48 protein-coding genes and 4 tRNA genes (2 of these 52 cut by a window edge) are annotated in these 57218 nt (G+C 64.3%); 27 read left to right on the top strand and 25 right to left on the bottom strand.

What is annotated here, in order from left to right; translation table 11 throughout:
- Positions 1-248 carry the 3' end of a lipid-binding SYLF domain-containing protein gene (locus GHK24_RS01820; RefSeq protein ID WP_153468049.1) on the top strand. 316 nt of this gene lie to the left of the window's left edge, so 248 of the gene's 564 nt are visible here — the last part of the coding sequence; its start codon lies beyond the left edge, outside the window; it ends in the stop codon at positions 246-248.
- A gap of 23 nt (positions 249-271) precedes the next feature.
- Here the strand turns inward: GHK24_RS01820 and GHK24_RS01825 are convergent, their stop codons facing one another.
- Positions 272-3157, bottom strand: a complete 2886-nt coding sequence (locus tag GHK24_RS01825; RefSeq protein ID WP_228384476.1) for an EAL domain-containing protein — start codon at positions 3155-3157, stop codon at positions 272-274.
- Positions 3158-3314: 157 nt separating this feature from the next.
- Between GHK24_RS01825 and GHK24_RS01830 the strand changes: the two genes are divergently transcribed.
- From GHK24_RS01830 to GHK24_RS01840, 3 genes are read left to right on the top strand one after another with little or no spacing between them, the layout of a single operon-like run.
- Entirely contained in the window at positions 3315-3764 is a 450-nt protein-coding gene (locus GHK24_RS01830; RefSeq protein ID WP_167680516.1) for a hypothetical protein, read from the top strand.
- A complete protein-coding gene (locus GHK24_RS01835; RefSeq protein WP_153468058.1) occupies positions 3761-5263 on the top strand; it encodes an ATPase domain-containing protein in 1503 nt (500 codons plus the stop codon). Before GHK24_RS01830 ends, GHK24_RS01835 begins: the two co-directional genes overlap by 4 nt.
- Positions 5260-6150, top strand: a complete 891-nt coding sequence (locus tag GHK24_RS01840; RefSeq protein ID WP_153468061.1) for a GGDEF domain-containing protein — start codon at positions 5260-5262, stop codon at positions 6148-6150. Before GHK24_RS01835 ends, GHK24_RS01840 begins: the two co-directional genes overlap by 4 nt.
- Before the next feature lie 37 nt (positions 6151-6187).
- Here GHK24_RS01840 and arfB read toward each other — a convergent pair whose 3' ends face one another.
- The 4 genes from arfB to GHK24_RS01860 form a co-directional block, all read right to left on the bottom strand.
- A complete protein-coding gene (gene arfB, locus GHK24_RS01845) occupies positions 6188-6592 on the bottom strand; it encodes an alternative ribosome rescue aminoacyl-tRNA hydrolase ArfB (RefSeq protein WP_153468064.1) in 405 nt (134 codons plus the stop codon).
- 90 nt (positions 6593-6682) lie between these two features.
- Entirely contained in the window at positions 6683-7774 is a 1092-nt protein-coding gene (locus GHK24_RS01850) for a DUF2914 domain-containing protein (RefSeq protein WP_153468067.1), read from the bottom strand.
- 74 nt (positions 7775-7848) lie between these two features.
- Positions 7849-7942 (bottom strand) — tRNA-Ser (locus tag GHK24_RS01855).
- 72 nt (positions 7943-8014) lie between these two features.
- The gene (locus tag GHK24_RS01860; RefSeq protein WP_153468070.1) at positions 8015-9241 is read right to left on the bottom strand and encodes an aspartate kinase; all 1227 of its coding nucleotides are present in this window, start codon (positions 9239-9241) and stop codon (positions 8015-8017) included.
- A gap of 306 nt (positions 9242-9547) precedes the next feature.
- Between GHK24_RS01860 and GHK24_RS01865 the strand changes: the two genes are divergently transcribed.
- Positions 9548-9853: a helix-turn-helix domain-containing protein gene (locus GHK24_RS01865; RefSeq protein ID WP_153468073.1), complete on the top strand. Its 306-nt coding sequence runs from the start codon at positions 9548-9550 to the stop codon at positions 9851-9853.
- A gap of 16 nt (positions 9854-9869) precedes the next feature.
- Here the strand turns inward: GHK24_RS01865 and GHK24_RS01870 are convergent, their stop codons facing one another.
- A complete protein-coding gene (locus tag GHK24_RS01870) occupies positions 9870-10703 on the bottom strand; it encodes a radical SAM protein (protein WP_153468076.1) in 834 nt (277 codons plus the stop codon).
- Positions 10704-10814: 111 nt separating this feature from the next.
- Here GHK24_RS01870 and queD point away from each other — a divergent pair, with 111 nt between their 5' ends.
- Positions 10815-11258 carry a 6-carboxytetrahydropterin synthase QueD gene (queD, locus tag GHK24_RS01875; protein ID WP_153468079.1) on the top strand — a complete coding sequence of 148 codons (444 nt, stop codon included), beginning with the start codon at positions 10815-10817 and terminating at the stop codon, positions 11256-11258.
- Between the two features lie 138 nt (positions 11259-11396).
- On the opposite strand, the gene GHK24_RS01880 is transcribed toward queD, so the two are convergent.
- From GHK24_RS01880 to GHK24_RS01890, 3 genes are all read right to left on the bottom strand, one after another.
- Positions 11397-12635 carry an MFS transporter gene (locus tag GHK24_RS01880; RefSeq protein WP_153468081.1) on the bottom strand — a complete coding sequence of 413 codons (1239 nt, stop codon included), beginning with the start codon at positions 12633-12635 and terminating at the stop codon, positions 11397-11399.
- A gap of 88 nt (positions 12636-12723) precedes the next feature.
- Positions 12724-12811: transfer RNA gene (locus tag GHK24_RS01885), tRNA-Ser, on the bottom strand.
- Positions 12812-12940: 129 nt separating this feature from the next.
- A complete protein-coding gene (locus GHK24_RS01890; RefSeq protein ID WP_153468084.1) occupies positions 12941-13849 on the bottom strand; it encodes a polysaccharide deacetylase family protein in 909 nt (302 codons plus the stop codon).
- A gap of 430 nt (positions 13850-14279) precedes the next feature.
- Between GHK24_RS01890 and exaC the strand changes: the two genes are divergently transcribed.
- Together exaC and yiaY are read left to right on the top strand one after the other, a co-directional pair.
- Complete coding sequence (gene exaC, locus GHK24_RS01895; protein ID WP_153468087.1) at positions 14280-15800, top strand: acetaldehyde dehydrogenase ExaC; 1521 nt, start codon at positions 14280-14282, stop codon at positions 15798-15800.
- A 70-nt stretch (positions 15801-15870) separates the two neighbouring features.
- Positions 15871-17022, top strand: coding sequence for an L-threonine dehydrogenase (gene yiaY, locus GHK24_RS01900; protein ID WP_153468090.1), 1152 nt, complete (start codon positions 15871-15873; stop codon positions 17020-17022).
- A gap of 184 nt (positions 17023-17206) precedes the next feature.
- Here the strand turns inward: yiaY and GHK24_RS01905 are convergent, their stop codons facing one another.
- From GHK24_RS01905 to GHK24_RS01935, 7 genes are all read right to left on the bottom strand, one after another.
- The gene (locus GHK24_RS01905; protein ID WP_153468093.1) at positions 17207-18250 is read right to left on the bottom strand and encodes a bifunctional UDP-4-keto-pentose/UDP-xylose synthase; all 1044 of its coding nucleotides are present in this window, start codon (positions 18248-18250) and stop codon (positions 17207-17209) included.
- 15 nt (positions 18251-18265) lie between these two features.
- The gene (locus tag GHK24_RS01910) at positions 18266-19198 is read right to left on the bottom strand and encodes a formyltransferase (RefSeq protein WP_153468096.1); all 933 of its coding nucleotides are present in this window, start codon (positions 19196-19198) and stop codon (positions 18266-18268) included.
- On the bottom strand, positions 19195-20217 hold the full coding sequence (locus GHK24_RS01915) for a glycosyltransferase (protein WP_153468099.1): 1023 nt from the start codon (positions 20215-20217) through the stop codon (positions 19195-19197). Before GHK24_RS01915 ends, GHK24_RS01910 begins: the two co-directional genes overlap by 4 nt.
- Positions 20214-21368, bottom strand: a complete 1155-nt coding sequence (locus GHK24_RS01920) for a DegT/DnrJ/EryC1/StrS family aminotransferase (protein WP_153468102.1) — start codon at positions 21366-21368, stop codon at positions 20214-20216. Before GHK24_RS01920 ends, GHK24_RS01915 begins: the two co-directional genes overlap by 4 nt.
- A complete protein-coding gene (locus tag GHK24_RS01925) occupies positions 21365-21736 on the bottom strand; it encodes an SMR family transporter (RefSeq protein WP_153468105.1) in 372 nt (123 codons plus the stop codon). Before GHK24_RS01925 ends, GHK24_RS01920 begins: the two co-directional genes overlap by 4 nt.
- An 8-nt stretch (positions 21737-21744) precedes the next feature.
- Positions 21745-23376: a glycosyltransferase family 39 protein gene (locus GHK24_RS01930; protein ID WP_194286350.1), complete on the bottom strand. Its 1632-nt coding sequence runs from the start codon at positions 23374-23376 to the stop codon at positions 21745-21747.
- A 112-nt stretch (positions 23377-23488) separates the two neighbouring features.
- Positions 23489-23860 carry an Mth938-like domain-containing protein gene (locus tag GHK24_RS01935; RefSeq protein WP_153468111.1) on the bottom strand — a complete coding sequence of 124 codons (372 nt, stop codon included), beginning with the start codon at positions 23858-23860 and terminating at the stop codon, positions 23489-23491.
- Between the two features lie 291 nt (positions 23861-24151).
- Here GHK24_RS01935 and GHK24_RS01940 point away from each other — a divergent pair, with 291 nt between their 5' ends.
- Entirely contained in the window at positions 24152-25477 is a 1326-nt protein-coding gene (locus tag GHK24_RS01940) for a pyridoxal phosphate-dependent aminotransferase (protein WP_153468114.1), read from the top strand.
- 48 nt (positions 25478-25525) lie between these two features.
- Positions 25526-26836: a homoserine dehydrogenase gene (locus tag GHK24_RS01945; protein WP_153468117.1), complete on the top strand. Its 1311-nt coding sequence runs from the start codon at positions 25526-25528 to the stop codon at positions 26834-26836.
- Positions 26837-26911: 75 nt separating this feature from the next.
- Here the strand turns inward: GHK24_RS01945 and zapE are convergent, their stop codons facing one another.
- Positions 26912-28024 (bottom strand): cell division protein ZapE, encoded by a 1113-nt coding sequence (gene zapE, locus GHK24_RS01950; RefSeq protein ID WP_153468120.1) that lies wholly within the window; start codon positions 28022-28024, stop codon positions 26912-26914.
- Between the two features lie 269 nt (positions 28025-28293).
- Here zapE and GHK24_RS01955 point away from each other — a divergent pair.
- Both GHK24_RS01955 and GHK24_RS01960 read left to right on the top strand, forming a co-directional pair.
- Positions 28294-28370: transfer RNA gene (locus tag GHK24_RS01955), tRNA-Val, on the top strand.
- A 250-nt stretch (positions 28371-28620) separates the two neighbouring features.
- Positions 28621-29667 carry a glucokinase gene (locus tag GHK24_RS01960; protein ID WP_153468123.1) on the top strand — a complete coding sequence of 349 codons (1047 nt, stop codon included), beginning with the start codon at positions 28621-28623 and terminating at the stop codon, positions 29665-29667.
- Here the strand turns inward: GHK24_RS01960 and glgB are convergent.
- Positions 29664-31565, bottom strand: coding sequence for a 1,4-alpha-glucan branching protein GlgB (gene glgB, locus GHK24_RS01965; RefSeq protein ID WP_153468127.1), 1902 nt, complete (start codon positions 31563-31565; stop codon positions 29664-29666). The two genes, GHK24_RS01960 and glgB, sit on opposite strands and share 4 nt — an antisense overlap.
- Before the next feature lie 61 nt (positions 31566-31626).
- Here glgB and glgC point away from each other — a divergent pair, with 61 nt between their 5' ends.
- The 15 genes from glgC (at position 31627) to GHK24_RS02040 (ending at position 50774) form a co-directional block, all read left to right on the top strand.
- Entirely contained in the window at positions 31627-32934 is a 1308-nt protein-coding gene (gene glgC, locus GHK24_RS01970) for a glucose-1-phosphate adenylyltransferase (RefSeq protein WP_153468130.1), read from the top strand.
- Positions 32931-34577, top strand: coding sequence for a glycoside hydrolase family 57 protein (locus tag GHK24_RS01975; protein WP_153468133.1), 1647 nt, complete (start codon positions 32931-32933; stop codon positions 34575-34577). Before glgC ends, GHK24_RS01975 begins: the two co-directional genes overlap by 4 nt.
- 12 nt (positions 34578-34589) lie before the next feature.
- On the top strand, positions 34590-36725 hold the full coding sequence (locus GHK24_RS01980; RefSeq protein WP_153468136.1) for an alpha-amylase/4-alpha-glucanotransferase domain-containing protein: 2136 nt from the start codon (positions 34590-34592) through the stop codon (positions 36723-36725).
- A gap of 8 nt (positions 36726-36733) precedes the next feature.
- The gene (glgP, locus tag GHK24_RS01985; RefSeq protein WP_153468831.1) at positions 36734-39298 is read left to right on the top strand and encodes an alpha-glucan family phosphorylase; all 2565 of its coding nucleotides are present in this window, start codon (positions 36734-36736) and stop codon (positions 39296-39298) included.
- A 64-nt stretch (positions 39299-39362) separates the two neighbouring features.
- Complete coding sequence (glgA, locus tag GHK24_RS01990; protein WP_153468139.1) at positions 39363-40952, top strand: glycogen synthase GlgA; 1590 nt, start codon at positions 39363-39365, stop codon at positions 40950-40952.
- A 160-nt stretch (positions 40953-41112) separates the two neighbouring features.
- Complete coding sequence (thrS, locus tag GHK24_RS01995) at positions 41113-43029, top strand: threonine--tRNA ligase (RefSeq protein WP_153468142.1); 1917 nt, start codon at positions 41113-41115, stop codon at positions 43027-43029.
- Between the two features lie 32 nt (positions 43030-43061).
- Positions 43062-43577, top strand: coding sequence for a translation initiation factor IF-3 (infC, locus tag GHK24_RS02000; protein WP_153468145.1), 516 nt, complete (start codon positions 43062-43064; stop codon positions 43575-43577).
- A 121-nt stretch (positions 43578-43698) separates the two neighbouring features.
- A complete protein-coding gene (rpmI, locus tag GHK24_RS02005; RefSeq protein WP_153468148.1) occupies positions 43699-43896 on the top strand; it encodes a 50S ribosomal protein L35 in 198 nt (65 codons plus the stop codon).
- 11 nt (positions 43897-43907) lie between these two features.
- The gene (gene rplT, locus GHK24_RS02010) at positions 43908-44267 is read left to right on the top strand and encodes a 50S ribosomal protein L20 (protein ID WP_153468151.1); all 360 of its coding nucleotides are present in this window, start codon (positions 43908-43910) and stop codon (positions 44265-44267) included.
- Positions 44268-44334: 67 nt separating this feature from the next.
- The gene (gene pheS / locus GHK24_RS02015; RefSeq protein ID WP_153468154.1) at positions 44335-45381 is read left to right on the top strand and encodes a phenylalanine--tRNA ligase subunit alpha; all 1047 of its coding nucleotides are present in this window, start codon (positions 44335-44337) and stop codon (positions 45379-45381) included.
- Positions 45382-45450: 69 nt separating this feature from the next.
- Positions 45451-47826 carry a phenylalanine--tRNA ligase subunit beta gene (pheT, locus tag GHK24_RS02020; protein WP_153468157.1) on the top strand — a complete coding sequence of 792 codons (2376 nt, stop codon included), beginning with the start codon at positions 45451-45453 and terminating at the stop codon, positions 47824-47826.
- A 14-nt stretch (positions 47827-47840) separates the two neighbouring features.
- Positions 47841-48143, top strand: a complete 303-nt coding sequence (locus GHK24_RS02025) for an integration host factor subunit alpha (protein WP_153468160.1) — start codon at positions 47841-47843, stop codon at positions 48141-48143.
- Positions 48127-48504, top strand: a complete 378-nt coding sequence (locus GHK24_RS02030; protein ID WP_153468163.1) for a MerR family transcriptional regulator — start codon at positions 48127-48129, stop codon at positions 48502-48504. Before GHK24_RS02025 ends, GHK24_RS02030 begins: the two co-directional genes overlap by 17 nt.
- A gap of 55 nt (positions 48505-48559) precedes the next feature.
- Positions 48560-48636: transfer RNA gene (locus GHK24_RS02035), tRNA-Pro, on the top strand.
- Positions 48637-48803: 167 nt separating this feature from the next.
- Positions 48804-50774, top strand: coding sequence for an ABC transporter transmembrane domain-containing protein (locus GHK24_RS02040; RefSeq protein WP_228384477.1), 1971 nt, complete (start codon positions 48804-48806; stop codon positions 50772-50774).
- Between the two features lie 47 nt (positions 50775-50821).
- Here the strand turns inward: GHK24_RS02040 and GHK24_RS02045 are convergent, their stop codons facing one another.
- The 7 genes from GHK24_RS02045 to GHK24_RS02075 all read right to left on the bottom strand — a co-directional run.
- Complete coding sequence (locus tag GHK24_RS02045) at positions 50822-52078, bottom strand: EAL and HDOD domain-containing protein (protein ID WP_153468166.1); 1257 nt, start codon at positions 52076-52078, stop codon at positions 50822-50824.
- A 69-nt stretch (positions 52079-52147) separates the two neighbouring features.
- Entirely contained in the window at positions 52148-53557 is a 1410-nt protein-coding gene (locus GHK24_RS02050; protein WP_153468169.1) for a phosphomannomutase/phosphoglucomutase, read from the bottom strand.
- Position 53558: 1 nt separating this feature from the next.
- Positions 53559-54665, bottom strand: a complete 1107-nt coding sequence (locus tag GHK24_RS02055) for a hydrolase (protein ID WP_153468172.1) — start codon at positions 54663-54665, stop codon at positions 53559-53561.
- Entirely contained in the window at positions 54665-55108 is a 444-nt protein-coding gene (locus tag GHK24_RS02060; protein ID WP_153468175.1) for a YybH family protein, read from the bottom strand. Before GHK24_RS02060 ends, GHK24_RS02055 begins: the two co-directional genes overlap by 1 nt.
- On the bottom strand, positions 55105-56286 hold the full coding sequence (gene waaF, locus GHK24_RS02065; RefSeq protein WP_340666073.1) for a lipopolysaccharide heptosyltransferase II: 1182 nt from the start codon (positions 56284-56286) through the stop codon (positions 55105-55107). Before waaF ends, GHK24_RS02060 begins: the two co-directional genes overlap by 4 nt.
- Positions 56287-56316: 30 nt before the next feature.
- A complete protein-coding gene (locus GHK24_RS02070; RefSeq protein ID WP_153468178.1) occupies positions 56317-56550 on the bottom strand; it encodes a zinc-finger domain-containing protein in 234 nt (77 codons plus the stop codon).
- Between the two features lie 20 nt (positions 56551-56570).
- A protein-coding gene (locus GHK24_RS02075; protein WP_153468180.1) for a branched-chain amino acid transaminase crosses the window boundary here: on the bottom strand, positions 56571-57218 show its 3' portion. Its footprint extends 273 nt past the window's final position; the window shows 648 of its 921 coding nt (coding positions 274-921); the start codon falls outside the window, past its right edge; its stop codon occupies positions 56571-56573.

Consider the following 57218-nt stretch of genomic DNA (forward strand, 5'->3'; position numbering starts at 1 on the left):
AGGCGGGTGCCGAGTCATATAGCTACGTGGTGTTTCTGATGAGCGAAAAAGCGGTGAAGTACCTCGACCGCTCGAACGGATGGGAAATCGGCGTCGGCCCGACCGTCGTCGTCGTCAATGAGGGCGCGGCCAAAAACCTTTCTTCATCGACGCTGAAGGACGATGCTTATGCCTTCATCTACGACCAGCAAGGTCTGATGGCGAGCCTGAGCATCGAGGGCACCAAGATCTCGCGCATCAAGCGTTAAGCGCCCGGCACGGCTGCTGCCATCTAACGGCAGCAGCCGCTCTCCAGCGAACATCCGTGGCTTTCGCCCAAGGCCCGCTGTTGGCATTGCAGGCGCCACTGCAAGGTCTTGAGGCGCAGAAAGCCCCGCTGCACCGCGTCTTCGTCGCCGGCGGCCTTGCTCTGACACAATCGCTCGGCAAGCATGTGCACCTGCTCATGCAGATGGACGACGGCAGCGAGTGCCGGACGGTCGCCATAGCGATCAGGCGCCTCGTTCTCCAGCCAATCGGCGAAGTGGCAATGCCGCCCCTCGGGCTGTGACACGGGTCCGACGGCGAGCAGGTAGTTTTCGACCGACCGCTCCCATGCGCGATGCTCGCTGCTGGCAAAGAGCAGCGGTCGCTCCGCGCGCTCCACCAGCGGCAGGTCGCTCCACGCCGGATCAGGCCGCCAGGCCGCCATCCAGGCGGCGAAGTCACCCGCCGGCATCGGCCGCGCGATACCGTAGCCCTGCGCCAGATCGCAGCCCAACTGCAACAGAATCGCCCCATGCTCGACCGTCTCGACCCCTTCGGCGACGACCTGCCGGCCAAAGGCGTTCGCCAGCCCCAGCACGCCGTCGAGGATGGAGAGATAGTCCGGATCGTCGAGCATGTCGCAGACGAAGCTCTGATCGATCTTCAGATGCGTCACCGGCAAGCGTTTGAGGTAGGTCAGTGACGAGTAGCCAGTGCCAAAGTCGTCGAGCGAAAACATCACGCCGATCTTGCGACAGGCGTCGATGACCTGCGAGGCTTGCGCCATATCTTCAAGGGCGCTGGTTTCGAGCACCTCCATTTCGAGATCACCGGCCTTGACCTGCGGATGGGCGGCCAGCACGCCGCGTAAATGATCGACAAAATCGGCCTGCTGCAACTGACGGGCGCCGATGTTGACGCTCACCGGCATGTGCAGGCCAGTATCGTGCCAGCGCTCGATCTGGCCGAGCGCATGCTCGATCACCCACTTGCCGAGATCAACCGCCAGCGGATGATCCTCGATCAGCGGCAGGAAGGCCGCCGGTGGCAACAGCCCGCGTTCCGGGTGCTGCCAGCGGATCAAGGCCTCGACGCCGATGACGGTGCCATTGCGCATGTTCACCTTCGGCTGAAAGTACAGCGTGAACTCGTTGTGCTTGAGCGCGCGACGAATGCGTTCGAGGCTTTCGTGCTGCCCGCGCATATGCCGATCCTGCTCGGCGTCGAACACATGGTAGCGATTCCGGCCGGCCAGCTTGGCCTGATACATGGCCTGATCGGCCTGCCGCAACAACTGATCCGCGTCGACCTCGGCGCCCTGCGGATAAAAGCTCACGCCAAGGCTCGCCGACACCTGGAGATTGAGCTGACCGAACTGCATCGGCTGCGCCGCCGCCGTGAGCAGACGATTGAGCATGTGTACACTGGCCGGCACATCGGCGAGATCGAGCAGCACGGCGACGAACTCGTCGCCGCCGAGCCGCGCCAGCGTGTCGCCCTCGCGTAGCGCCTGCTTCATGCGTGAGGCGACCGTCACCAGCACGCGGTCGCCGGCCTGATGGCCGTGACGGTCGTTGATTTCCTTGAAGCCATCGAGATCGAGATACACCAGCGCGATCGACTGCCCGCGCCGCTGCGATTGCGCCATCGCCTGTTGCAGACGATCAGCGAGCAGCATGCGGTTGGGCAGGCGTGTCAGCGCGTCGTAGTGGGCGATGTACTCCAACTGCCGCTCATGCTCCTTGATCGGCGTGATGTCGGAAAAAAGCGCGACATGCTGGCGAATCGTCCCGTGCGCATCGCGTACGGCGCTGACCGTCAACATCAGCGCATACGCCCCGCCATCGCGGCGGCGGCTCCAGAATTCGCCGTACCAGTAGCCGTCGGTCTGCAAGCCTTGCCAGATCGTCGTCGAAAAGAGATCGGCGTCGCCCCCCAGGCCCAGCGCACGCGGAGAACGTCCGAGTACCTCATCGCGCCGATGGCCGGTAATGTTCTCGAAGGCATCGTTGACGGCGACGATGTTGCCCTCGGCGTCGGTGATCATGATGCCCTCGCGGGCGTGTGTGAAGACATTGGCCGCCAGATGCAACTGCTCCTCCGCCCGCCGCCGCTCGGTGATGTCTTCAAAGACGGTGACAAAGCGCGACGGAGCGGGCGAAAACACCTTGACGCGAAAAAGCCGCCCCAGCGGCACGAACATTTCCTCGAACTCGGTCGGCTGCCGCGTGGCGACGACCTTGACGTAGGTTTCGAGAAAAGGCGCCACCGCCGTGCCGAAGGCCTGCGTCGCCGGTCGCCCGATCACCGCCTCGCGACGCATGCCGGTCTGCTGCTCGAAGGCCGGATTGGTATCGATGATGCAGTAGTCGACGACGTTTCCGCCATCGTCATAGAGCAACTCGTGCAGAGCGATACCCTCGGACATCGCCGAAAACAGCGAGGCAAAGCGCGCCTCGCTTTCGCGCATTTTCTGCTGCGCACGCTTGCGCTCGGTAACGTCCTCGAACATCACGTACACGCCGAGCAAGGCCTCGCTCTCGTCGCGCAGCGGAAAAGCGCCGACGTTCAGCCAGGTGTAGGCCTCCTGCTCGGGGTTGAAGACCCCCATGCCGACATCAAGCACCGCCTCGCCGGTACGTAGCGCCTCCATCGCCGGGTGCTCCTCGCCCGGAAAAGGCGAGCCGTCGTCGCGAACGGCGCGCCAGCGCGGATCGACCGACTTCAGCCCGCGCATCTGGGCAAAGGAGAGGCCAAGGATGCGTTCGGCCGCCGGATTGGCGGTCTTGATACGGGCAAACGCGTCCTGAAAGATGATTCCCAGCGGTAAGGAATCGAACAACAGGCCGCTGAACGGGTAACGGGAAAAGCCCGGTTTGCGGGTATTGCCGGAAGCACTGTCGACCGCCATATTCGATCCCCGGTGCAAAGTAAAAAAACCGACGAAAATCGCGCCTGTCATTGCCTCGCGCGGGCTGCTGTTGAATCGGAAGTGGTTGGTTGACAAAAAAAATCTACGTTCGTGCGATAGCGTACGGATAGTCGGCGCCATTCCCGCAAAAATGCCGATGGCACACAGGCAGAAGAACGAGGACGCCAGGGTGATTGAGGACGACGACGCCATAGGTGCCACCCTTGCCCACTACGCCGGCCCGACGCCAGACGCGCAAGCCATGGCGAATGCCACCCTCGTCGTATGGCAGCTCATCCGCACTCACCTCACCCCCATGATCGGCGAGCGCGGCGTCGATGTACTGCTCAGCCGCGCCCTGCATCTCGCGAGCACGACCTATGCGGGCCTGGGGATCGACGGCATCCACGACAGCATCGAACTGCAACGCCATGTGCAGGCGGCCCTCGCCGGCCAGACGGCGGATCGCGCCGGGCAAGCCAGCCATTGCCTGCTGACGATATTCACCGAGTTGCTGGCGGACTTGATCGGCGACTCGCTGACCGCTCGCCTGCTCGCGCCGGTCTGGGCGACGCCGCCCGATCGCACAGAGGAGTCCGCCCCATGAATTCGCACGTTCCGATCCGCCGTCTCGCCACCGGCGTTGCCGGACTCGACGCCATTCTTGGCGGTGGCCTGCCCGAGTTCTCGTTCAACGTGATCGTTGGCGCGCCCGGTTCGGGCAAGACCACCCTCGCCCACCAGATCATGTTCGCGCTCGCCGAGCGCGGCCGCACCGCGCTCTATTTCACTGTCCTCGGCGAAGCGCCGCTGAAGATGCTGCGCTACCAGCAGCAGTTTTCGTTCTTCAACGCCGACAAAATCAACGACAGCATCCACTTCATCAACCTCAGCGAAGAAATCGTCAACGGCGATCTTGGCCGGGTGCTGACGCGCATCGCGCGCGAAGTCGAAGCGCTCTCACCGGCGCTGGTATTTGTTGATTCGTTCCGCTCGCTGATCAGCGAGTCGCAGACGGCGGCAAACGGCGTGATCGGCCAGCAGCAATTTCTGCAACATCTGGGCAACCAGTTGTCCGGCTGGCAGGCGACGACGTTTCTCGTCGGTGAGGCGTGCGTCGAGGAGAATCCGCCGCCGATCTTTACCGTCGCCGACGGGCTGATCGCCCTCTTCCAGAGCGTCCATCGCAACTCGATGGTGCGTAAGATGCAGGTGCTCAAAATGCGCGGACAGGCAACGCGGCCGGGCATGCACACCTTCCGCATCAGCGGCGACGGCGTCGAGGTCTATCCGGCTGCCATCATCCACGACGACAGCGGCGCCCGCGCCGCACCGCGCGATCCCGGTGAGGGCGGCACGCGTATCGCCATCGGCGTGCCGCGTCTCGACGACATGCTGGGCGGCGGCTTGCCGGCCGGTTATTCGATGCTCGTCGCCGGGCCGTCGGGATCGGGCAAGACCATTCTGGGAACGGCCTTTCTCGTCGAGGGCGTCCGCCGCGGCGAGCCGGGCATCATTGTCGCCTTCGAACAGACACCGAGCCAGTCGCGCACACGCACCCTCGACGACCTCATCCGCGCCGGCAAGATCGGCCTGATCAATACGCGCTCGCTGGATCTGTCGATCGACGAGATCGTCCAGCACCTGATCGAACTCATCCAGAGCATGCACGCGACGCGCGTCGTCATCGACTCCCTCTCCGGATTCGAGCTGGCGGTCGCCCCGACCTTCCGCGAGGACTTCCGCGAATCGCTGTTCCGGATGATCGCTGCGCTCTCCGGCATGGGCGTCAGCGTGCTGATGACCTCCGAACTCGAAGACCGCTACACCGACCTGCGCTTTAGCCCCTACGGCTCGGCCTTCCTCACCGACGCCATCATCGTCCAGCGCTACATCGAGATCGACAGCCGCCTGCAGCGCGTCATGGCCGTCGTCAAAGTACGCGGCAGCGCGCACAGCGACGAACTGCGGCGCTTCGAGATCACCGACGATGGCATCTGCATCGGCGACACCGTGCTCGACTACGAGGGTCTGCTCGGCGGCCGCCCGACCCTCCGGCACTCATCAACGCCCGCCACGCCAGACAAATCGGGCAAATCGCCATGAACGCCGTGCGTAGCCGCCGCCCGCCCACGGGCCGCATCGCGCCAGCGCCCGAACAGGCCACTCCGCCCACTCCCGGCGCAGGCGCGCTAAGCGAACGCGAAGCCCTCGTCACGGCAGCCGAAGCGGCACTCCAGCAGCGCGAACGTGCGCTCGAACAACGCGAGCTCGCCGTACAAACTCGAGAAGAACTCGCCAACGAGCAGGCCCTGCGACGGATACACACTGAAACGCAACTGCGCGAAGCCAACGAACATCTGGTACTCGCCTCACTGCGCGCGCAGACGAAGACCGAAGCCGCCGAAACGGCGACAGCGCAAATGTCCTTCCTCGCCGAACACGATTTTCTGACCGGGCTGCCCAACCGCTCGCTGCTGCTCGACCGACTAGCGCAATCGATCACGCTGGCGCGCCGGCATGGCACCAAGATCGCGTTGATGTATCTCGATCTCGACCACTTCAAGGAAATCAACGATTCCCTCGGGCACCCGGCCGGCGACCAGCTGCTGCAATCGACGGCGCAGCGCCTGCAAACCTGCGTGCGCAACTCCGACACGGTGAGCCGCCTGGGGGGCGACGAATTCGTGCTGCTGCTCAGCGACATCGACACCGCGCAAGACACCATCCTCACTGCCGAAAAACTCATCGCCAGCATGGCCGCGCCACATGCCATCGCCGGGCATCAGCTGCACGTCACCCTGAGCATCGGCATCAGCCTCTTCCCCGACGACGGGCAAGACGTCGACAGCATGCTCAAGAATGCCGACACGGCGATGTACCACGCCAAACGCAGCGGTCGAAACCGCTATCAGCTTTTCGCGCCCACCATGAATTTCCGCCAGGCCGAACGTCGCTCCGGCACGCCTTCCGAGCACGCGCCGCCGCTTTGAAGAACGCGCACCGCGCCGCCCTGACGCCGGGCGCAGCTCAGTCGCCGAGCGAACGCCTTCCGGCCTTCACCGCGCCACGCCGTGCCTTGCTCTGCAAACGCCGCTCGATGGCCCCGCGACCAGGCTGCGTGGCCCGTCGTTTTTTCGGCACATGAGCAACACGGTCGATCAGTTCCTGCAAGCGCGCCAGCGCCTCCGCCCGATTCTTCTCCTGCTGACGGAACGCCTGCGCCTTGATGACGATAACGCCATCCTTGCTGATGCGCTGATCGCCGAGGCGCAGCAAACGCTCGCGAATCGCCTCCGGCAGCGCGGACGCGGCGATGTCGAAGCGCAAATGGACAGCGGTCGACACCTTATTGACGTTCTGCCCGCCCGCCCCCTGCGCGCGGATGGCCGTCATCTCGACATCGTCAAGGCTGATTTGCAGCGAGGGTTTCATCCGCACATACTAGCGCAGAGCACGCCGCATCGCTCAGGACAGGCAGCGCGCCGGAAAGAACGCCCAGAGCGCTCGCAGAGCCCTGAGCGTTCAGAATTCGCGGACGACGGTGCTATCGGCCGGTGGTGCGTCGTGCACCACCGTCAGCGACAGCGTGCCGATGGTTCGCCCATCCTGCGTTCCCACGGTGAAGCGCCAGTCACCATCCGCCGGATCGGCGACCCACGAGTAGCCGCGGTAGCCACGCTCGCGGCCACCCGCCGTCTGGAACTGGCTGCGCGCCACCTCATGCCAGCCGGCCTCGTCGCGCATCTCCCAGCGGTGCTCCAGCGCGGCGGTGACGCCCTTCGGCGCGAAGACCGCCGACACCCCGTACAGGCGTTCGCCCTCGCGCAGATGCAGCGTCGTCGCCTGCTCACGCCAGAACTGCCAGGCGGGAGCTTTTTCCAGCGTCAGCGCATAATGGCCGCCGTGTTGCACAAATTCGTGTCCGACCGCCATGTCGCGCTTGACCAGCGGCACCGGCGCGATCATGCCGTAGTTCCACGCCAGCAGGAGCACAGCCGCCAAGCCCCACGCCGGCAAGACGCTTCCCGGCCGACCGGGCGAAAGCCGCTGCAAGACGTGCGCCAGCACCACGCCAACGCCAGTCGAGATGTAAAACCAGCGCGCATCCAGACTGCCAACGAGCTGAGGCAAGGCGAAGTTGAACAGCAGGATGGCGCTCAAGGCAAACAGCGCCCAGGTGAGCGTGAAGCGCTTGCCGTAGCGTTTGCCGGCAAACTCGTTGCCGACGAGCAAGGCGCCGAGAAAAGCGGTCATCAGCCAGGTGCCGAGATGGCCCGAGCTTTTGAAGTAGAGAATGAACAGCGCCGAGAAGATGCCGCCGTAAAAGAAGTTGAGCAGCAGGTACGGCGCCTGCCAGAGCAACGCCGGCATGCGCCCGCGCAGACCCTCGCCCGGCTCGGGCGCCACCGCCTGCAAGGCCTCGCGCCGGGCCATCCAGAGCGCCAACACGGCGGCGCCGACGAGAAAGGCGCCCAGACGCCAGAAGTCGAGCGTCTTGACGCGCTGACCAATGGTCAGCGCATCCCAGATAAAGCCGCCAAGAAATGCAGCCAGCGGATAAAAGCGCCGCAAGGGGATCACAGCAGTCGTCTCGTCAAAAGCAGCAACGCCCAAACGAAAAACCCCGCAGGGCTTGGCGCTCGGCGGGGTATTCGTAACGGTAAGAGACCGTTTTTTGCCATGTCACTTGGCGGAGACGGAGGGATTCGAACCCTCGATACGAGTTTTAGCCCGTATGCTCCCTTAGCAGGGGAGTGCCTTCGACCTCTCGGCCACGTCTCCGAGGCGGGCGGATAATAACGGGTTCGCCGCCCGGGGTCAAACCGCCTGTGACAATACAGACAAACCGGTCAGTCACTCCGCCTTATCGAGGTCAAAGGTCTTGTGCAGGGTACGCACGGCGAGTTCGAGGTACTTTTCGTCGATGACGACCGAAATCTTGATTTCCGAGGTCGAAATCATCTTCAGATTGATGCCCTCTTCGGCCAGCGCGCGGAACATGCTGGAAGCGACGCCTGGATGCGAGCGCATGCCGACGCCAACCGCCGACACCTTACAGATGTGCTTGTCGCCAACGATCTCGCGTGCCCCGATGTGGCCCTTGACGGTTTCGAGCACGCCCAGCGTCTTGTTGTAATCGGCCCGATTGACGGTAAACGAGAAATCCGTCGTGCCGTCGCGACCGACGTTCTGGATGATCATGTCGATGTCGATATTGGCATCGGCCACGGGCCCGAGAATCTGGTAGGCGATACCCGGACGGTCGGGAACGCCAAGAACGGTCAGCTTGGCCTCGTCGCGGCTGAAGGCGATCCCGGAGATGATCGGTTGTTCCATGCGCTTGTCTTCCTCAACAGTAATCAGCGTGCCTTCGCCTTCGTCCTCGAAGCTCGACAGCACGCGCAGTTTGACCTTGTACTTACCGGCGAACTCGACCGAACGGATCTGCAGCACCTTCGAACCCAAGCTGGCCATTTCCAGCATTTCCTCGAAGGTGATGGTGTCGAGCTTGCGTGCCTCGGGAACGACGCGCGGGTCGGTCGTGTAGACGCCATCGACGTCGGTGTAGATCTGGCATTCGTCAGCACCAAGCGCTGCCGCCAGGGCGACGGCCGAAGTATCGGAGCCGCCACGCCCAAGCGTCGTGATGTTGCCGTCGGCGTCTGCGCCCTGAAAACCGGCAACGACCACGACGAAGCCCTGCTCCAGATCGGCGCGGATACGCGCATCGTCGATCTGCAGGATGCGCGCCTTGGAGAAGGTGCTGTCGGTAAGGACGCGCACCTGCGCACCGGTGTAACTTTTCGCCTTGAGGCCCTCGGCATGCATCGCCAGGGCCAGAAGGCCGATCGTTACCTGTTCGCCCGTCGAGGCAATGACGTCGAGCTCGCGCAGGTCTGGCTCGGCGGCAATCTCGCGCGCCAGACCGATCAAGCGGTTGGTTTCCCCGGACATCGCCGAAGGGACAACGATGATGTCGTGACCTTGTGCCCTCCAGCGCGCGACGCGCTTGGCGACATTTTTGATCCGCTCCGTCGACCCCACCGACGTGCCACCAAACTTCTGCACTATCAGCGCCATTCCAGCCCTACTCCCGTCACGCACTAGGCGAATTAAAGGGCCGGAGTTTATCGCATCAGGGGCACAAATAACAGGCAACTCCGGTCAAACCCAGTGACGCAAAAAGTGCGTCAACGCGTTGCCGAAAATGCTCTTGGGGTGCATCGAAAAATCGTCGCCGTCATGCTCACAATGCCACTTGCAATTCATTCGAATTGGATTATACTGCCGCACCTATGACTAAGGTCATATACCGATCACCTCCGGCAGATCAACGGAACACCCTCCGCCCAAGCGCCGGAAAGTCAACCGTTAGAAAGGAAAACTATGAGCAACGTCAAGGCGTTGGAAAAGATCGAACCGCGTGAAATCCGGCGCAAGCTGGGTTTGAACCAACAGCAGTTCTGGTCGAAGATCGGCGTAACGCAAAGCGGTGGTTCGCGTTATGAAAGCGGCCGCAACATGCCCAAGCCTGTGCGCGAACTGTTGCGCCTAGTGCATGTTGAGCAAATCGACATCAACCGCGTCAAGCGCGAAGATCTCGATGTGGTCGAGTACCTGAAGGTAGAAGATCCGACGCTGCTGAAGACCCTCAAGAAGTCTGCCAAGGCCAAGTTCAAGAAGGCGGCCTAAGCCTTGCCACCGGGCATCAGGGGTTGGCGACAACCTCGATGCCCAGGGCTGCAATCTTCTGCGCAAAGGCGCTGAAAGACGCAGCCGACAGCGGCGAAAGCCGCGCTGCATCAGGCTGTTGCGAAGGGCGTGCCAGACCGTAGAGGTGCACGCCCTTTATTTTTGCCACTGCCTGCTGCACCCAAGCCAGATACGCTGCCTCCTCGTCGGCATCGGGCGCCTCGCCATCCATCGCAAACCAGCAAGTCTGCAGCCAGGTAGGTGCGAGTTCGGCGCAGTCGAGCAAGGCCGCATGCATCTGCGCCGGCGTCCGCCGCACGCGATTGACCTGCAAAACTCCCTGCGTTGTCGCCCGGTCAATCTTGAACCAGACCTCGCCCTCTAGCTCACCAATTCGGGCAATTCCAGCCCGCACCGCCGGCCGATGCACCTGGCTGCCGTTCGTTATAAGCCTTAACCTCAAGGAATCGACCAGCCCCAGGTCGCCAAGAACGCTCGCCACGCCGACGACGGCGTCGGCAAACTCCGGCGCCGTCGTCGGCTCACCATCTCCCGAGAACGCCACGTCGACGAGGCGACGCGATTCCGCAGGAACGCAGCGCGCCATGAAATCGCCGTGCACGACATCGTGCAAGAACCCGCGTAACTCGCTCTCCAGACGCGGCAGATCGAGCGCGGGAGGCCCGCCACGCTGCAGGTTGGGTACTTGGCAATAGCGGCACGCCCAATTGCAGGCGGCGTTCGGATTCAGGTTGATGCCGACAGACACGCCGCCGGCGCGGCGCGACACGACAGGATAAACGTAGCGCAAACCGGCGCTGTCGCGGCGGTGATCAACGATGGTGAGCATGCAGACAGCCTCGTCAAAAGCCGGCATCCCACCACGCCGGCGGGGTGCCAAAGTGGCGATGATATAATCAGCCCCCGCTTAATGCCGTCCGTCCACGACCAAAATCACGAAATGCTCATCACCCGCCGCCTCGAATTTGACGCTGGACACCGAATTCCCGACCACAAAAGCCAGTGCCGCAATCTGCACGGACACCGTTACGCCATCGAAATCACGCTTTCCGGCGAGGTCATCCAGCGCGATGGCGACGCCGCCAACGGCATGGTGATGGACTTTTCCGACGTCAAGGCGCTGGCAAAAGAACATCTGGTCGACGTGTGGGACCACGCTTTTCTGGTCTATGCCGGCGACACGGTCGTGCGTCAGTTCCTCGAATCACTGCCCGCGCACAAAACCGTCATTCTCGACCGGCCACCAACCGCTGAAAACCTGGCGCAGGAAGCATTCCGCATCCTCGACCAGCGCTACCGCGACGTCTACGGCAACCACCTGTGCCTTGAACGCGTGCGCCTCTTCGAGACGCCGAACTGCTGGGCTGACGCGTTGCGCGCCTAAGCGCCTAGCTGCAACGCCCGCGCCAAGGCGACGCGGCACCGCCTGACGCTTCGGGCGGACATAAGCGAGCCCCTCTGCCACCAACCGCGCCGTGCGCCGTCGATCGTCGCGCAGGCGCGGGCAACGGCCCCGCCCGCATCAGACCGCCGCCGGTTTTTCCCTATACATACGATCGCGTTTCGCCAGCGTCGGGAAAAGGCGTAACCACGCCACGGCGATAATGACAGTGCCGACGCCGCCGCTGACGACCGAGCCGACCGGCCCCAACAGCGCCGCTGTCGCGCCCGACTCGAATTCACCGAGCTGATTCGAAGCACCGATGAATATCGAATTGACGGCCGAAACGCGCCCGCGAATGGCGTCGGGCGTCTCCAGCTGCATCAAGGTCTGCCGCATGACGACGCTGATGTTGTCCGCGGCTCCGGTCACGACCAGCGCCAGCAAGGAGAGCACAAAATGCTCCGACAAACCAAAGACCACCGTCGCGACGCCAAATAGCGCCACCGCCGCCAGCAAACGCGGCCCGACACGCCGCTCCATCGGCCAGCGCAATAGCACCAGCGAAATCGCTAACGCCCCCACCGCCGGCGCCGCACGCAGCAAGCCCAGCCCCTCTGGGCCGACGTGCAGAATGTCGCGCGCGTAAATCGGCAGCAGGGCCGTGGCGCCGCCGAGCAGCACGGCAAAGAGATCGAGCGAGGTGGCGCCGAGCAGCAACTTGTTTTGCCAGACGAAAACGACGCCGGCAAACAGATTCGTGAGGTCGATTTGCTCGGTCGACGCCACATGTCGATGTCGCACCAGCAGCATCAGCACAAAGGCCAGCAGCAGTAGCACGGCGCAGGCCACGTAGACCCGGTCCGCGCCCAGCGCATACAGCACGCCCCCCAGCGCCGGCCCGCCAATGATCGCCGCCTGCATGCCGCTGGAACTGAGCGTCACGGCCCGCTCGATCAGCGTCGCGGGCACCAGCAAAGGAATCAACGCCTGTTGCGCCGGCATCTGGAAGGCACGTGCCATACCCAGCACGACGGACAAACCCAGAATCAACCCACGCGTCAGGAAACCCACTTCCGTCGCCGCCAGGAGCAGCCCGGATACCAGCGCTTGCGCCAGCAGGCAGGCAGCAAAAATGCGGTTGCGCCGCAAACGGTCGGCGACAAAGCCGGCCGGCAGAGTCAGCAGCAGGGCGGGAACGAACTGAAAGAGTCCCACCAGTCCAAGATCCCACGCACTGCCGGTGAGGTCGTACATCTGCCAGGCAACCGCCACCATCAGCATCTGGTTCGCGGTCGTACCCGCCAGCCGGGCCAGCCAGAAACGAATGAACTGAGGATGCGCGAGGAGATCGGCGAGGCGCGTGGTCGGTGTCGGCATTGAGCAGCTTGGAGTGATGACTCCGCCTGCGGTTCAAACCGACGGCGGAATCACATGCGCCAGACAGCGCGCAGCGGCGCGAAATATCTGGCGGAAGCGGTGAGATTCGAACTCACGAACGGTTGCCCGTTGCCGGTTTTCAAGACCGGTGCAATCGACCACTCTGCCACGCTTCCGGATGTTGCCTGCGCCGCGACGGCGCGAATGATAGCACGCGATTCTGGCGACTCCGCCTGTGCCCGCTGCGTTCGGGGCGCCCCGGTTAACTGACGACCGCCACAGGCCAAGAGCACACCCCGGAAGGCTCAACCGGGGAATTCAGGCCCTTGCACCAGCAGCTTGCCAGAACGCCCCGGCACCTCGTCGAAACACACGGCGTGGCGCGGCAGGCGTTTCAGGTCGAGGCTCGCCGCCATGTCAGCCATCGATACCAGAGAGAAACCTTGCTCCTTCCAGCCTTCGAGCAAGCGCTCGAACTGTGGCAGCAAACGCATTCCTTCCAGTTCTGCATGCAGGGTGAACACCTGATCGCCCGACTGTCCATCAGTCAGCGCCAGCAGATGATCGGCGACGGAATCCGCCGTGATGTCGTCGACACCGATCAACTCATCGAGCGTCGGCAGCGTCGTCGGCAACTGCGGACAGGCGACGATCTCGCCATCGATAACCGGGATGAACGGGTGCGTGCCCCGGCAATCCGAACTGATGGCAAAGCCCAGACGCTGCGTCAGGCGCAACGCATGGCGGTTCATTTGCCAGCCGGCCGCGCCGTGCACGCGCGGCGCTTCGCCAAAAATCTCGGTGAAGCGCGCCACCGCCCGCGTCATCTCCGTTTCCACCCACGCATTGTCGGCACCGACCACGCCATCCTGCCAGCGCACGTGGTCCCAACAATGCACGCCCACCTCGAAACCGGCATCGCGCACGACGCGCAGCGTGCTGCCGCAACGGCGTCCGATATTCGGCCCCGGCAGAACAACGCCGTACATCAGGGTAAGCAGTCCGTAGTGCTCCAACACCGAAGTGCGCTTCACCTTCTTCATGAAGCCCGGCCGGAAGGCGCGGCGGATGGCGCGACCGGTGTGATCCGGCCCCAGCGAAAAGAGGAAGGTGGCGCCGGCTTGCTGGCGAGTCAGCAGATCAACCAGCGCAGGAACGCCGCGCAGGGTGCCGCGATAAGTGTCGACGTCAATCTTGAGGGCAAGGCGTTTCATGGGCGGAACGTAGCAAAGGGCAAGGACGCAACGAGGTCGATCACCGGGATTAACGCGCCCCGGCAAGAGCGACACAGCGGACGGGCGCCAGACTCGCCCCCCGGGAACGGGGCGGCGACAGGAAGGCGCGCATTATAGCGCGGCGATTCACCAAGCTCGGTGCGCTGCGCGTCGACCACCGCATCACCCGCCGTACCCAACGGCACGCCATGCACGCTGTCGCATTACGCGACAGCCGTCACAGAACGAGACAGCGGCGGACGCCTCCACGCCCACCGCCAGCGCCATGGAACGCCGCAACAACAGTGACTTAACGCTCCCTTCAGGTGTGGCACAGATATTGATATGAGCAACAGGCGACGCTGGCTGAGCGCCATTTGCAACCCTCGTCGCGAGCAATCCCCACATCACAATAATGAAGGAGACAGAAATGCTTTACGCCCCTCCCGGCAGCAACGGTGCCAAGCACACGTTCAAGACGCGCTACGACAACTTCATCGGCGGCGCCTGGGTGCCACCGACGCGCGGCGAGTACTTTGACGTCCTCACGCCGATAACCGGCAAGCCCTACACCCAGGCAGCCCGCTCCGGCGCCGAGGATATCGAACTCGCGCTTGATGCCGCCCATGCCGCCGCCGAACGCTGGGGCCGCACCTCAGCCGGCGAACGCGCCAACGTGCTCCTGAAGATCGCTGACCGCATCGAAGCCAATCTCGAACGGCTGGCCTACGTCGAGACCATCGACAACGGCAAAGCCATCCGCGAGACGCTCAATGCCGACATCCCGCTCGCCGCCGACCATTTCCGCTACTTCGCCGGCTGCCTGCGCGCGCAGGAAGGCGGTCTTTCCGAGATTGACGAAAACACCGTCGCTTACCACTTCCACGAACCGCTCGGCGTCGTCGGCCAGATCATCCCGTGGAATTTTCCGATCCTCATGGCCGCCTGGAAGCTCGCACCAGCGCTCGGCGCAGGCAACTGCGTCGTGCTCAAACCGGCGGAATCGACGCCGATCAGCATCCTCGTGCTCGCCGAACTGATCGCCGACCTGCTGCCGCCGGGCGTCCTCAACATCGTCAATGGCTATGGCCGCGAAGCCGGCATGCCACTCGCCACCAGCCGGCGAATCGCCAAGATCGCGTTCACCGGCTCCACCGCCACTGGCCGGCTGATTGCCCAGGCCGCCGCGCAGAGCCTGATTCCGGCGACGCTCGAACTCGGGGGCAAATCGCCGAACATCTTCTTCCCGGATATCGCCGCCAGCGACGATGACTTCCTCGACAAGGCCATCGAAGGACTCGTCCTCTTCGCCTTCAACCAGGGTGAGGTCTGCACCTGCCCTTCACGCGCGCTGATCCACGAGTCGATCTACGAGTCGTTCATGGAACGCGTGCTGGCGCGCATTCGCAACATCAAGCAGGGTTCCCCGCTCGACACCGAGACCATGATGGGAGCGCAAGCCTCGCAGGAGCAGATGAACAAGATCATGTCCTACCTTGAGCTGGGACGTCAGGAAGGCGCCGATTGCCTGATCGGTGGCGACCGGGCGCACCGCGAAGGCGATCTCGCTGGCGGCTATTACATCCAGCCGACCGTCTTCAAGGGCCACAACAAAATGCGCATCTTCCAGGAAGAGATCTTCGGCCCGGTGCTGGCGGTCACCACCTTCCGTAGCGAGGCCGAGGCGCTCGAAATCGCCAACGACACGCCCTACGGCCTCGGCGCCGGCGTCTGGAGCCGTGACGGCAACACCGCGTACCGCATGGGCCGCGCGATCAAGGCCGGACGCGTGTGGACCAACTGCTACCACGCCTACCCGGCGCACGCCACCTTCGGCGGCTACAAGGAGTCGGGCATTGGCCGTGAAACGCACAAGGTCATGCTCGACAGCTACCAGCAAACCAAGAACCTGCTGGTGAGCTACAGCCCGAAGGCCCTCGGCTTCTTCTGATCCGTCCGCACGAACCGGGCGACGGGGGGGCGTCTGACCGTCCGTCGCCACACTTTCTGGAGCACAGATCATGAGCAAGAGCACGTTTTTCATGCCCGGCGAAAACCTGATGGGCGCGGGCTGCCTCGCCGACGCTGTCGCCATCGTCCAGCGCAAGGGTTTCCGGCGCGCGCTGATCGTCACCGACGCGCCACTGGTGCGTCTCGGTATCGTCGCCCGCGTCGTCAGCCTGCTCGACGCCGCGGGTATCGCCTCCTGCGTTTTTGACGGCACGCACCCCAACCCGACCACGGCCAACGTTCGCGACGGGCTGGCGCTACTACGCGCGCAAGACTCCGACGTCGTCATCTCGCTCGGCGGCGGCTCGCCGCACGATTGCGCGAAGGGCATCGCCCTCTGCGCGACCAATGGCGGTGACATTGCCGACTACGAGGGCGTCGACCGTTCGGCCAAGCCACAACTGCCGCTGGTGGCAATCAACACGACCGCCGGCACCGCCAGCGAGATGACGCGCTTTTGCATCATCACCGACGAGGTGCGGCACATCAAAATGGCAATCGTCGACCGCCACACGACCTCGATCCTGTCGGTGAACGATCCCGAGCTGATGGCTGGCATGCCGAAAGGTCTGACGGCGGCCACCGGCATCGACGCGCTCACGCACGCCGTCGAGGCCTACGTGTCGACCGCCGCGACGCCGATCACCGACGCCTGTGCGTTGAAGGCCATCGAGCTGATCGCCAGCCATCTGCGCCGCGCCGTCGCCGACGGCGACGACATGCACGCACGCGGGCAAATGGCGTACGCGCAGTTTCTCGCCGGTATGGCCTTCAACAACGCCTCACTCGGCTACGTGCACGCCATGGCGCACCAGTTGGGCGGCTACTACGACCTGCCGCACGGCGTCTGCAATGCTGTCCTGCTGCCGCACGTGCAGGCGTTCAATGCGCCGTCGGTCGCGCCGCGTCTGGCCGAGGTCGCCCGCGCGCTCGGCGTCGACACCGCCGAAATGGATGTGCATGCGGCAGCGCAAGCTGCCATCGCAGCGATCCGGCAACTCAGCGCCGACGTCGATATTCCGCCGACGCTCAGCGCGCTGGGCGCCCGCCACGAAGACATCCCGACGCTCGCCGCCAATGCCCTGAAAGACGCCTGCGGTCTGACCAACCCGCGACGCGCCGAGCAGAGCGAACTGGAGGAGATCTTCGCCGCCGCCATGTAAGCCCCACACGGCCTCGCCCGCCGACGCCGCGGGTGAAGCCGCGTGTCGGCACTACGCGCAATAAAAACGGGCGGCACGCCAAACGCGTGTCGCCCGTTTCTGTTTTGCCCGGCTAGCGTCGGCCCCGCCACGCAACGGGCCAACCCGCCAGCGCAGCGCGGCTAGTGGGCGAGTCTTATCACCCTCAGTCGACCAGCCGACGCGCCTCGGCAACATCGCCGCGATAGGCTTCGAAGATGTGCTTGAGCGCCGTCTTCATATCCACCTGCGGCGCCCAGTCCAGATCGCTCATCGTATTGGCGATCTTCGGCACGCGGTGCTGGGTGTCCTGATAGCCCTTGCCGTAGTACTCACCGGAGGTCGTTTCGACCGTTTTCACCTGCGCCGCCGTCTCGGCGTATTCCGGATACTGCGCGGCGAGTTCGAGCATCATCGTCGCCAGATCGCGCACCGAGAAGTTGTTCTTCGGGTTGCCGATGTTGTAGATCTTGCCGCTGGCGACGCCGTCCTTGTTGTCGATGATCTTCATCAGCGCGTCGATGCCGTCCGACACGTAGGTGAAGGCGCGCTTCTGGCTGCCACCATCGACCAGCTTGATCGGTTCGCCACGCACGATGTGGCCGAGGAACTGCGTGATCACGCGCGACGAACCTTCCTTCGGCGTGTAGATCGAGTCGAGGCCCGGGCCGATCCAGTTGAACGGACGGAACAGCGTGTATTCGAGCCCTTCCTGCTGGCCGTAGGCGTGGATCACGCGGTCCATCATCTGCTTGGCACAGCTGTAGATCCAGCGCGGCTTGTTGATCGGGCCGAGGATCAGCTCGGAGTTTTCCGGATCGAATTCGGCGTCGCGGCACATGCCGTACACCTCGGAGGTGGACGGGAAGATCACGCGCTTCTTGTACTTCACCGCCTGGCGGATGATCGGCAGGTTGGCCTCGAAGTCGAGTTCGAAGACGCGCAGCGGCTCCTTGACGTAGGTTGCCGGCGTCGCGATCGCCACCAGCGGCAGGATCACGTCACATTTGCGCACGTGATACTCGATCCACTCCTTGTTGATGGTGATGTCGCCTTCGAAGAAGTTGAAGCGCGGATGCTCGAGCAGGTCGGCGACGCGCTCGCGGTTCATGTCCATGCCATAGACTTCCCAATCGGTCGTCTCGATGATGCGCTTGGAAAGGTGGTGGCCGATAAAACCGTTAACACCGAGAATCAGGACTTTTTTCATGGTCGTTCCAGAAGGTCAGAAAAAGTATTTGCCATCGCCGAGAACCCCGGCAAAGCGTGCAACGAAAGCGTCAGGCGACAAAGAATCGCCATCGAGAAAAAGGGAAAGCAGGCGCAGCACCTGGCCGTCCGCGGCGTCGGCATAAAAAGCGCCGTCCGCCACATACAGCCCGGCGCCCGCCGAACGCGGTGCGCGCTGCGGCGCCAACTGGCTGCGTCCGACGATCAGCCGGCTGCCGCCGAGATCGAAGAACGCCCCCGGATACGGCGGCGCCACGGCGCGGATGAGGTTATGCACGACGACCGCCGGCTGTGTCCAGTCGATGCGACCATCTTCCGGGCGGCGTCCGCCGAAATAGTTGCCCTGCGCAAGATTCTGCTCGTGATGCGGCGCGGTGCCCGCCAGCAACGCCGGCAGCACATCGTCGAGCGCCAGTTCGGCGGCGACGATCACCTTGTTGAACACCTCAAAGGCCGTATCGTCCGGCAGGATGGGCACCCGTTGCTGCGCAACGATTCGCCCGGCATCCGGCTTGGCGAGCATTTCGTGCAGCGTTGCGCCCGTCTCGCGTTCGCCGTGCAAAACCGCCCAGTTGACCGGCGCGCGGCCTCGATACTTCGGCAGCAGCGAACCGTGCATGTTGTACGCACCGCGTCGGGCCAGCGCCAGAAGCGGCGTGCCGAGCATCTTGCGGTAGTAGAACGAGAAGATGAAATCCGGCGCAATGGCAGCGATACGCGCGAGCACGTCGGGCGCGTTGGCGTCCTCCGGCGTGATCGTCGCAATGCCGTGGCGGGCGGCAATCACGGCGGCGCTTTCAAACCAGATGTTCTCGTCAGCGCTGTCTTCGTGCGTAACGAGCAGCGACACATCGACGCCATGGGCGAGCAGCGTCGACAGACAGCGTGCGCCGACCGAGTGGTAGGCAAAAACGACCGCGCGCGTCATTCCCGCGTCTCCGGAGCGGCGGCCGTCAATTCTGTCGCCGGCACCGGCACCGGAACTGGCCCGCTATCGCGTGCCGCAGCGGCCGCAGCGTCTTCCAGCACGGCATCGATGAGATAGCGCGGACGATGGCGCACCTGCAGATAGATCCGGCCAACGTACTCGCCAATCAGGCCGACGCCGAAGAGCACCAGCCCGAGCAGGAAAAAGACGATCCCGAAGAGCGTAAACATCCCCTCGGCCTCGGGCCCGACGAGCACGCGGCGTGCCGCGAGGAAGATAACAAACAGCGCTGACAGAAACGACACCGAAATGCCCACCATCGAGAACCACTGCAAGGGCACCAGCGAGAAGCCGGTCATCAGGTCGAAGTTCAGACGGATCAGGCTGTACAGCGAGTACTTCGATTCGCCGGCAAAACGCTCCTCGTGCGCCACCTCGATCTCGGTCGGGCGCAGAGCGAAGGTATAAGCCAGCGCCGGAATGAAGGTACTCACTTCGTGGCAACTGTTGATGGCATTGATGATGCTGCGCCGGTAGGCGCGCAGCATGCAGCCCTGGTCGGTCATGTGGATACGCGTGATGCGCTCGCGCAGGCGGTTCATCGCGCGCGAGGCGTAGCGGCGGAAAGCGGAATCCTGACGGTTGCGGCGGATGCTGCCGACCAGATCGTAGCCCTCGCGCATTTTTTCGACGAGGCGGCCGATTTCTTCCGGCGGGTTCTGCAAGTCGGCGTCGATGGTGACGACGATCTCGCCGCGAGAGTGCTCGAAGCCCGCCATGATCGCCATATGCTGACCGGCATTGGCGGCGAGCAGGATGACGCGGGTGACGTCGGGACGACGCGCGAACTGCTCGCGCAGCATGGCCGCCGAACGATCGCGGCTGCCGTCGTTGACGAAGAGAATCTCGTAACTGGCACCAAATGCATCGAGCGCCGAGTAGAGACGCTCAAACAAGGTCGGCAGGCCGGCCTCCTCGTTATAGACCGGAACGATGACCGAGACTTCAGGAGCGTTCATGCGCGAGCGTTTTCTACGATATCAGAGAGGTGAGCACAGACGAGATCGACATCGCTGTCGGCCATCGCCGGGAATAGTGGCAGGGTGAGCGTGCTCGCCCCGACGCGCTCGGCGTGCGGAAAATCCCCCGGCCCGTAGCCCTGCGCGCGGTACAACGCGAACAGGTGCATCGCCGGGTAGTGCACGCCGGCGCCGATGTTGCGCTCACGCAGCGCGGCGATCAAGCCGGCGCGCGTCAGTGTCATGCGATCCAGCGGCAACAACACCTGGAACATGTGCCAGTTACTCTGGATGAAATCGGCTGGCGGCAAGCCCAGGCCGATATCGCGGGCGCCCGCCGCCGGCGAGAGCCGGGCGAAATAGCGCTGCGCCAGTTCGCGCCGCCGCGCCGTAAAGGCATCGAACTGACGCAACTGGCCCAGGCCGATGGTCGCCGCAAGGTCGGTAAGGTTGCCCTTGTGGCCGGCGACGTCGACCTCCATCTCGCCGCCCTCGATACGCCGGACACCTTGCAGGCGCAGCCGCTCGCACAGCGCGACGTCGATGTCGGCGGGCAACACCAGCGCGCCGCCCTCGCTGGTGGTGAGGTTCTTGTTGGCGTGGAAGGAGAACGAGACGAAATCACCATCGCAGCCGATCTCGCGACCATCCCACGATGCGCCGAGCGACTGGGCAGCGTCTTCGATGACGCGCAGTCCGTGCTGGCGGGCGATGGCATAAAGGCGATCGCGGTCAACCGGCAGGCCGGCCAAGTCGACCGGAATGATGGCGCGCGTACGCGGCGTGATGGCCGCCTCCACCGCCGCGAGATCGATGTTGCGCGTCGCCGGGTCGATATCGACGAACACCGGCCGCGCTCCGCGATGCAGCACGACGTTGGCCGTCGACACCCACGACAGCGGCGTCGTGATGACCTCGTCGCCAGGGCCGACGCCGGCAAGCTCCAGCGCGATTTCGAGCGTGATCGTTCCCGAACTGAAGGCGCGAACGGTACGACCACCGAAGCGCTGCGACAGCGCCGCCTCGAACTCCTGAACGCGCGGCCCACTGGTAATCCAGCCGGAACGCAGCGTGTCGCCCACGGCGGCAATGGTCGCCTCGTCAATCGAAGGGCGGGTAAACGGGATGAAACTCTGCGGGAGGGGAATCATGATTTGGCGACGAGATAAACACCGACAATGATAAAACCGATGCCGATCAGTTTTTGTGCCGTTACCGCCTCGCCGAACAGCCAGGCGGCGAAAAAGGCATTGACGATATAACCGATCGACAGCATCGGATAGGCAATCGATACGGGCACGCGCGACAAGGCCATGATCCAGACGACGACGCTGACGACGTAGCAGCACAGGCCACCGAAAATGTGCGGCTCGAAGGCGAGTTTGAGTCCGACCGGCAGCACATTGGCGGGCGTGAATTCAAAATGCCCGACGACGTTGGTGCCGGCCTTGAGCAACAACTGCGCGGCCGCGTTGAGCATCACGCCGAAGAGGATCAGGGAAAACGAGACGGCGTTCATGGCAACTTTCAGTGCGCCGGCGCGGCGTCGGTCTGCGGCCGGCGGACGACGATGCGGCGCGTGTCGCGAGCGACGACCTCCATCGGCAATTCGCTGGCCACAAACGAGGTGTAGGTCGACAAGGACATCACGGCGAAGGCATCACCGCCAGCGATCCAGCGCGTGCGAAATTCCTCGAAGCTCGGCACCCAGAGTTCAGGCTGCTGGTCGATCCCGAAGCTCAGCTCGTCGCGGTAGTTCACCAGCGTCAGCGTCCGTTTCAGGTAGTAGGGCAGCGTCTGCTCGTACATGCCGACGCTATAGAACGGCACGTCCGGCGGCAGCACCGGCTTGACGTCCTGCGCGAGGTGGTATGAAGAATTCGAATACCCGAAGTTCTCATGCCCCTGAATGACGATGGTCAGCGACAGCAGCCCTGCCAGCGACAGCAGGAGAATGCCCGCTTCGAGACGCCGCCAGGCCACCAGCAGCGTGCCGCCAACCGCACCGGCGAGCAGCACGTACGCCGCGACCGTCGCCCAGCGCGCATAGGCGGACATCATCTCCAGCGGCGTTTCGGCATCAGCGTTGTCGACAATCGACGGCGCGAAATACAGCGCCACCAGCGCCACGACAACGACCACCAGCATATGCACAAGCAAGGCACGGCGTTCGACGCGCGCCAGCCAGACGCCGGTCAGCATCGCCAGCGCCGGCACCATCGGCAGAATGTAGGACGGCAGCTTCGAGCTCGACGCGCTGAAAAACAGCAGAATCACCCAGGCCCAGACCACCAGAAAGCGTTGCGGCTGGAAACCGCCGCGCCGTTCGCGGAACCACGCGCCGAGCCAACCTTGCAGCAGCATCAGCGTCCACGGCAGGGCGCCCAGCAAAAGCACGGCGAAAAAGTACCAGGCCGGCTGATAGCGCCCGTGCGCCTTCGTCAGAAAGCGCTCGAAATGCTCGTGGATGAAGAAAAAGTGGAAGAACTCCGGGTTGGCGAGCGACACAGCCACGAACCACGGCGTCACCAAGAGCAGAAAAAGCGGAATGCCGCGCAACAATTCCAAGCGCCGCCAAGGCGAGAAGTCACGCGCCAGCAACGAATACACGACCAGCGTGCCGCCACACAGTACCAGCGCGATCAGCCCCTTGGAGAGCATCGCCCCCGCCAGCGCCACCCAGACGATCAGCATCCAGCGCCGTCGCTCGCTCGCCGTCGCCTCGTCGCGGTTGGCCAGCAACATCCCCGACAAGGCAAGTTGCAGGAAGAACGACAGCCCCATGTCGAGCGTGTTGATGTGCCCGATCAGGACGACAAACAAGGTACTGGCGAAGGCTACCGTGCCGAGCAAGGCGGCCCGCGGACCAAACAGGCGCTGCGCCGTGAAAAACGCCAGCAGAACGCTGAGGAAACCCGACAGGCCAGGCCAGAAGCGCGCCACCCAGTCGTGCTCGCCGAAGGTTTTGAAAGCGCCCGCCGTGATCCAGTACTGCAGCGCAGGCTTCTCGAAGTATTTGAGGCCGTTCAGGCGGGGCGTCACATAGTCGCCAGACACCACCATCTCGCGGGCGATTTCGGCGTAGCGCCCCTCATCCGGCTGGATGAGTTTGCGATAGTCGAGCGTACCAAACCAGACAACGGCAAAGGCCAGGAGCAATACCCAAAGGCCACGGCGGGAAAGAATCGGGGCAGACGTCATCGACAGTAGATAAACGAGCGCGCGTCAGCGCAAAAAAAGAGGCCGACAGCCCCGTTGATCGGCAATCCCATCAGGCAAGCAGAAGACCGACAACAACGCGCCGTCCCTCGCCCACGAGAATATTGAAAGTACGACACGCCGCCCCCAGTTCCATGACTTCCAGCCCCTTCTGCGCCGCAACGAACGGCTGCAACAACTCGCCACGCGGAAAACGCAAGGGCGCCGGCACTCCCAGCAAGGTGACATCGCCGGCCAGTCCCGCCAGAAACTCCATATCGGCGAGCGTCAGGCAATCGAACGACGAACCACACCACGCCGGAATCACCTCGTGCGCCGAAACGGCGACGTTATTTTCGTAGCGCACGCCGTTGATGCTGACGTAGCCCGGACCATAGGCGGTAAACACCTTGGCGCCATCGGTCGCAGCGATTTGCAGCTTCATGGAAAATTGCGGTGCACAAATCGATAAAGTAGGATTATAGCTTTTTTGCCGCCCGCAAATTGACGAGGCGCATGCAGCCGCCGCCAGCGACAGATGCGGCCGCGCCGTCGAAGCAAAAACACGGTGCTTCGGCGTGTCGGCAAAAGAATCGGCGACTGGCAGGCCACCGGCAACTCTCGCATCGCTGCTTGCGCACCGCCAGCCAGTATTTCCCGCGCGCCAAACGCGTTTCACCACGCGCCAGCACTACGCGCTCTTACCCAGGAAGAAAGGCCCGCCCGGCCAACGCCCATGCCAAAGAACACGCCCGTTAACACGCCCGTTTCGACGAACACTTCCATTGCGACGCCCTCGACGCCCGCGCTTTCCACGACGTCTGCGCCGCAGGCAGCGAGCATCCACAAATCCGGCAAGCTGGCGAATGTCTGTTACGACATTCGCGGCCCGGTGCTGGTCCGCGCCCGTCAGATGGAAGACGAAGGCCACAAGATCATCAAGCTGAACATCGGCAACCTCGCCTCATTCGGCTTCGACGCGCCCGACGAAATCCAGCAGGACATGATCCGCAACCTGCCCAATTCGGCCGGCTACTCCGACTCGAAAGGCATCTTCTCGGCGCGCAAGGCGGTGATGCACTACTGCCAGCAAAAGAAGATCCGTGGCGTCACGCTCGACGACATCTACATCGGCAACGGCGTCTCCGAGCTGATCGTCATGGCGATGAATGCGCTACTCGATCCGGGCGAGGAAGTACTGCTGCCGGCGCCCGACTACCCACTGTGGACCGCTGCCGTCAGCCTCTCCGGCGGCACGCCGCGCCACTACCTGTGTGACGAATCGAACGGCTGGTTGCCCGACCTTGACGACATCCGCGCCAAGATCACGCCGAACACGCGCGCCATCGTCATCATCAACCCGAACAACCCGACCGGCGCGCTCTATCCGCCCGAAGTGCTGCGCGAAATCGTCGCCATCGCCCGCGAGCACGGCCTGATCATCTACGCCGACGAGGTGTACGACAAGGTGCTCTACGACGGCGAGACGCACACGTCGATCGGCTCGCTGTCCGAAGATGTGCTCACCATCACCTTCAACGGCCTCTCCAAGAACTACCGCTGTTGCGGCTATCGCGCCGGCTGGATGATCGTTTCCGGCGACAAGCGGCGTGCGCGCGACTACATCGAAGGCCTCGACATGCTCGCCTCGATGCGTCTGTGTGCCAACGTACCGGGCCAGTACGCGATCCAGACGGCGCTTGGCGGCTATCAGAGCATCGACGACCTCGTCGCCCCCGGCGGTCGCATGTGCCGCCAGCGCGATCTCGCGCACGAGCTGATCACGGCGATTCCCGGCGTCACCTGCGTCAAGCCGAAGGCAACGCTGTACATGTTCCCGCGCCTCGACCCGAAGCTCTACCCGATTGCCAACGACCAGGAATTCATCGCCGAACTGCTCGAAGCCGAACGCGTGCTGCTGGTGCAGGGCACCGGTTTCAACTGGGCGCAACCGGACCACTTCCGCCTTGTCTTCCTGCCGTACGAAGGCGATTTGCGCGAAGCCATCGGCCGCATTGCGCGCTTCCTCGAAACCTACCGCAATCGCCACAGCAAGGCCTGAAGCACTTTTCACCCCGTCCCAACCACGTCACCCATCACTCAGGACACCATGAAACCGATCAACGTTGGACTCCTCGGCATCGGCACCGTCGGCGGCGGTGTCTTTACCGTTCTTGCCCGTAACGCTGAAGAAATCACCCGCCGCGCTGGCCGGCCCATCCGCATCACGGCGGTTGCCGACAAAAACCTGGAACACGCGCGGGCGATTGTCGGTGACAAGGCCCGCCTGACCGACGACGCCTTCTCGGTAGTCGACGACCCCGAGATCGACATCGTCATCGAGTTGATCGGCGGCTATGGCGTCGCCCGCGAACTCGTCATGCGCGCCATTGCGAACGGCAAGCATGTCGTGACCGCCAACAAGGCGCTGCTTGCCACGCAAGGTAACGAGATTTTCGCCGCCGCCCAGCAACGCGGCGTGATGATCGCTTTCGAAGCCGCCGTCGCCGGCGGCATCCCGATCATCAAGGCACTGCGCGAAGGCCTCTCGGCGAACCGCATCGAGTGGATCGCCGGCATCATCAACGGCACCACCAACTTCATCCTCTCGGAAATGCGCGACAAGGGCCTGCCCTTCGCCACCGTGCTCGCCGAGGCGCAGCGCCTCGGCTACGCCGAAGCCGACCCGACCTTCGATATCGAAGGCGTCGACGCGGCGCACAAGATCACGATCATGAGCGCCATTGCGTTCGGCATTCCGATGCACTTCGCACAGGCGCACGTCGAGGGTATCAGCCGGCTGGCCGCCGAGGACATCAAGTACGCCGAACAACTCGGCTACCGCATCAAGCTGCTCGGCATCACGCGGCGCACGCCGGAAGGCGTCGAGCTGCGCGTGCATCCAACGCTGATCCCGGAAAAGCGCCTCATCGCCAACGTCGAAGGCGCCATGAATGCCGTGCTGGTCAAGGGCGATGCCGTCGGTGCCACGCTCTACTACGGCAAGGGCGCCGGCGCCGAACCGACCGCCAGCGCGGTCATCGCCGACCTCGTCGACGTCACCCGTACGGCCACGGCCGACCCGGAAAACCGCGTACCGCATCTCGCCTTCCAGCCACACTCGCTGGTCGACCTGCCGATCCTGCCGCTGGCGGAAATCAGCACCAGCTACTACCTGCGCCTGCGTGTCGAAGACCGCCCCGGCGTACTCGCCGACATCACGCGCATCCTTGCCGACCAGGGCATCTCGATCGACGCCATGATCCAGCGCGAACCCGACGAAGGTGAAGAGCAGACCGACATCATCATGCTCACGCACCAGACGCGCGAACGGCAGATCGACGCTGCCATCCGCTTCATCGAAGCGCTGCCCGCCGTACGTGCACCGCTGGTGCGCCTGCGCCTGGAAAACCTGCTCTAGGAGCGCGAGACCACGAACGCCGCACGCCAGCGGCACGACGCACAGACGGGCAGCGCCACGCGGCGCTGCCCGTTTTCATTTGAGGTGCGGCAAAGCCAGATAGTCACGCGAACGCATTTCGGCGAGCCGGCTGGCGGTGCGGAAGAACTCGCCCGCGTGCACACCTTCCGTATAAAGGCCTTCCGGCTCGCACGCCGCCGAGGCAATCAGCTTGACGCGGTGATCGTAGAAAACGTCGACCAGCCAGGTAAAGCGCCGCGCCTCCGCCGCGTGCCGCGCGCCCATCTGCGGAATCCCCGACAGCAGCACCGTCGGATAACGGCGCGCCAGATCGAGGTAATCGTTCTGCGAACGCGGACCGCCGCACAACTCGGCAAAATCGAACCAGATCACCTCGGCCGCACGGCGCCGCACGGCAATCTCGCGCCCGAGAATCTCGAGGCTGCCAGCGGACACCGCCTCGTCGCCCGCCAGCGCCGCAAAGGTCTCGGCCAGAGCCCGCTCCGCCGCTGTGTCCGCCGGAACGAGGAAAGTCTCGACGCGCTCCAGCGTACGCTGCCGGTAATCGACGCCAGCATCGACCTCGACGATATCGAGCTCGCGCTCGATCAGGGCAATCGTCGGCAGAAAGTTCTCCCGCTGCAAACCATCGGGGTAAAGGCGCTGCGGCGGGTAGTTCGAGGTCATGACAATCACCACGCCGCGCGCAAACAACGCCTCAAGCAGACGCCCGAGCATCATCGCGTCGGCAATATCGGAGACATGAAACTCGTCGAAACACAGCAAGCGCACGTCCGCCGCGATCTGATCCGCCACCTTCGACAGCGAATCGCTCGTTCCTTTGAGGGTATTCAGGCGTTCGTGCACTTCGCGCATGAAGGCGTGAAAGTGCACACGCCGCTTGCGCCGATACGGCACCGCCTCAAAAAAACAATCCATCAGGAAACTCTTGCCGCGCCCGACACCGCCCCAGAAATACACGCCACGCGGCGGCGTCGCCCGCGACACCATCTTGCGCCACGAACTGCGCCGCGCCGCCTTGAAGGACAGCAATTCGGAATACAGCCGCTGCAAACGCTCCACCGCCGCCTGCTGCGCGGCATCGGCGACAAAACCGTACTGGACGAGCCTGGCGCGGTACGCATCCAGCACGCCGTATTCGGGAACCTGCAGAATTCGATAAGGCATAGTCAAAAAAATCGCCAATAATTCAATAGAATAGACGATCACAGCACCGTCTCGGCCGAGCGTCGAAAAACGCCCCGCTCCATCCGGCAGCGTGACGGGCAGCGCAGTGTAAATCATCGTTCTCACAAAGTCCGCCCACCCCTGCGCCGCCGCTCAGCACGAAAAAAACGCCCCGTTCATCATCCGTGCGACAAAGGGTGTTGCATTCGCATCGGTAATCGCTATAATGCGCGCTTCCTTCGCAACGCCAAGCAGTTCCGGCGAACGATAGGCGCGTAGCTCAGCTGGTTAGAGCACCACCTTGACATGGTGGGGGTCGTTGGTTCGAGTCCAATCGCGCCTACCAATTCCCTCTCGGGAATTGAGAGAAAAACAAATTCAGCCACCTTCGGGTGGCTTTTTTGTTTTCTGCGCCCGAGTGCTAGCATGCCGCCTGACTCGGCACCGCCGATCCCACGAGGCCAGCATGTTTGAGCTCATTCGCCGCAGTACGCGCAGCAACGCAACCTTTGTCGGGAAGCGGCTGACGCCACGACCTGACGCTTCCTCGCACCGATCCGGACGACTCGCGCCTTCCAGCGCGACGACATCGCTGCATGCATAAGCCCACAGCACGGGACTGCGCCGCAACCGCACCACAGAGAGCGCGGCGACTGCTCGCCGCCGACGTCGGTGGGACGAAAACCCTCATGCTGCTGGCCGAAGCCAGCGCAGACAGCGATGCCGACGGGCGGCAGCCAGCACATGCGCCTCGCCCCACATCGCCACGCATCATCGTCGAGCGCCGCTACCAGAACGCCGACTGGCCCGATTTTTCAACGCTACTCGCCGATTTCCTGGGAGCCGCCGGCGAACCTGTCGCCGCCGCCTGTTTCGCCGTCGCCGGGCCGGTGACGGGCACCACGGCCCGCCTCACCTACCTCCCCTGGCAACTCGACGCCGCCGCGCTGGCGAAGCGCTTTGCCATCGGCGACGTGCTCTTGGTCAACGACTTCCTCGCTGCCGCACGCGGTATTGATGCCCTCCCGGCCACCGCCCTGCGTACGCTGCACGCCGGCAAGCCGCAGCCGGGAGCGGCGCGCGTCGTCGTCGGCGCCGGCACCGGCCTTGGCGTCGCCGGTCTGCTCGAACGCGGGGAGGAGACCCGCGTCGTGTCCAGTGAAGGCGGCCATCAGGGGTTTGCTCCGTATTCGCTCGAACACGCCGCACTCTGGCAGGACCTGTTCGCGCAGAACGGCCGCGTCACCGCCGAAGACGTCGTCTCCGGCCCCGGACTGACGCGCGTCATGGCCTTTCTCGATGGCGGTGAATGGCCGCCCGCACAGATCAGCGCGGCAGCGCGCGGCGAAGAGCGCCCCCCCGCCATCGACGCCGCAAAAGCCAGGACGGCGCTGGCGCTATGGTTCTCCGCCTTCGGCGCCTTTGCCGGCGATCAGGCGCTGACCTGGCTGGCGCGTGGCGGCGTCTATCTCGCCGGGGGAATCGCCGCCAAGCTCATGGACGAGACGCAGCAAGCGCGTTTCCTCGCCGCCTTCCTCGACAAACGTGAGCATCGGTCGCTGGCCGCCGAGATGCCAGTGCATCTCGTCACCGATGAGCGCCTGGGCGCTCTGGGAGCGCTGGCGCTCGCCGCACACCGTTAGTCGCAGAGCGCCAGCACCAGGCACGCCAGGGGCGGCAGCGTCAGTGACAGCGACGCCGGCAAATGCATCCAGTCGCCCGGCACGGCGCTAACGCGCCCGCCGTTGCCGACGTTGCTGCCACCGTAAAACGCGGAATCCGTGTTGATGAGTTCGGCGTAGTCGCCTAGCTGCGGCACACCAATGCGGTAATGCTCCCGCACCTGCGGCGTGAAATTACAGACGACGACGACAAAGCGTCCGTCGCGCGCACGGCGCAGCCACGAAAGCACGGAATGATCGGCGTCGTGACAGTCGATCCAGGCAAAACCGGCGGCATCGAAATCGAGCTCGTGCATGGCGGGGCGCTCGCGATACACGCTGTTGAGATCGCGTAACACGCGCAGGACGCCAACGTGGCGGGCTTCGCCCAACAGCGCCCAGTCGAGTTCGCGCTGCTCGCTCCATTCACGCCACTGACCGAATTCGCTGCCCATGAACAGCAGTTTCTTGCCCGGCGTCGTCATCTGCCAGGCGAGCAGCAGGCGCAGATTGGCAAAACGCTGCCAGTTATCGCCGGGCATCTTGCCGATCAGCGAACCCTTGCCGTGCACCACTTCGTCGTGCGACAGCGGCAGGACGAAGTTCTCGCTGTAGGCGTACATCTGGCCGAAGGTCATCTCGTTGTGGTGCCAGCGACGGTAGAGCGGATCGCGGTGGAAGTAGCGCAGGCTGTCGTTCATCCAGCCCATGCTCCATTTCATCGAAAAGCCCAGGCCGCCGAGATTCACGGGCCGCGACACCATCGGCCAGGCGGTTGACTCTTCGGCGAAGGTCAGCGCGCCGGCAAACTCGCCGTGTACGAGCGTATTCAGCTGACGCAGGAAATCGATGGCGTCGAGATTTTCCCGCCCGCCAAAGCGGTTGGGCAGCCACTCACCCGGTTTGCGTGAGTAGTCGAGGTAGAGCATCGAGGCAACGGCATCGACACGCAGACCGTCGAAGTGGTACTCCGCGAGCCAGCAATGCGCCGACGACAGCAGGAAGCTCTTCACCTCATGGCGGCCGTAATTGAAGATGCACGTTCCCCAGTCGAGCTGCAAGCCGAGACGCGGATCTTCGTGCTCGTAAAGCGCGCTGCCGTCAAAACGCGCCAGCGCCCACTCGTCCGCCGGGAAATGACCCGGAACCCAGTCGAGCAGCACGCCAAGGCCCGCCTGGTGGCAGGCATCGACAAAGAACTTCAGGTCGTCCGGCGTTCCGTAGCGGGCACTCGGCGCGAAATACGCCGTCGTCTGATACCCCCAGGATTCATCGAGCGGGTGCTCGCTGACCGGGAGCAACTCAAGGTGCGTGAAGCCCTGCTCCAGCGCGTAGGGAATCAGACGTGCGGCCAGCTCACGCCAGGAATAGAGGCGGCCATCGGGATGCCGCATCCACGAACCGGCGTGCACTTCGTAGATCGACATCGGCGCGTGCAGCCAATCCGTCTGGGCGCGCCGACGCAGCCACGCGGCATCGTTCCAGCGATAGCAGTCGGGCGCGGCGACACGCGACGCGTTGGCCGGGCGCAACTCGCATTCGCGCGCGTAGGGATCGGATTTCACACGCCGGTAACCATCGGCGGCGACGATCTCGAAGCGGTAAAGGTCGCCGACAGCGGCATGCCCGACGTAGCCGGCCCAGATGCCGGAATCGCCGAGGCTGACGAGCGGATCGCTGGCGCCATTCCAGCCGTTGAAACTGCCGATGACCGAAACGCTGCGGGCATTGGGCGCCCAGACGCGAAACACGACTCCGCCGGCCGTCTGCGCATGCGCGCCGAGCAGGCGATAGGTCTGCGAGTTACGTCCCTCGTTGAAGAGGTAGGTATCTTGGGGGGAACCGGCAATTTCCGGCGGACGAACGTTTTTGGGCGACATGGCGCAGTATGATAGCGATAAACCGCCCGACACATACGGCAAAGCAAGGAGATCCAAACTGATGCCCGAGCAGGACGCAATTTACAACGAACACAGCGATAGCCGATTCATCAGCCAGCTTACCCGCAATACCTTCGCGATGGTTCTGGCGGGCGGGCGCGGCAGCCGCCTGATGCAACTCACCGATCACCGCGCCAAGCCGGCTGTATTTTTCGCCGGCAAGTTCCGCATCATCGACTTCACCCTCTCCAACTGCGTCAATTCCGGCATTCGTCGCATTGGCGTCGCCACGCAATACAAGGCGCACAGCCTGATCCGCCACATCCAGCGCGGCTGGAGCTTCCTCGATGGCCGCTTCGACGAATTCGTCCAGCTGATGCCGGCACAGCAGCAGATCGACGAAGTGCAGTGGTATCAGGGCACCGCCGATGCGGTCTATCAGAACATGCACCTGCTGCGCCGCAACAAGCCCGACTACGTGCTTGTCCTCTCCGGCGACCACATCTACAAGATGGACTACGGCCGCATGCTCGCTGCCCACGTCAAACGCGGTGCCGACATGACCGTCGGCTGCATCGACGTGCCGCTGGCCGAAGCCCGCGAATTCGGCGTCATGGGCGTCGACGAAAACGACCGCGTCGTCAGCTTCCTCGAAAAACCCGCCGATCCGCCCGCCATCCCCGGCCAGCCGGACCGCGCGCTGGCCTCGATGGGCATCTACATTTTCAACACCAGGTTTCTCTTCGAACAACTGGCGCGTGACGCCGCCGAGCCGAAATCGAGCCGCGATTTCGGCAAGGACATCATCCCGCACATCGTGCCGCGTTATCGCGTCTGCGCGCATCGCCTCGCCGACTCCTGCGTCGGCATGAGCGCCGGTGGCGCCCCCTACTGGCGCGACGTCGGCACCATCGACGCCTACTGGGAGGCGAACATGGAACTGACGAAGGTGACCCCCGAACTCAACCTCTACGACGAAGACTGGCCGATCTGGACGCACCAGGAGCAACTCCCGCCCGCCAAATTCGTCTTCGACGACGACAAGCGGCGCGGCGAAGCCATCGACTCGCTCGTCTCCGGCGGCTGCATCATCTCCGGCAGTACCGTCCGCCGCTCCCTCCTGTTTTCGCAAGTGAAGGTTCATAGCTGGGCATCGGTCGAAGACTCGATCATCCTGCCGCACGTCGACATCGGCCGCCACGCCGTCCTCAAACGCTGCGTCGTCGATAAAAACTGCCGCATCCCCGAAGGTCTGGTCGTCGGCGTCAACCCCGACGAAGACCGTCGCCGCTTCCACGTCAGCAAGAAGGGAATCACCCTGATCACCCCGGAAATGCTCGGTCAGGGCGACTACCTGAATACGCCATGACGCAACTCGCCTTCCTTTGGCACATGCACCAGCCGGACTACCGCCGGCCAGGGACAGGCGAATTCACCGAACCCTGGGTGCTGCTGCATGGCATCAAGGACTACACCGACATGGCGGGGCATCTCGAACGGCACCCGCAGATGCACTGCACCGTGAACTTCGTGCCAGTGCTGCTCGACCAACTGGAAGACTACAGCGAGCAATTCGCCAGCGGACACTGGCGCGACCGGCTGCTCGCCATCGCCACCTGCGCCGATCCGGAAAGCCTGAGCGCCGAGCAGCGCCGCTGGATCAGGGGTATCGCCTTCCGCTGCCATGCGCCGACCATGCTCGAGCCCTTCGCGCCCTATCGGCGACTGCGCGACCTGCACCAACGCGTCGCCGAACTGGGCGAAGGCTGCGAACGCTACCTCGCCGGCATTTACTACACCGACCTCGCCATCTGGTACCTGCTCGCGTGGACAGGCGAAACCGTCCGCCGCGAGCAACCCGTCATTGCCGAACTGATGGCGCGCGGCAGCCACTTCAGCCTCGCCGAACGCCAGCAACTCATCGACGTACTCGGCGCTACCCTCACCGCGCTCATCGGCCGCTGGCGGGCGCTGGCTGCCCGTGGGCAAATCGAACTCTCGTGCTCACCGCAAGCGCATCCGCTATCGCCCCTGCTGATCGATTTCGCCAGCGCGCGTGAAGCGTGGGCGGAATGCGTCCTGCCCGCCGCACCGGCCTATCCCGGCGGCACCAGCCGGGTCGCCGCCCAGCTCGACGAAGGCATCGCCAGCCACCAGCGCCGTTTTGGCGCCCCTCCCGCCGGCCTCTGGCCCGCCGAAGGCGCCCTCTCGGCGGCTTTTCTCGAACAGATCGCCGAACACTCGCTGACGTGGACCGCCAGCAGCGCCGCGCTCCTGCACAACTCGCTCGGCGAAGAGGGCGATATCTACCGCCCCTGGCGCGTTGGCAACAGCCCGCTGTCGCTCTTCTTCCGCGACGAACACCTCTCCGACCTGATCGGCTTTGAATACGCCCGCTGGCATGGGCGCGACGCTGCCCTGCATTTCGTCGGCGAAGTCGAACGCATCGCCGGTGAGCACCCCGACGGCGTCGTCAGCGTCATCCTCGACGGCGAAAACGCCTGGGAAACCTACCCCTACAACGGCTGGCACTTTTTTGAAGCCCTCTACAGCGCTCTCGCCGCCCACCCACAGATCGCTACCGTGACCCTGAGCACCGCCAGCGCCGCGCAGGCCGAGCGCCATGGCGCCATCGCCACGCTCGTCGCCGGCAGCTGGGTCTATGGCAGCTTCTCGACCTGGATCGGCGACCCGGCGAAAAACCGCGCCTGGGAGCTTCTCTGCGACGCCAAGCACAGCGCCGACCTCGTTCTTGGCAGCGGCCGCCTGAGTGAGGCCGAAGCTGCCGCCGTCTGCGCCCGCCTGACCGTCTGCGAAAGCTCCGACTGGTTCTGGTGGTTCGGCGACTACAACCCGGCCGAAGCCGTCGCCAGCTTCGACATCCTCTTCCGCGACAACCTGCGCGACCTCTACCGCCTGCTCAAACTGCCCGCCCCGGCGGCCCTCGACCAGGCCGTCAGCCACGGGCACGGCGCACCCGAAACCGGCGGCGCCATGCGCCGCGCCAGCTGAGACCCCGACGCCATGACCCAGCCCGTTACCCTGCTGTTCGGCGTCCATGCCCACCAGCCTGTCGGCAATTTCCCGGAAGTGATCGCCGACGCGCACGAACGCTGCTACCGCCCCTTTCTGCATACGCTCTACGCCTACCCGGACTTCCGCTTTTCGGTGCATTTCTCGGGCTGGCTGCTCGACTGGCTGCGCCAACGCTATCCGGAAGACATGGAACTGCTCGCCGAGATGGTGCGACGTGGCCAGGTCGAACTCTTCGGCTCCGGTGACACCGAGCCAGTCCTGGCCTCGATCCCCGCCCGCGATCGCATCGGCCAGATCGAACGCCTGTCGAGCAAGCTGGCCGAGTGGACCGGGCAACGACCAAGCGGCGCCTGGCTCACGGAACGCGTATGGGAATCGTCGGTGGTGCCCTCGCTCGCGGCGGCCGGCATCGACTACGTTGCCGTCGACGACACCCACTTTCTCTACGCCGGCCAGCCCGCCGACGCCCTCGATGGCTATTTCAGCACCGAGGAAGGCGGCGTTCGCCTTGATCTCTTTGCCATCTCCGAAGCGCTACGCTACCGTCTGCCCTTCTCGCCGGCACCGGAAGCGGTCGACTACCTCGCCAGTCTGGCCGCCGCCGGACGCAGCGCCGCCGTCTACTTCGACGACATCGAGAAATTCGGCGTCTGGCCGGAAACCCACGACTGGGTCTACGGACGCGGCTGGCTGAAAGCCTTCATCGAAGGCGTTCTCGCCCACCCCGACGTAACCACCGGCACCTATGCGGACTTTCACCGCCAGCACGCCGGTCGCGGCGTCATCTACCTGCCGACCGCCTCCTACAGCGAGATGAACGAGTGGACGCTGCCGGCCGCCGCCGCCGCCGACTACTCAGCGCTGCTGGCACAGGAAGAGAACGCCGGCCGCATGGCGCGCAACCGCCCTTTCCTGCGCGGCGGCATCTGGCGCAACTTCTTCAGCCGCTACACCGAATCGAACTGGACGCACAAGCGCATGCTCGGCCTCTCCGCGCGTCTGCACGAACTGCAAACGCGTCTGCGCGCCGACACGGACGACCACCCGACCAGCGCCAGTGAATTCAACAAACCCGATGCGCTCAGCGAATCCAATCGACTCGCCGCCATCACCGAGCTGACCGAACTCACCGACACCCTCTACCGCGCACAGGCCAACGACGCCTACTGGCACGGCCTTTTTGGCGGGCTGTACCTGCCGCACCTGCGCCGCGCCCTGTGGAACAACCTGATCGCCCTTGAAGCCGCACTCGATCGCCTCGCGCCGCGCCCCGCGCTTGGCGACAGCGATGTCGACCTCGACGGACGACGTGAATGGCTCGCGCACAACGCCATCTGGCAACTCGCCGTGCGTGACGATGGTCTGGCGGCGCTGCACGAACTGTCGAACTACCCGCTGACGCATAACTTCGCCGACACCTTGCGCCGCTACGCCGAGCACTACCACAGCCGCATCGGCGACAGCGCCCCGCCCCCCGCCCCCGGCGACGGCATCGCCTCGGCGCACGACATCGTCCGCTGCAAGCAACCGATCAGCAGCGCCGACATCCTCCCTGATGCCGCACCACGCGCACTCTGCCTGGATCGACTCGACGGCGAACTCCTCGCCGACTACGCGCCGACAGCCGGTAACACGCAGACGCCGCACGCACCGATCGCCCTCCGCTTTGCACGAGCGGGGATCGTCAAGAGCTACCGTCTGATCGGCTCCGCGCTGGAGATCGTCTGGCATTGCCAGGGACTGGCCGGGCGTTCGCTCGCCGTCGAACTCAACCTCGCCATGCCGAGCTGCGACGGCTATGCCGGGCGTTACCGCCTCGCCGACGGCAGCGTTCCCGGCGGATTCGGGCAGGCGCTGCACACGACCTCCGCCTCCCGGCTTGACCTCGAAGACGGCGTCCTTGGCGCCGCTCTGCGTCTGTCGCTCTCCTCGCCGGCAACGCTTGACGGCCAGGCGCATTTCACCGTTTCGCAATCCGAAGCCGGCTTTGAAAAGATCATGCAAGCCGTCGAACTGACGCTGCACTGGCCGCTCACCAGCGACGACGAGCTCCTCACGTTGCGACTCGAGCATTTCGCCCTTTCCGATTCTTCCGATTCCTCCGCTACTGCCTCCAGCGACTGACCATGACCATGCCCGGAACCGTCTACACCCTCGAAGTCAATCCTCGCATTCCGCCCCGCCTGCAACGGCTGAGCGAGTTGGCCAACGATCTCTGGTACAGCTGGGATCGCCCGACGCGAGCGCTGTTTGCCCGTTTGCAACCGACCTTGTGGCTGGCCGTCGGCCACAACCCGAAAGCCTTCCTCAAGCGCATCGACCAGAAGCGTCTCGACGCGGCCGCCGAAGATCCGACCTTCATCGGCAGCTTCAACCGCGTCCTCTCGGCCTACGACACCTACCTCGATATCGCGGCCGATACGGCAACGCGCCACGGCTTCCATAGCGACGACATCATTGCCTACTTCTGCGCCGAATTCGGTCTGCATGAGAGCCTGCCGATCTATTCGGGGGGGCTAGGCATTCTCGCCGGCGACCACTGCAAGGCCGCCTCCGACATGGGCCTGCCGTTTGTCGGCGTGGGCCTCCTCTACCGGCAAGGCTATTTCATCCAGACGCTCGACGCTGACGGACGCCAGCACGCCAACTATCACGACACCGACTTTGGCGACCTGCCGGCAACGCCCGTTCAGGACGAGCAAGGGCGCGAGATCCGCGTCGCCGTCGATCTGCCTGGACGGCAGGTGCAAGCGCGCGTCTGGGAAGTGCGCGTCGGCCGGGTGCATCTGCTGCTCCTCGACACCTCACTCCCCGAGAACAGCGAACACGACCGCGACATCGCCCACCGTCTTTACGGCGGCGACATCCAGACGCGGCTGGAACAGGAAATCCTGCTCGGCGTCGGTGGCGTGCGCGCTCTGGCGGCAGTCGGCATCGCCCCGACGGTGTGGCATATCAACGAAGGCCACGCCGCCTTCCTCATCCTCGAACGCATCCGCCAGCTCTGCCAGCAGGGCTTGAGCTTCCCGGTGGCGCTCGAAGCCGTCGCCGCCAACGTCGTCTTCACGACGCACACGCCAGTCCCCGCCGGACACGACCATTTCAGCGAAGAGGCGATCACGCGCCACTTCGCGCAGTGGTGCGCCGACGTTGGCGCGACACCAGCGCAGCTTCTCGCGCTCGGCGAAACCGTCGGCGAGCGCGAATTCAACATGACGACGCTGGCGATTCGCGGCTCACGCCTGCACAACGGCGTCTCGCGCATTCACGGCGACGTCTCCTCGCATATCTGCGCCAACCTCTGGCCGCAAATCGAGCCCGCCGAAAACCCGCTCAGCTACGTCACCAATGGCGTGCACACCCGCACCTTCCTCGCCACCGAGTGGTTCGAGACCTTCGACCGCTATCTCGGCGTCGGCTGGGAAGAACGGCAAACCGACGCGGCGAGCTGGGCGAAAGTCGAGCAGATCCCCGACACGACCTTCTGGGGCATCCGGCAGATGCTCAAATCGCAACTGCTGCACATGGTGCGTCACCGCGTCAGCACGCAGCACGCGCGCAACGAAGATTCGCCGTCGCGCCTTGACCGTCTCTTGCGGCTGGCCGATCCGAACAAGCCGAACGTCCTGACCATCGGCTTCGCCCGCCGCTTTGCCACCTACAAGCGGGGAGCGCTGCTGTTCCACGATCTTGAGCGACTGGCGAAGATCATCGCGAATAGCGAACGGCCCGTGCTCTTCCTCTTCGCCGGCAAGGCCCACCCGGCCGACCAACCGGGTCAGGAACTGATCCGCCGCATTGCGCAGATCGCCCGCCTGCCGCAATTCGAAGGCCACATCCTGCTCCTCGAAGACTATGACCTGCACCTGTCGCGGCGTCTCGTCGCCGGCGTCGACGTCTGGCTGAACAACCCGATTTACCCGCTCGAAGCCTCCGGCACCTCCGGCATGAAAGCGGCGATGAACGGCGTCCTCAACGTCTCCATTCTCGACGGCTGGTGGGGCGAGGGCTTCGACAACCAGAACGGCATCCCCAACGGCTGGTCCATCAAGCCAGCCCCCGGCCATCTCGACGAAACTCGGCGCGATGACGAAGAGGCCAACAGCCTCTACGAAATCCTCGAAAATCAGGTCATCCCCACCTACTACCGCGTTGGCCCCGCCGGTCTGTCGACCGACTGGGTGGGCATGGCCAAGCGCGCCATCAGCAGCATCACGCCGCACTTCAACGTCAACCGCATGGTCGGCGAATACGTGCATAACTTTTACCTGCCTGCCGCCGCGCAAGGACGCCGTTATTCGGCGGAGCACTTTGCGACAGCGCACGCCATCGCCGACTGGAAGGCACGCGTTCGCGCCGCCTGGCCGGGTGTGGCACTGCGTCGCGTCGATACGCCCCCCCTGCGGCTCGGCTTTGGCGACTCGCTGCGCCTCGAAGTGATGGTGCGCCTGAATGGTCTGCCCGCCGAGGACATCGTCGTCGAAGCGGTATTCGCACGTCCGAGCAGCAGCGGCAAATCGAAAAAAGGCCGCCACGCCATCCTGCTGCCGGTAGGCGACGCCGAGCACGGCGAACAACGCTACGCCCTCGACCTGACGCCGGAACACTGCGGCAAGCTCGAGTACCGGCTACGCGCCTACCCCGCGCACGCACAACTGACGCACCGCTTCGAAATGGGAATGATGCTGTGGCTGTAGCGCAGGCCAGTCCACGCCGGCCCGCGGCGCAGCACGGCAGCGCCCGCCAACAGGAGAACCGAGGATGAGTCGCTTCGCCATTCTTTTCGCCGTTTCCGAAATCGCCCCGTGGGTCAAAACCGGCGGCTTGGGCGACGTCGCCGCTGCCCTGCCCGCTGCGCTGAAACATCGGCGGCAGGACGTACGGGTACTCGTGCCCGCCTATCCCGCCCTGCGCCGCGCCTTCCCCGAAGCACAGGAAGTCGCCAGCCTGCCCTCGCTGACCCCGGCCCTGCCGCCCTGCCGCCTGCTCGCTGCCAACGCTGACGGGCTGCCGCTGCTGCTGCTCGACTGCCCCGAACTCTTCGACCGCCCCGGCAATCCCTACCTCGATGCTGCGGGGAGCGACTACAGCGACAACGTCCTGCGTTTCGGCCTCCTGTCGCGCGTCGCTGCGCGCCTCGGCCAGCCTGATTCGCCGCTCGCCTGGCAGCCGGACATCGTCCATCTGCACGACTGGCAAACAGCCCTTGCCGCCGCCTTCCTGCACTATGAAGGCGGCGCCGCCAGCGTTCTGACAATCCACAACATCGCCTTTCCGGGCAATTTCGCGCCGAGCGACCTCGCCGCGCTGGCCCTGCCGCCTCAATCCTGGTCATTCGATGGCGTCGAGTATTTCGGCCACTTTTCCTTCCTCAAGGCCGGCCTGCAATTCGCCACCCGCCTCAACACCGTCAGCCCGACTTACGCCCGTGAAATCCTCGATGAAGCGCTCGGCTACGGTTTCGCCCCGCTGCTGCGTTACCGTGCGCAGGCCCTGTATGGCCTGCTCAACGGCATCGACACCGATGCGTGGAACCCAGCGAAGGACGCCCACCTCGCCGTGCCCTACAGCGCCGGCCGCCTCACCGGCAAACGCGCCAACAAAACGGCTCTGCAAGCGCGTCTCGGTCTGGAGCAGCGCGACGACCTGCCGCTCTTTGGCGTCGTCAGCCGGCTCACCGAACAAAAAGGTCTCGACCTGTTGCTGACACTCGGCAGCGGCCTCGCCGAACACCTGCCCGGCCAACTGGCGCTTCTCGGTAGCGGCGACCCCGCGCTGGAAGCCGGCTTCCGCGCCCTGAGCGAACGCTACCCAGGCCGCATCGCCAGCGTCATCGGCTTTGACGAAGCACTGGCGCACCAGATCGAAGCGGGCGCCGATATCTTCCTCATGCCCTCCCGCTTCGAGCCGTGCGGACTCAACCAGATGTACAGCCTGCGCTATGGCACGCCGCCGATCGTTCGCCAGACCGGCGGTCTGGCCGACAGCGTCGTCGATTGCAATGAAGCCTCCCTCGCCGACGGTACCGCCACCGGTTTCGTCTTTCAGGACGCTACCGCCCACGCCCTCTGGCAAACCCTCGAACGCGCCACCGCCGTCTGGAAACAGCCCCGTCTCTGGCGCCAGTTGCAGCAACAGGGCATGCGCCTCGACCTCTCGTGGAAGCGCGCCGCCGACGCCTATCTGGCGCTCTACGACGACACGCTCGCCGCGCATCGCTCAACTCTGCCAGCACCGCCCCCAAAGGGCAAGGCTCGTCCGGCCAAACGCGCTGCGCCGGCCGCCGCCAAAACAAAATCGCCCACCAAGACAGCCTCCGGCGGCAGTGGTCGCCGTGGGCCGCTTGAGTGAAACTGGCGCATCTGCGAGAATTGCGCCCACTCTCCAAGGAGCTCGCACAATGACCCGTCGAACGCGTACCACGACTGAGCACTAACTCGACTGCGAGCCTGCGCGACCTTCCCGAAAAGTGCGGCTCGTCCGCACTTTTTTGTTTTGTGACCGGAAAATCATGCCCCAGATCAAACTCCCCGATGGCTCCCTGCGCTCCTTTGAGGCCCCCGTAAGCATCTACGATGTTGCCGCCTCGATCGGCGCAGGCCTCGCCCGCGCTGCGCTCGCCGGCAAAGTCGATGGCAAGCTCGTTGACACCTCTTTCGTCATCCACAACGACGTCGAACTCGCGATCATCACCGAGCGCGACAACGAAGGCGTCGACATCCTGCGCCACTCCTGCGCCCACTTGCTGGCCTCGGCGGTCAAGGAGCTGTTCCCGGAAGCGCAAGTCACCATCGGCCCGGTCATCGAGAACGGCTTTTTCTACGACTTCGCCTATACCCGTCCCTTCACTCCCGAAGACTTGGCGGCGATTGAAAAGCGCATGAGCGAGCTCGCTCGCCGCGACCAGAAAGTCAGCCGCGAAGTCTGGAAACGCGACGACGCCACCGCCTTTTTCACCTCCATCGGTGAGCACTACAAAGCCGAACTGATCGCCGCCATTCCCGCCGACCAGGAAGTGTCGCTCTACCGTCAGGGCGACTTCGTCGACCTCTGTCGCGGCCCGCACGTCCCCTCGACCGGCAAGCTGAAAGTCTTCAAGCTGATGAAAGTTGCCGGCGCCTACTGGCGGGGTGATCAGAACAACGAGCAGCTGCAGCGCATCTACGGCACCGCCTGGGCCAAAAAGGAAGACCTTGAAACCTACCTGACCATGCTCGAAGAGGCCGAGAAACGCGACCACCGGCGCATCGGCAAACAGCTCGACCTCTTCCACCTGCAGGACGAAGCGCCAGGCATGGTGTTCTGGCACCCGAAGGGCTGGACCATCTGGCAGGAAGTCGAGCAGTACATGCGCCGCGTCCTCGACCAGAACGGCTACAAGGAAGTAAAGACGCCGACGATCATGGACCGCTCGCTGTGGGAGCGCTCCGGACACTGGCAGAACTACGCCGAGAACATGTTCACCACCTGTTCGGAAAACCGTGATTACGCGGTCAAGCCGATGAACTGTCCGGGCCACGTACAGATTTTCAACCAGGGTCTGCGCAGCTACCGCGACCTGCCGCTGCGTCTGGCCGAGTTCGGCTCCTGCCACCGCAACGAACCGTCGGGCGCGCTGCACGGCATCATGCGTGTGCGCGGCTTCGTCCAGGACGACGCGCACATCTTCTGCACCGAAGAACAGATCCTGTCCGAAACCTCGGACTTCATCGATCTGCTACAGCGCGTCTATGCCGACTTCGGCTTCACCGACATCCTGGTCAAGCTGTCGACCCGCCCGGCCAAGCGCATCGGCGCTGAAGAAACCTGGGACCGCGCCGAAGCGGCGCTGGCCGATGCACTCGCCGCCAAGGGACTGGCGTACGAACTGCAACCCGGCGAGGGCGCCTTCTACGGCCCGAAGATCGAATTCTCGCTGAAAGACTGCCTCGGCCGCGTCTGGCAGTGCGGCACGCTGCAGCTCGACTTCTCGCTGCCGCAACGCCTGGGCGCCGAGTACGTCGGCGACGACAACGAACGCCACGCGCCAGTGATGCTGCACCGCGCCATCCTCGGCTCGCTCGAGCGCTTCATTGGCATTCTGATCGAGCACTATGCCGGCGCCATGCCGCTGTGGCTATCTCCCGCCCATGCCATGGTGCTGAATATCTCGGAAAAACAGGGCGAATACGCAACGCATGTTGCACAAACGCTACGCAAGGCCGGACTGCGCGTAGAGTCCGATTTGCGCAACGAAAAAATAACTTATAAAATACGCGAACATAGCTTGAACAAGCTGCCGTATCAGATCGTCGTTGGCGACAAAGAGATGGCAGCTAATCTGGTGGCCGTGCGTACCCGCGGCGGTCAGGATCTCGGACAAATGTCCGTCGACTCCCTGATCGAGCGACTTCTCGCTGAAGTCGCTGCGCGAAGTGGCACGGCTTAACTTTTGTCGAATCGAGGAGCGAGACCATCGCACTGCAAAAGTCGCATCGTGTTAACGAAGAGATCAACGCACCGGAAATCCGCCTGGTGGGCGAAGAGGGCGAACCTCTCGGAATCGTAACTGTTAGAGCCGCACTGGCTTTGGCCGAAGAAGCCGGGATTGATCTGGTCGAAATTGCACCGATGGCTCAACCGCCCGTCTGTCGCATCATGGACTACGGCAAGTTCAAGTACCAGGAACAAAAGCGGCAGCACGAACAGAAGCTCAAGCAAAAGCAGGTGCAGGTCAAGGAAGTCAAATTCCGCCCCGGCACTGACGAAAACGACTACCAGATCAAGCTGCGCAACATGACGCGCTTCCTGGAAGAGGAAGACAAGGTGAAAGTCACCCTGCGCTTCCGCGGCCGCGAGATGGCCCACCAGGAAATCGGCATGCGCCAGATCGAGCGAATCAAGACCGACCTGCAGGACTATGCGGTCGTCGAACAGATGCCGAAGATGGAAGGTCGGCAAATGATCATGATTCTCTCGCCGCACAAAAAGAAGTAGCAGCAAGAAGACGGAGCGTTGTTGCGCTGCGTCGGGTTTTAGCATCACCCCAAGTGGTTCCGGGTCACCAAGAACTCCCGCCGGGAGGCACCCGTAGCCATGTTAAAAAAAGGAGCATTCAATGCCCAAGATGAAGACGAAGAGCGGAGCCGCCAAGCGGTTCAAGATTCGCGCCAGCGGCGGCATCAAGCGTGGTCAGGCGTTCAAGCGCCACATCCTGACCTCGAAGACGACGAAGACCAAGCGCCAGCTGCGCGGCATGACCGGAGTCCATGATTCCGACAAGGCCCAGGTTCGTTCGATGATGCCGTACGCGTAAGGAGATAAAAGATGCCTAGAGTTAAACGTGGTGTAACGGCGCGCGCGCGCCACAAGAAGGTTCTCGCCCAAGCCAAGGGTTACCGCGGTCGCCGCAAGAACGTATACCGCATCGCCAAGCAGGCGGTGATGAAGGCCGGCCAGTACCAATACCGTGACCGTCGTCAAAGGAAGCGTCAGTTCCGCACCCTGTGGATCGCGCGTATCAACGCCGCTGCCCGCGAACTCGGCCTGAAGTACAGCACCTTCATGAACGGCCTGAAGAAAGCGCAGATCGAAGTCGACCGCAAGGTTCTCGCCGATCTCGCCGTGTTCGACAAGCCGGCATTTGCCGCTCTGGCTGAACAAGCCAAAGCCCGGCTCGCTGCTTAAGCTTCGCGTGTGACAAAAAAGGAGGCGCTCGCCTCCTTTTTTTTTCGGTCGGATTTCATCACGAATCATGCAAACACTCGATCCCATCCTCCAGGAAGCCGTTGCCGCATTCGCAGCGACCGATGACGCCGATGCGCTGGAACAGGTCAAGGCGCGTTTCCTCGGCAAGAGCGGCAGCATCACCGCACTGCTCAAGGGCCTCGGCGCCCTGCCCGCCGACGAGCGCAAGGCCGCCGGCGCCGCCATCAACCGCATCAAGGAAGGCGTCGAAGCCGCCCTGAACGCGCGCCGCGAGGCATTGCGCCAGCAAGCGCTGGCCGCCCGACTGGCGGAAGAGGCGCTTGACGTGACGCTGCCCGGCCGCGGCGAGACGCGCGGCGGCCTGCATCCGGTAACGCGCACACTCGAACGCATCGAGGCGCTGTTCCGCTCGATCGGTTTCGACGTCGCCGACGGCCCGGAGATTGAGACCGATTTCTTCAATTTCACCGCGCTGAACACGCCGGCCGACCACCCGGCGCGTTCGATGCACGACACCTTTTATTTACAGGATGAAAACGGTGGTGTCGCCGACGGCATACTGCTGCGTACGCACACCAGCCCGATTCAGGCGCGTTACATGCAGGCGCACGTCGCCCGCTACAAGCACCTCGACACGATGCCGGAAATCCGCATCATCGCGCCGGGGCGCGTCTATCGCGTCGATTCCGACGCGACGCACTCGCCGATGTTCCACCAGGTCGAAGGTCTGTGGATCGGCGAGAGCGTCAGCTTCGCCGACTTGAAAGGCGTCGTTGCCGACTTCCTGCGCCGCTTCTTCGAGAGCGACGACCTGCAGGTGCGTTTCCGCCCCTCGTTCTTCCCGTTCACCGAGCCCTCGGCTGAAATCGACGTTGCCTTCATGGGCGGCGCGCTGAAAGGCCGCTGGCTGGAGATCGCTGGCTGCGGCATGGTGCATCCGAACGTGCTGCGTCACGCCGGCATCGATCCCGAACGCTATACCGGCTTCGCCTTCGGTTTCGGGCCCGACCGCCTGACCATGTTGCGCTACGGCGTGAACGACCTGCGCCTGTTCTTTGACGGCGACCTGCGCTTCCTGCGCCAATTCGTCTAATCGTCCAAAGATCTGCCCCGCGCTCGTTCAGAATTTGTGTAGCACTCGCCCAGAGGCCACTCACCGATCATGAAATTCTCCGAATCCTGGCTCCGCTCCTTCGTCGCCACCGACCGCAGTAGCGACGAACTCTCGCATCTGCTGACCATGGCCGGCCTTGAGGTCGAAGAGGTCGAGGCGGTTGCGCCCGCTTTCACTCACGTCGTCGTCGGCCACGTGCTGGAAGTCAGCAAGCACCCGAACGCCGACCGTCTCAACGTCTGCCGCGTCGACATCGGCAACGGCAACATCGCGCAAATCGTCTGCGGCGCGCCGAACGTCGCCGCTGGCATGAAAGTGCCGTGCGCCCTGCCCGGCGCCGTCCTGCCCGGCGAATTCGTCATCAAGGTCGCCAAGGTCCGCGGTATCGAATCCTCCGGCATGCTCTGTTCGGCCAAGGAACTCGGCATCGACGAAGACGCCTCCGGCCTGCTGCCGCTGGCGGCGGACGCCACTGCCGGCGACGACGTTCGCCGCCTGCTCGACCTCGACGACCGCCTGCTCACCCTGAAACTGACGCCGAACCGCGCCGACTGCCTGTCACTGACCGGCATCGCCCGCGAGGTGGCGGCGCTCACACACACGCCGGCACAGTTCCCCGCTATCACTACCGTTCCAGTCACCGGCAAGGCAAGCCGCGCTGTTGAACTCACCGCACCCAACGCCTGCCCCCGCTATTGCGGCCGCGTCATCAGCGGCGTCAACGCCCACGCCGCCACGCCAGAGTGGATGCTCCGCCGACTGCAGCGTAGCGGCTTGCGCCCGATCTCGGCGCTGGTCGACATCACCAACTACGTGATGCTCGAACTCGGCCAACCGCTGCACGCCTTCGATAACGCGAAACTCACCGGCACGGTACGCGCCCGCATGGCGCACGCAGGCGAAACCCTACGCCTGCTGAACGAGCAAACGGTCACCCTCACCGACGACATTCTCGTCATCGCCGACGACGCCAAGGCGCTCGCCATGGCCGGCATCATGGGCGGCGACGATAGCGCCATCAGCCTTGAGACCCGCGAGCTTTTCCTCGAATCCGCCTTCTTCGCGCCGGCAGCGATTGCCGGGCGCGCCCGCCGCTACGCGTTCTCGTCGGACGCTTCGCACCGCTTCGAGCGCGGCGTCGACTTTGCCGCGACACGGCAAGCCCTCGAACGCGCCAGCGAACTGGTGCTGGCCATTTGCGGCGGCGCTGCCGGCCCCGTCCGCGAAGCGCAGGCCGAACTGCCCGCCCGCCCGCCGGTGCGCCTGCGCACCGCCCGTGTCGCTCGCGTGCTGGGGGTGAACTTCACGCCGGCGCAAATCGCCCAGGTCTGCGAACACTTGGGTTTCAGCTTCACGCAAGAAAACGACGCCTTCGTCGTCACGCCTCCCAGCTACCGCTTCGACATCGAGATCGAAGAAGACCTGATCGAAGAAATCGCTCGCCTGCACGGCTACGACAACATTCCGTCGCTGCCGCCGCGCGCACCGCTAACCATGCTGGCACAGAGCGAAGACGCCCGCACGCTGCACCGACTGCGCCAAACGATCGCTGATCGCGGTTACCAGGAAGTGATCAACTTCGCCTTTGTCGAAGAAGCGCGCGAAGCGGATTTCGCCGCCAATAATGATCTCATTCGCCTCGCCAACCCCATCGCCAGCCAGCTCGCCGTCATGCGTTCGTCGCTCCTGGGCGGCCTCGTTGGCACGCTGCAAACGAATCTGCGGCGGCGTCAGAACCGCGTGCGCGTTTTCGAAACCGGCCGCTGCTTCAAGCGCGATGCAGCCGGCACGCCAGTCGCCGGCTTCAAGCAAGCCTGGCATCTGGGCGGCCTCGCCTTCGGCGGCGCCGCGCCTGAACAATGGGGAAGCGCCGCGCGCAGCGTCGACTTCTTCGACGTCAAAGCCGACCTCGAAGCCCTGTTCCTGCCGGCGGTCGCCCGTTTTGAGAAGACGACGCACCCGGCGCTGCACCCCGGGCGTGCCGCACGCATCCTTCTCGATGGCGAGCCGATTGGCGTCATCGGCGAACTCCACCCGCAATGGGCGCAGAAATACGAGCTTCCGCACGCTCCCATCGTCTTTGAACTCGAACTCGCCGCGCTGACCAAGACGCATGTGCCGAGCTACGCCGAGTTCTCGCGCCAGCCGCCGGCGATCCGCGATATCGCTCTCGTCGTCGACCAGAATCTCGAACTGCAAGCCATCCTCGACGGTCTCGCAGGCCACTGCCCAGCGCTCGTTCAGGAGCTCCGACTGTTCGACGTCTACACCGGCAAGGGCGTCCCGCAAGGGAAAAAAAGCCTTGCGTTCCGTATAGTTATGCAAGATACTGAAAAAACTTTGCAAGACACGGACGTCGATAGCTCCATGCAAAAACTGATCGATTACGCACTCTCGGCGTTCTCGGCGCAGTTCCGCGTCTGACGAGGAAAACAACAATGACGCTGACCAAAGCCGAACTCGCCGACTTGCTTTTCGAAAAGGTCGGCCTCAACAAGCGCGAAGCCAAAGACATGGTGGAAGCGTTTTTTGAGGAAATTCGCAACGCCCTCGAAACCGGTGACGGGGTCAAACTCTCCGGTTTTGGCAATTTCCAGCTGCGTGACAAACCGCAGCGCCCCGGGCGCAACCCCAAGACCGGCGAAGAAATCCCCATCACCGCACGCCGCGTCGTTACCTTCCATGCCAGCCAGAAGCTGAAGGCAGAGGTCGAGACCACCGCCGATGGATCCCGCGCATAAAGACATCAGCCGGGAGCCGTTACCGCCGATCCCGGCCAAGCGCTACTTCACCATCGGTGAAGTGAGTGAGCTGTGCGGTGTAAAGCCGCACGTCCTGCGTTACTGGGAACAGGAATTCACGCAGCTCAAGCCGGTCAAGCGGCGCGGCAACCGTCGCTACTACCAGCACCACGAAGTGCTGCTGGTGCGGCGCATCCGCGAACTACTCTACAACCAAGGATTTACCATCAGCGGCGCGCGCAATCGGCTGGAAGAAAGCGTTGCCGACACGCCAGCCGACGCGAACGCGCCGACCCTGGCGATGCTGAAAACCGAGTTGCAGAGCATCGCTGCGCTCCTCCGACGCGAAACTGGCGAATAGTTTCCGCACGACAAATGAAGCGCAGCCGGCGTTTTCGGATATAATGCCGGCCAGTCGGGGCGTAGCGCAGCCTGGTAGCGCACTTGCATGGGGTGCAAGGGGTCGCGAGTTCGAATCCCGCCGCCCCGACCAAAGAAATCGAAAAGAGGCCAATCTTCGGATTGGCCTCTTTGCATTTCTGCCGCGTATTTCCTTCTTCTCCCCCGCCTCAACGCCCAACGCGCGAACGTTGCCGTCAAAGCCGGAGTCAACCGAGAGCATGCCAGCCGTCGCGGATGGCCCACTGCCAAGGATTCCGAATGCCCAATTCCCCTCGCGGCCCCCGCCACGATCTGGCGCCGCAGAGCAGCGATGCCAGCGGCAGCGCTGCCGCTTCGATGCCCGCCTCCCGTAACTCGCCGCCCACGCCCGATACCGGCAACAACCCTGCCGCCCGCCCGATTTCTCCGGCAAGCGCCTTGCTCAGTCTGCTGCGCCCCTATCGCGGGCGCGTAGTCGTTGCGGCCATTGCGCTGGTCGTCGCAGCGCTGGCCCTGCTGGCGCTCGGCCAGGGGCTGCGCGCGGTCGTTGACCGTGGTTTCGCCGCCGGTGATCCGGCGTGGCTCGACCGGGCCTTGCTTGTCATGTTCGGCGTCATCGCCTTGCTGGCGGCGGCGACGTATCTGCGCTTTTATATGGTTTCCTGGCTGGGCGAGCGTGTCGCCGCCGACTTGCGGCGCCGCGTCTTCGATCACTTGCTGAGCTTGCCGCCCTCGTTTTTCGAGCAGGGGCGGACGGGTGACGTGATTTCGCGCCTGACGGCCGATACGGCGCAGATCGAAAGCGCCGTGGGATCAAGCCTGTCGATTGCCGTGCGCAACTGCCTGCTGCTGATCGGCGGGCTGATCATGCTGCTGACGACGAGTCTCAAGCTCGCGGCGCTGGTGCTCGGCGGCGTGCCTCTGGTCGTCGCGCCGATCATCTTTTTTGGCCGTCGCGTACGCGCGCTGGCGCGCAAGAGTCAGGATCGCGTCGCCGATCTGGGTAACCGGATCGACGAGACGATCCACGAAATCCGCATCGTGCAGGCGTACGGCCACGAAGATGCCGACCGACACGATTTCGCCACGCGTATCGAAGCAGGATTCGATACTGCCCGCCTGCGTATCCGTAGTCGCGCCGGGCTGGTCGCAGCGGTGATCCTGCTGGTGTTTGGCGCCATCGCGCTGATCCTCTGGATCGGCGGCCACGACGTACTGGCCGGGCGCATCAGCGCCGGCGAACTGTCGGCCTTTGTCTTTTATGCCGCGCTCGTCGGCGGCTCCGTCGGTGCGCTCTCCGAATCCTGGGGCGACCTGCAACGCGCCGCCGGCGCCACCGAGCGGCTACTCGAACTGCTTGCTGTGGTTCCCGACATTCGTCTGCCGCCGAGTCCCGTGCCCTTCCCCCCGGAAGAAGGAGCAGCCAGCAAATCGTCGTTGCCAATTCAGGCGCCGAATGGGGCGCTACGCCCTCCGCAAAGTGACTCGCTGAAGCGCCCGAGCGAAGCCCCGGCGCGCGGCGAGATCGTCTTTCAGGACGTCGACTTCCGCTATCCGTCGCGCCCCGACAGCCCGGCCCTGGAGGCGTTTTCCTTGCGCGTCCGGGCAGGAGAAACGGTGGCGCTGGTGGGGCCTTCGGGCGCAGGCAAAAGCACCGTCTTCCAGCTTCTGTTGCGCTTTTACGATCCGCAGCAGGGAACGCTCTGCATCGACGGCGTCGATCTGGCGACAGCCGACCCGCGGGCAATCCGCCGCGCCATCGCTCTGGCGCCGCAGGAGCCGGTGATCTTTGCCACCAGTGTGCTTGAGAACGTCCGCTACGCGCGCGCCTCGGCAACGCTCGACGAGGTACGCGCCGCCTGCACCGCTGCCCACGCCGCCGAATTCATCGCCGAATTGCCCGACGGCTACGACACCGATCTGGGTGAGCGCGGCGTCAAGCTCTCCGGTGGCCAGCGCCAGCGCATCGCCATCGCACGCGCGCTGCTCGCCGACCGACCGATCCTGCTGCTCGACGAAGCCACCTCGGCACTCGACGCCGAAAGCGAGCGACTCGTGCAAGCCGCCCTCGACCGCCTGATGGAAAACCGCACGACACTGGTCATCGCCCACCGTCTGGCGACCGTCCAGCGCGCCGACCGTCTGGTCGTTCTTGAACACGGGCGCATCGTCGAGATGGGCACGCACGCCGAGCTCCTGCGCCAGGACGGCCTCTACGCCCACCTCGCGCGCCTGCAGTTCGCCGCCTGAGCGCAGGACGCTGCAGCACAAGGCGGCGCGGCAAAATTCAGCGCCGCTCAGGCGCGCCGAGCCTCGACCCCAAGGCTGTTGGCCCACGCCAGTGCTTGCGTCAGCGCACCATTGATGTCGCGCGACGCAATACCCGGCAAGTCACGCAAGGTCGCCTCGACGATTTCCATGTCGCCGCTGTCGACAGCCAGCGCCAAGGCCAACAGCTTGCCGAGGGTGCCCTCGCCGGCCGTCAGCGCCTGCACAATGCGCGGCGGCACCGGCAGTTGCGCGAGGATTTCCGGCATGCCGACGCCCAAGAGGGCCGGCATCAGCGACATGATGCCGACGAGGAAGGCGTTGTCGGTGAGTTCGCGGTTGCCGGCATTCGCCTTGGCCGCCAGCAGTTCCATGAAGCGCCCGCGCGTCGCCGCCAGTTGCAGCAAGGGACTGACCGTCTGCTCGCCCTTGGGATTGGTGAACAGCAGCAGTTGCAGCCAGCGCTGGAGCTGGCGCCGGCCAAGCACCGTGATGGCGTGCCGCAAGGAGGTGATGTGCACCGCCATGCCGCTCCCCACCGAGTTGGTCAGGCGTAGCAGATTGACCGTCAGTCCTGGTTCCAGTTTGAAAGCCGTTTCGATGTCGGAAGTCTCGGCGTCTTCGAGCAGCAGCCCGAGCAGTCGCAGCAGCGTCAGCTGCGACGGGCTGAGACGCCGGCCGGCGATGATCGTCGGCCGCGCGAAGTAGAAGCCCTGAAAGAGCTCAAAGCCCAGGCCACGGCAGATCTCCATCTGCTCCGCCGTTTCCACCTTTTCGGCCAGCAGCTTCTTGCCCAGCGGTTTGAGCTTGCCGACCAGCGCGGCGAGCGCTTCCGTCGACAACTGCTGCACGTCGACCTTGATGATGTCCGCGAGTTCGAGTAGCGGGCGATAGCTGTCGTCGGCCTGAATGACGTCGTCGACGGCCAGCGAGAAGCCCTTCACGCGCAGTTGCCGACAGCGTTCGAGGACGACCGGCGTTGGCTCGACGGTTTCGAGAATTTCCAGCACGACCGCCTGCTGCGGCAGCATCTCGATCAGATCGCTGAAGAGAAAATCCTGGTCGACGTTGATAAAGCCGCGGTACGGCCCAAGCGCGTCGCCGACGGAGAACTCGGCAAAGGCGTTGGCGATGACGGTGGCCGTCGCCTGACTGGCGTCGCCCACCTCCGCCGTCACGGCGACTCCGCCGGTGCGGAATAAGAGTTCGTAGGCAGAAAGCTGCTGGTCGCGACCAAGGATGGGCTGGCGACCGAGAAAGAGTTGCTGCTCGTCAGACTCAGGCATGGTGATGAAACACTCGGGAGATGGATTTAGGACAGTGATCCTGGACGACTGTTCGCCAGTCGCAGCGCCTTAGAAAGGCAATTCAAGCCCCGGACGGGCGGCAAGCAGAACGCGCCGGAAGTCGTCCTGAATGCGCGACAGGGCGGCGGCATTGTCGGCTTCGAAGCGCAGCACGACGACCGGCGTGGTGTTCGACGAACGCGCCAGACCGAAGCCGTCGGCGTATTCCACACGCACGCCGTCGAGCGTGATGATGTCGCGCGCGTCCGTGAAGTGGGCCTCGCGCGTGAGCGCCTCGATGAGCGCGAAAGGCTCGCCCTCGCCCATGCGGATATTGAGTTCGGGCGTCGAGACGGCGTTCGGCAGGGCATTCAGCACGGCGCCGGGAGCGGCCGAGCGCGAGAGGATTTCGAGCAGGCGTGCAGCGGCGTAAACGCCGTCGTCAAAGCCGTACCAGCGCTCCTTGAAGAACACGTGGCCGCTCATCTCGCCGGCCAGCGGCGCGCCGGTTTCCTTGAGCTTGGCCTTGATCAGCGCGTGACCGGTCTTCCACATCAGCGCTTCGCCGCCGTGCTGACGAATCCACGGCGCCAGCAGGCGCGTGCATTTGACGTCGTAGATGATCGAGGCGCCGGGGCAGCGCGACAGCACGTCGGCGGCGAAGAGCATCAGCTGTCGATCGGGGTAGATGATGTTGCCCTCGCGTGTCACCACGCCAAGGCGGTCGCCGTCGCCGTCGAAGGCAAGACCGATCTCGGCATCACTGTTCGCCAGGGCCGCGATCAGGTCGCGCAGATTCTCCGGCTTCGACGGATCGGGGTGATGGTTCGGGAAATGCCCGTCCACCGCGCAGAACAGCTCAGTCACCTCACAGCCCAGGCGCCGCAGCACCTCGGGAGCGACGCCCCCGGCGACGCCGTTACCTGCGTCGACGATGACCTTCAGCGGTCGCGCCAGCTTCACGTCACTGACGATGCGCTCGATGTAGGCCTCGCTGACGCTGGCGTGCCGCAATTGGCCGTGGCCAGTGGCGAGATCGCCCGTTTCGATGCGCCGGCGCAGGCTCTGGATCAGATCGCCGGCAAGCGTCTCTCCGCCGATGACCATTTTCAGGCCGTTGTAGTCCGGCGGATTGTGGCTCCCCGTCACCGAGACACAACTCTGGCACGCAAGCTCGTAGGCGGCGAAATAGCTCACCGGCGTTGGCACGCAGCCGATGTCGATGACGTCCACGCCCGCCGCGCAGATACCCTCGGCCAGCGCTGCCGCGAGTCGCGGCCCGGAAAGACGACCATCACGCCCTACCGCGATGGTCTGTTGCGCGCGCTCACGGGCAAGACTGCCGAGCGCCTGACCAATGAGGCGCACGACGTCTTCGGTCAGCGTGCGATCGACGATGCCGCGAATGTCGTACGCCTTGAAAATCTCCGCCGCCACGCGTGGCGAAGACCGCGTTTCGAGGTCGTGCGTGGATGTCATGTCAGGTCCCGTAGCGAAAAAAAGAGAGAAGGCGACGCGGCAACCAGTCGAGATGGCCGGGAAAGGCACCGCTGACAAAACCGGCATGGCCGCCGGTGCGTGGAAAACAGCAGATCGTGCTCGGTCCGACCTGCGAGGCCAACGGCAATACATTGGCCGGCATGAAGGGGTCGTTCTGCGCGTTCACAAGCAAGGTTGGCACGCGGATCGCCGGCAGCCAGGGCTTGGCCGACGCCCGCTGCCAGTAATCGTCAGCGCTGGCAAAACCGTGCACCGGGGCGGTGTAGAGATCGTCGAACTCGTAGAGCGAGCGCGCCGCCGCGAGCTGTTGCGCGTCGATCCGCCCGGGAATGGCGCCCGGAAAGCGGTGCAGCTTTTCGGCGGCGGCGGCCTTTAGCGTATCGAGGAAATAGCGGGTGTAGACCTGATTGAAGCCACGTGCCAGATGGTGTCCGCAGGCGGCGAGATCCAGCGGCGCGCTGATGGCGGCGATGGCGGCAACGCGCGCAGACGCCCCCTCGCCACGCTCACCGGCCCATTTGAGGAGCGCATTGCCGCCAAGCGAAACGCCCGCCGCATAGCAGCGCCGACCGAGAAAGCGCGCGGCGATCCTCTCCAGAATCCACTCGATCTCGTCGCTATCGCCGGAGTGATAGGCACGCGGCTGCTGGTTCGGCTCGCCGGAACAACCGCGAAAGTGCGGCACCACGCCGCTCCAGCCGAGCGCCGTCAATGCCCGCATCAGGGTACGCGCATACGGACTGTCGGCGCTTCCCTCCAGGCCGTGAAAGAGGACGACGAGCGGCGGCAGGGCAGCCGCGTCGGCGGCAGGAAGCGTATAGGCCATAGCGCCCACGGGCGATGGCGCGGCACCAGAATCGGCGGCGGCCAGTCGCGCATCGCCTGCGGCGTCGAACCAGTCGACATCGATGAAATCGTCGTCGGGGGTTGCCCAGCGTTCCCGCCGGCGGAGCGAGGCAGCGAGGGGCGGCGGGACGATGAAGAGGGGATAGATCGTCTGCGTGTGCGCCCCGGGTAGCCAGGCGGGCGCCCGATAAGCGAGAGCGTGCGGGGCGACGCCCGCCGCCGGCGCGCCCGTCGCCAGCATCAGTGCAAGACCCGCTGCGCCAGTCCCGGCGCGCCCGTCTCGTCGCTATCGGGAAACTCGGCCGCCGCCGACGCGTGATGGGCCAGCAAGCGCCACCCATTCACGCCGCGCTGAAAGACGTTGGTCGCCAGCACGCAACTCTTCGGCGCCGGATCGTCCGCGGTGTAAAAAGTCTCGATGACGTGATGCACCGCCAGCAGCATGCTGGTCCAGTGCAGCGGCTGCGACAGGCGAACGGTGATGCGCGGCGTTGCCGCGAACAACGCCCGCCAGCGTTCGCGGATGGCCGCCGTACCTTCGAGACGGCGACCGTCGGGCAGCACGCAGACGATTTCTTCGTCGTCGGCCCACAACGCCATCAGTGCGTCGAGATCGGCGTGCGCAATCGCCTCGTAAAACGCGTTTTCGACGTCTTCGGGGCGCGCCAGCAAAGGCATGTTCATGCGAGTTCTCCCACCAAGGCGTGCGTCGCAAGCGCCGCCAGACAGGCCTTGAGCACGCGGTCGACATCCAGTTTGACGAGGCAATCGAGATGGCCGAGCGGACAGTCGCGCTTGAAGCAGGGACTGCACGGAAGACCAAGGCGCAGGACGGTTGCGCGTGGCGACAGCGGCGGCGTAAAGCCGGGCGACGACGATCCGTACAAAGCCACTTGCGACCGCCCCAGCGCAGCCGCGACATGCATCAGGCCGGAGTCGTTGCAGACGACCAGATCGGCCAGCGCGATGAGATCGATCGCCTGCGCGAGCGCGGTCGCTCCACACAAATTGCGCAGCGCGCCGTCTGCCGGCGGGGCGCCCGCCGCGCCGGCAGACGCCCGCCGTGCCGCATAAGCAGCCAACACGGTCTCGCCGATGGCGTGATCTTTCGCCGAACCGAGCAGCCAGACAGCGAATCCACGCGCGGTGAGTTCCTCCGCCAGGTGGGCGAAATGCTCGGCCGGCCAGCGTTTGGCCGGGCCGTACTCCGCGCCCGGGCAAAACACCGCCAAGCGCGTCGGCCGGGCAAGGCCAACCGCTGCCAGCGCCTCGGCCTGCTGCGCGGCCGACGACTCAAGCCGCGGCAAAGGCAGCGGACGCGGCAAAGGCGCACCTGGCGCCTCGGCAAGCTGCGCAAAGCGCTCCGCCATCTGCGGCAAGGCTTCGCCGTCGAGCGTATGCCGGCAATTCAATAGAATGAGCCGCGACTCGCCGGTGAAGCCGATGCGTTCGGGAATACCGGCAAAGAAAGGCACCAGCGCCGATTTCAGCGAATTCGGCAAGACGTAGGCGCGCGCATAGCCTTCCGCCGCCAGACGCCGGCCAAGGCGTCGCCGTTCGCCAATCGCCAGCGCGCCGTGGGCAAAGGGGTTGTCGAAAATACGGGAGATTTGCGGCATGCGTGCCAACACCGGCGCCGTCCACGGCGGGGCCAGCGCGTCGATGACAAGGCCGGGAGTACGTTCCTGCAAGCGCGCCAACAAGGGCTGCGCCAGCACGGTGTCGCCGATCCATGCCGGAGCGACCAGCAGCGCACGGAGGGCGCGCAGCCCCGGAGTAGCGCTCTGTGGCGCAACGACGGCGGCCGGCGACTCGTCGCCGCCGCACGACGGTGCATCCGCCCGTTCAACGCTTGCGTTCACACCTGCCTCCTGGCGCCAGGGCGCGGCGCCTCAATGGCGCTTGGGCGCCTCGCCCGTGAAAATGTAGTGGGCGCTACAGTAGGGGCAGGTCACCTCGCCCGTCGTCGTCACGTCGAGGAATACGCGCGGATGACGCGCCCAGAGCGGCGCGCCGGGGCGGGGACAGGTCAGCGGCAGATCCGCCGCGCCGAGCGGCACAACGCGCTCGGCATCGGCGGGCGCCTCCTGGGCGGCGGAGGGAGGAGTACGTTCCGTTTCGCTCATGAGGGAGGCCCGCCGGCAGGTCAGACGTACGCCAGCCAGTCTTCGTGCTGCGCCGCACGGCCGTGGACGCAGTCGAAGAACAGGGCTTGCAGGCGCTCGGTGATCGGACCACGACGGCCGGTACCGATCTGACGGTTATCGAGTTCGCGAATCGGCGTGACTTCAGCGGCCGTGCCGGTGAAGAAAGCCTCGTCGGCACAGTAGACCTCGTCGCGCGTGATGCGCTTTTCAATCACCGGAATACCCAGTTCGCCCGCCAGCTGGATGATCGAGGCACGCGTGATGCCCTCCAGACAGGCCGTCAGATCCGGCGTGTAGAGCTTGCCCGCCTTGACGATGAAGATGTTCTCGCCGGAGCCTTCGGCGACGTAGCCGTCGACGTCGAGCAGGATGGCTTCGTCGTAACCGTCCGTCGCGACTTCCTGATGCGCGAGGATCGAGTTGGTATAGGTGCTCACCGATTTGGCGCGGCACATGTTCACATTCACATGGTGCCGGGTGAAGGACGAGGTGCGCACGCGGATACCGCGTTCGAGACCATCGGCGCCAAGGTAAGCACCCCACGGCCAGGCAGCGACGGCGACGTGAACGCTGAGCGTCTTCGCCGAAATGCCCATCGCCTCGGAGCCGTAGAAAATGATCGGGCGGATATAGCAGGACTCCAGCGC

The sequence above is a fragment of the Rhodocyclus gracilis genome, assembly GCF_009617575.1.
GTDB lineage: Bacteria > Pseudomonadota > Gammaproteobacteria > Burkholderiales > Rhodocyclaceae > Rhodocyclus > Rhodocyclus gracilis.

What these genes read in the sequence shown, in the direction of transcription:
- GHK24_RS01825 (WP_228384476.1), bottom strand. Translation starts at nt 3,157, where the DNA reads ATGGCGGTCGACAGTGCTTCCGGCAATACCCGCAAACCGGGCTTTTCC.
- GHK24_RS01830 (WP_167680516.1), top strand. Translation starts at nt 3,315, where the DNA reads ATGGCACACAGGCAGAAGAACGAGGACGCCAGGGTGATTGAGGACGAC.
- GHK24_RS01835 (WP_153468058.1), top strand. Translation starts at nt 3,761, where the DNA reads ATGAATTCGCACGTTCCGATCCGCCGTCTCGCCACCGGCGTTGCCGGA.
- GHK24_RS01840 (WP_153468061.1), top strand. Translation starts at nt 5,260, where the DNA reads ATGAACGCCGTGCGTAGCCGCCGCCCGCCCACGGGCCGCATCGCGCCA.
- arfB (WP_153468064.1), bottom strand. Translation starts at nt 6,592, where the DNA reads ATGAAACCCTCGCTGCAAATCAGCCTTGACGATGTCGAGATGACGGCC.
- GHK24_RS01860 (WP_153468070.1), bottom strand. Translation starts at nt 9,241, where the DNA reads ATGGCGCTGATAGTGCAGAAGTTTGGTGGCACGTCGGTGGGGTCGACG.
- GHK24_RS01865 (WP_153468073.1), top strand. Translation starts at nt 9,548, where the DNA reads ATGAGCAACGTCAAGGCGTTGGAAAAGATCGAACCGCGTGAAATCCGG.
- GHK24_RS01870 (WP_153468076.1), bottom strand. Translation starts at nt 10,703, where the DNA reads ATGCTCACCATCGTTGATCACCGCCGCGACAGCGCCGGTTTGCGCTAC.
- queD (WP_153468079.1), top strand. Translation starts at nt 10,815, where the DNA reads ATGCTCATCACCCGCCGCCTCGAATTTGACGCTGGACACCGAATTCCC.
- GHK24_RS01880 (WP_153468081.1), bottom strand. Translation starts at nt 12,635, where the DNA reads ATGCCGACACCGACCACGCGCCTCGCCGATCTCCTCGCGCATCCTCAG.
- GHK24_RS01890 (WP_153468084.1), bottom strand. Translation starts at nt 13,849, where the DNA reads ATGAAACGCCTTGCCCTCAAGATTGACGTCGACACTTATCGCGGCACC.
- exaC (WP_153468087.1), top strand. Translation starts at nt 14,280, where the DNA reads ATGCTTTACGCCCCTCCCGGCAGCAACGGTGCCAAGCACACGTTCAAG.
- yiaY (WP_153468090.1), top strand. Translation starts at nt 15,871, where the DNA reads ATGAGCAAGAGCACGTTTTTCATGCCCGGCGAAAACCTGATGGGCGCG.
- GHK24_RS01905 (WP_153468093.1), bottom strand. Translation starts at nt 18,250, where the DNA reads ATGAAAAAAGTCCTGATTCTCGGTGTTAACGGTTTTATCGGCCACCAC.
- GHK24_RS01910 (WP_153468096.1), bottom strand. Translation starts at nt 19,198, where the DNA reads ATGACGCGCGCGGTCGTTTTTGCCTACCACTCGGTCGGCGCACGCTGT.
- GHK24_RS01915 (WP_153468099.1), bottom strand. Translation starts at nt 20,217, where the DNA reads ATGAACGCTCCTGAAGTCTCGGTCATCGTTCCGGTCTATAACGAGGAG.
- GHK24_RS01920 (WP_153468102.1), bottom strand. Translation starts at nt 21,368, where the DNA reads ATGATTCCCCTCCCGCAGAGTTTCATCCCGTTTACCCGCCCTTCGATT.
- GHK24_RS01925 (WP_153468105.1), bottom strand. Translation starts at nt 21,736, where the DNA reads ATGAACGCCGTCTCGTTTTCCCTGATCCTCTTCGGCGTGATGCTCAAC.
- GHK24_RS01935 (WP_153468111.1), bottom strand. Translation starts at nt 23,860, where the DNA reads ATGAAGCTGCAAATCGCTGCGACCGATGGCGCCAAGGTGTTTACCGCC.
- GHK24_RS01940 (WP_153468114.1), top strand. Translation starts at nt 24,152, where the DNA reads ATGCCAAAGAACACGCCCGTTAACACGCCCGTTTCGACGAACACTTCC.
- GHK24_RS01945 (WP_153468117.1), top strand. Translation starts at nt 25,526, where the DNA reads ATGAAACCGATCAACGTTGGACTCCTCGGCATCGGCACCGTCGGCGGC.
- zapE (WP_153468120.1), bottom strand. Translation starts at nt 28,024, where the DNA reads ATGCCTTATCGAATTCTGCAGGTTCCCGAATACGGCGTGCTGGATGCG.
- GHK24_RS01960 (WP_153468123.1), top strand. Translation starts at nt 28,621, where the DNA reads ATGCATAAGCCCACAGCACGGGACTGCGCCGCAACCGCACCACAGAGA.
- glgB (WP_153468127.1), bottom strand. Translation starts at nt 31,565, where the DNA reads ATGTCGCCCAAAAACGTTCGTCCGCCGGAAATTGCCGGTTCCCCCCAA.
- glgC (WP_153468130.1), top strand. Translation starts at nt 31,627, where the DNA reads ATGCCCGAGCAGGACGCAATTTACAACGAACACAGCGATAGCCGATTC.
- GHK24_RS01975 (WP_153468133.1), top strand. Translation starts at nt 32,931, where the DNA reads ATGACGCAACTCGCCTTCCTTTGGCACATGCACCAGCCGGACTACCGC.
- GHK24_RS01980 (WP_153468136.1), top strand. Translation starts at nt 34,590, where the DNA reads ATGACCCAGCCCGTTACCCTGCTGTTCGGCGTCCATGCCCACCAGCCT.
- glgP (WP_153468831.1), top strand. Translation starts at nt 36,734, where the DNA reads ATGCCCGGAACCGTCTACACCCTCGAAGTCAATCCTCGCATTCCGCCC.
- glgA (WP_153468139.1), top strand. Translation starts at nt 39,363, where the DNA reads ATGAGTCGCTTCGCCATTCTTTTCGCCGTTTCCGAAATCGCCCCGTGG.
- thrS (WP_153468142.1), top strand. Translation starts at nt 41,113, where the DNA reads ATGCCCCAGATCAAACTCCCCGATGGCTCCCTGCGCTCCTTTGAGGCC.
- rpmI (WP_153468148.1), top strand. Translation starts at nt 43,699, where the DNA reads ATGCCCAAGATGAAGACGAAGAGCGGAGCCGCCAAGCGGTTCAAGATT.
- rplT (WP_153468151.1), top strand. Translation starts at nt 43,908, where the DNA reads ATGCCTAGAGTTAAACGTGGTGTAACGGCGCGCGCGCGCCACAAGAAG.
- pheS (WP_153468154.1), top strand. Translation starts at nt 44,335, where the DNA reads ATGCAAACACTCGATCCCATCCTCCAGGAAGCCGTTGCCGCATTCGCA.
- pheT (WP_153468157.1), top strand. Translation starts at nt 45,451, where the DNA reads ATGAAATTCTCCGAATCCTGGCTCCGCTCCTTCGTCGCCACCGACCGC.
- GHK24_RS02025 (WP_153468160.1), top strand. Translation starts at nt 47,841, where the DNA reads ATGACGCTGACCAAAGCCGAACTCGCCGACTTGCTTTTCGAAAAGGTC.
- GHK24_RS02030 (WP_153468163.1), top strand. Translation starts at nt 48,127, where the DNA reads ATGGATCCCGCGCATAAAGACATCAGCCGGGAGCCGTTACCGCCGATC.
- GHK24_RS02040 (WP_228384477.1), top strand. Translation starts at nt 48,804, where the DNA reads ATGCCCAATTCCCCTCGCGGCCCCCGCCACGATCTGGCGCCGCAGAGC.
- GHK24_RS02045 (WP_153468166.1), bottom strand. Translation starts at nt 52,078, where the DNA reads ATGCCTGAGTCTGACGAGCAGCAACTCTTTCTCGGTCGCCAGCCCATC.
- GHK24_RS02050 (WP_153468169.1), bottom strand. Translation starts at nt 53,557, where the DNA reads ATGACATCCACGCACGACCTCGAAACGCGGTCTTCGCCACGCGTGGCG.
- GHK24_RS02055 (WP_153468172.1), bottom strand. Translation starts at nt 54,665, where the DNA reads ATGCTGGCGACGGGCGCGCCGGCGGCGGGCGTCGCCCCGCACGCTCTC.
- GHK24_RS02060 (WP_153468175.1), bottom strand. Translation starts at nt 55,108, where the DNA reads ATGAACATGCCTTTGCTGGCGCGCCCCGAAGACGTCGAAAACGCGTTT.
- GHK24_RS02070 (WP_153468178.1), bottom strand. Translation starts at nt 56,550, where the DNA reads ATGAGCGAAACGGAACGTACTCCTCCCTCCGCCGCCCAGGAGGCGCCC.